50 protein-coding genes and 2 pseudogenes (2 of these 52 running past the window's edge) are annotated in these 56,720 nt (G+C 61.2%); 31 read left to right on the plus strand and 21 right to left on the minus strand.

Going from position 1 to position 56,720, the window contains the following annotated elements; translation table 11 throughout:
- The 14 genes from HXW87_RS09255 to HXW87_RS09320 form a co-directional block, all read left to right on the plus strand.
- On the plus strand, positions 1-738 hold the end of the coding sequence (locus HXW87_RS09255) for a methyl-accepting chemotaxis protein (RefSeq protein WP_041063242.1). It extends 885 nt beyond the left edge of the window; the window shows 738 of its 1,623 coding nt (coding positions 886-1,623); the start codon falls outside the window, past its left edge; the stop codon is at positions 736-738.
- A complete protein-coding gene (locus HXW87_RS09260; RefSeq protein WP_182403940.1) occupies positions 738-1,256 on the plus strand; it encodes a chemotaxis protein CheW in 519 nt (172 codons plus the stop codon). Before HXW87_RS09255 ends, HXW87_RS09260 begins: the two co-directional genes overlap by 1 nt.
- Positions 1,253-2,530, plus strand: coding sequence for a CheR family methyltransferase (locus tag HXW87_RS09265; RefSeq protein ID WP_239778803.1), 1,278 nt, complete (start codon positions 1,253-1,255; stop codon positions 2,528-2,530). The genes HXW87_RS09260 and HXW87_RS09265 overlap by 4 nt, the downstream gene beginning before the upstream one ends.
- Positions 2,527-3,222, plus strand: coding sequence for a chemotaxis protein CheW (locus HXW87_RS09270; RefSeq protein ID WP_047292794.1), 696 nt, complete (start codon positions 2,527-2,529; stop codon positions 3,220-3,222). Before HXW87_RS09265 ends, HXW87_RS09270 begins: the two co-directional genes overlap by 4 nt.
- Positions 3,219-5,528 carry a hybrid sensor histidine kinase/response regulator gene (locus HXW87_RS09275; protein WP_239778804.1) on the plus strand — a complete coding sequence of 770 codons (2,310 nt, stop codon included), beginning with the start codon at positions 3,219-3,221 and terminating at the stop codon, positions 5,526-5,528. The genes HXW87_RS09270 and HXW87_RS09275 overlap by 4 nt, the downstream gene beginning before the upstream one ends.
- Positions 5,525-6,535 (plus strand): chemotaxis response regulator protein-glutamate methylesterase, encoded by a 1,011-nt coding sequence (locus HXW87_RS09280; RefSeq protein ID WP_121183879.1) that lies wholly within the window; start codon positions 5,525-5,527, stop codon positions 6,533-6,535. Before HXW87_RS09275 ends, HXW87_RS09280 begins: the two co-directional genes overlap by 4 nt.
- 48 nt (positions 6,536-6,583) lie before the next feature.
- Entirely contained in the window at positions 6,584-7,585 is a 1,002-nt protein-coding gene (locus HXW87_RS09285) for a PleD family two-component system response regulator (protein ID WP_041063261.1), read from the plus strand.
- 202 nt (positions 7,586-7,787) lie between these two features.
- Positions 7,788-8,883, plus strand: a protein-coding gene (gene prfB, locus HXW87_RS09290; RefSeq protein ID WP_096795805.1) for a peptide chain release factor 2 whose coding sequence is annotated in 2 segments (ribosomal slippage) — positions 7,788-7,859 and positions 7,861-8,883 — 1,095 coding nt in all. Because the reading frame shifts where the segments join, the coding sequence is not laid out codon by codon here.
- 112 nt (positions 8,884-8,995) lie between these two features.
- Complete coding sequence (gene lysS / locus HXW87_RS09295) at positions 8,996-10,498, plus strand: lysine--tRNA ligase (RefSeq protein WP_041063265.1); 1,503 nt, start codon at positions 8,996-8,998, stop codon at positions 10,496-10,498.
- 105 nt (positions 10,499-10,603) lie between these two features.
- A complete protein-coding gene (locus HXW87_RS09300; protein ID WP_007964212.1) occupies positions 10,604-11,317 on the plus strand; it encodes a TetR family transcriptional regulator in 714 nt (237 codons plus the stop codon).
- Positions 11,318-11,464: 147 nt separating this feature from the next.
- On the plus strand, positions 11,465-12,022 hold the full coding sequence (locus HXW87_RS09305; protein ID WP_239778805.1) for a hypothetical protein: 558 nt from the start codon (positions 11,465-11,467) through the stop codon (positions 12,020-12,022).
- 24 nt (positions 12,023-12,046) lie between these two features.
- Entirely contained in the window at positions 12,047-13,324 is a 1,278-nt protein-coding gene (locus HXW87_RS09310) for a flavohemoglobin expression-modulating QEGLA motif protein (protein ID WP_047292802.1), read from the plus strand.
- A 162-nt stretch (positions 13,325-13,486) separates the two neighbouring features.
- Complete coding sequence (locus tag HXW87_RS09315; protein WP_131671899.1) at positions 13,487-14,392, plus strand: alpha/beta hydrolase; 906 nt, start codon at positions 13,487-13,489, stop codon at positions 14,390-14,392.
- On the plus strand, positions 14,389-14,718 hold the full coding sequence (locus tag HXW87_RS09320; protein ID WP_007964217.1) for a hypothetical protein: 330 nt from the start codon (positions 14,389-14,391) through the stop codon (positions 14,716-14,718). The genes HXW87_RS09315 and HXW87_RS09320 overlap by 4 nt, the downstream gene beginning before the upstream one ends.
- A gap of 138 nt (positions 14,719-14,856) precedes the next feature.
- Here HXW87_RS09320 and HXW87_RS09325 read toward each other — a convergent pair whose 3' ends face one another.
- The 3 genes from HXW87_RS09325 to HXW87_RS09335 form a co-directional block, all read right to left on the minus strand.
- Positions 14,857-15,645: an OmpA family protein gene (locus tag HXW87_RS09325; protein ID WP_047292806.1), complete on the minus strand. Its 789-nt coding sequence runs from the start codon at positions 15,643-15,645 to the stop codon at positions 14,857-14,859.
- 56 nt (positions 15,646-15,701) lie between these two features.
- Positions 15,702-16,106 (minus strand): DUF4398 domain-containing protein, encoded by a 405-nt coding sequence (locus HXW87_RS09330; protein WP_007964219.1) that lies wholly within the window; start codon positions 16,104-16,106, stop codon positions 15,702-15,704.
- Between the two features lie 374 nt (positions 16,107-16,480).
- Positions 16,481-16,825 (minus strand): hypothetical protein, encoded by a 345-nt coding sequence (locus tag HXW87_RS09335; protein WP_007964220.1) that lies wholly within the window; start codon positions 16,823-16,825, stop codon positions 16,481-16,483.
- A 210-nt stretch (positions 16,826-17,035) separates the two neighbouring features.
- On the opposite strand from HXW87_RS09335, the gene ppc reads away from it, so the two are divergent.
- The 7 genes from ppc to HXW87_RS09370 all read left to right on the plus strand — a co-directional run bounded on the left by ppc (position 17,036) and on the right by HXW87_RS09370 (position 24,392).
- Positions 17,036-19,666 carry a phosphoenolpyruvate carboxylase gene (ppc, locus tag HXW87_RS09340; protein ID WP_239778806.1) on the plus strand — a complete coding sequence of 877 codons (2,631 nt, stop codon included), beginning with the start codon at positions 17,036-17,038 and terminating at the stop codon, positions 19,664-19,666.
- 290 nt (positions 19,667-19,956) lie between these two features.
- A complete protein-coding gene (adk, locus tag HXW87_RS09345; RefSeq protein WP_025112233.1) occupies positions 19,957-20,604 on the plus strand; it encodes an adenylate kinase in 648 nt (215 codons plus the stop codon).
- 93 nt (positions 20,605-20,697) lie between these two features.
- Positions 20,698-21,372: a tRNA (adenosine(37)-N6)-threonylcarbamoyltransferase complex dimerization subunit type 1 TsaB gene (tsaB, locus tag HXW87_RS09350; RefSeq protein WP_239778807.1), complete on the plus strand. Its 675-nt coding sequence runs from the start codon at positions 20,698-20,700 to the stop codon at positions 21,370-21,372.
- Between the two features lie 286 nt (positions 21,373-21,658).
- Entirely contained in the window at positions 21,659-21,967 is a 309-nt protein-coding gene (locus HXW87_RS09355) for a hypothetical protein (RefSeq protein WP_003222071.1), read from the plus strand.
- The gene (locus HXW87_RS09360) at positions 21,967-22,827 is read left to right on the plus strand and encodes a DUF72 domain-containing protein (RefSeq protein WP_239778808.1); all 861 of its coding nucleotides are present in this window, start codon (positions 21,967-21,969) and stop codon (positions 22,825-22,827) included. The genes HXW87_RS09355 and HXW87_RS09360 overlap by 1 nt, the downstream gene beginning before the upstream one ends.
- Positions 22,828-22,860: 33 nt before the next feature.
- On the plus strand, positions 22,861-23,697 hold the full coding sequence (locus HXW87_RS09365; RefSeq protein WP_239778809.1) for an isocitrate lyase/phosphoenolpyruvate mutase family protein: 837 nt from the start codon (positions 22,861-22,863) through the stop codon (positions 23,695-23,697).
- Between the two features lie 2 nt (positions 23,698-23,699).
- Complete coding sequence (locus HXW87_RS09370; RefSeq protein ID WP_182403951.1) at positions 23,700-24,392, plus strand: extensin family protein; 693 nt, start codon at positions 23,700-23,702, stop codon at positions 24,390-24,392.
- A 4-nt stretch (positions 24,393-24,396) separates the two neighbouring features.
- Here the strand turns inward: HXW87_RS09370 and HXW87_RS09375 are convergent, their stop codons facing one another.
- Positions 24,397-25,017, minus strand: coding sequence for an energy transducer TonB (locus HXW87_RS09375; RefSeq protein WP_239779144.1), 621 nt, complete (start codon positions 25,015-25,017; stop codon positions 24,397-24,399).
- Positions 25,018-25,113: 96 nt separating this feature from the next.
- On the opposite strand from HXW87_RS09375, the gene HXW87_RS09380 reads away from it, so the two are divergent.
- Positions 25,114-25,893, plus strand: coding sequence for a class I SAM-dependent methyltransferase (locus HXW87_RS09380; RefSeq protein ID WP_239779145.1), 780 nt, complete (start codon positions 25,114-25,116; stop codon positions 25,891-25,893).
- Between the two features lie 106 nt (positions 25,894-25,999).
- Here the strand turns inward: HXW87_RS09380 and HXW87_RS09385 are convergent, their stop codons facing one another.
- Entirely contained in the window at positions 26,000-26,635 is a 636-nt protein-coding gene (locus tag HXW87_RS09385; RefSeq protein WP_041063295.1) for a TetR/AcrR family transcriptional regulator, read from the minus strand.
- A gap of 94 nt (positions 26,636-26,729) precedes the next feature.
- Between HXW87_RS09385 and HXW87_RS09390 the strand changes: the two genes are divergently transcribed.
- The 3 genes and pseudogenes from HXW87_RS09390 to HXW87_RS09400 all read left to right on the plus strand — a co-directional run.
- Positions 26,730-27,830: an efflux RND transporter periplasmic adaptor subunit gene (locus tag HXW87_RS09390; protein ID WP_047292822.1), complete on the plus strand. Its 1,101-nt coding sequence runs from the start codon at positions 26,730-26,732 to the stop codon at positions 27,828-27,830.
- A gap of 6 nt (positions 27,831-27,836) precedes the next feature.
- Positions 27,837-30,905, plus strand: a complete 3,069-nt coding sequence (locus HXW87_RS09395; protein ID WP_239778810.1) for an efflux RND transporter permease subunit — start codon at positions 27,837-27,839, stop codon at positions 30,903-30,905.
- Positions 30,906-31,782: 877 nt separating this feature from the next.
- Positions 31,783-31,953: pseudogene (locus HXW87_RS09400) on the plus strand (hypothetical protein); the annotation flags it as partial.
- A gap of 63 nt (positions 31,954-32,016) precedes the next feature.
- On the opposite strand, the gene HXW87_RS09405 reads toward HXW87_RS09400, so the two are convergent.
- The 3 genes from HXW87_RS09405 to plsB all read right to left on the minus strand — a co-directional run bounded on the left by HXW87_RS09405 (position 32,017) and on the right by plsB (position 35,746).
- On the minus strand, positions 32,017-32,706 hold the full coding sequence (locus HXW87_RS09405; protein ID WP_239778811.1) for a DUF4197 domain-containing protein: 690 nt from the start codon (positions 32,704-32,706) through the stop codon (positions 32,017-32,019).
- A gap of 21 nt (positions 32,707-32,727) precedes the next feature.
- A complete protein-coding gene (locus HXW87_RS09410; protein WP_047291842.1) occupies positions 32,728-33,126 on the minus strand; it encodes a YbaY family lipoprotein in 399 nt (132 codons plus the stop codon).
- Positions 33,127-33,244: 118 nt separating this feature from the next.
- Entirely contained in the window at positions 33,245-35,746 is a 2,502-nt protein-coding gene (gene plsB, locus HXW87_RS09415) for a glycerol-3-phosphate 1-O-acyltransferase PlsB (RefSeq protein WP_047291844.1), read from the minus strand.
- A gap of 237 nt (positions 35,747-35,983) precedes the next feature.
- On the opposite strand from plsB, the gene HXW87_RS09420 reads away from it, so the two are divergent.
- Positions 35,984-36,193 carry a cold-shock protein gene (locus HXW87_RS09420; protein WP_047291846.1) on the plus strand — a complete coding sequence of 70 codons (210 nt, stop codon included), beginning with the start codon at positions 35,984-35,986 and terminating at the stop codon, positions 36,191-36,193.
- Positions 36,194-36,286: 93 nt separating this feature from the next.
- Here the strand turns inward: HXW87_RS09420 and HXW87_RS09425 are convergent, their stop codons facing one another.
- The 4 genes from HXW87_RS09425 to HXW87_RS09440 all read right to left on the minus strand — a co-directional run bounded on the left by HXW87_RS09425 (position 36,287) and on the right by HXW87_RS09440 (position 41,494).
- Positions 36,287-36,664, minus strand: coding sequence for a hypothetical protein (locus HXW87_RS09425; protein WP_007964251.1), 378 nt, complete (start codon positions 36,662-36,664; stop codon positions 36,287-36,289).
- A gap of 75 nt (positions 36,665-36,739) precedes the next feature.
- Positions 36,740-37,549 carry a putative RNA methyltransferase gene (locus HXW87_RS09430; protein WP_239778812.1) on the minus strand — a complete coding sequence of 270 codons (810 nt, stop codon included), beginning with the start codon at positions 37,547-37,549 and terminating at the stop codon, positions 36,740-36,742.
- Entirely contained in the window at positions 37,549-38,700 is a 1,152-nt protein-coding gene (dapE, locus tag HXW87_RS09435; protein WP_041072365.1) for a succinyl-diaminopimelate desuccinylase, read from the minus strand. Before dapE ends, HXW87_RS09430 begins: the two co-directional genes overlap by 1 nt.
- Before the next feature lie 205 nt (positions 38,701-38,905).
- Positions 38,906-41,494, minus strand: a complete 2,589-nt coding sequence (locus HXW87_RS09440; RefSeq protein WP_095667400.1) for a glycosyltransferase — start codon at positions 41,492-41,494, stop codon at positions 38,906-38,908.
- Between the two features lie 382 nt (positions 41,495-41,876).
- Here HXW87_RS09440 and tcdA point away from each other — a divergent pair, with 382 nt between their 5' ends.
- On the plus strand, positions 41,877-42,695 hold the full coding sequence (gene tcdA / locus HXW87_RS09445) for a tRNA cyclic N6-threonylcarbamoyladenosine(37) synthase TcdA (RefSeq protein WP_003222099.1): 819 nt from the start codon (positions 41,877-41,879) through the stop codon (positions 42,693-42,695).
- A gap of 116 nt (positions 42,696-42,811) precedes the next feature.
- Here the strand turns inward: tcdA and HXW87_RS09450 are convergent, their stop codons facing one another.
- The 5 genes and pseudogenes from HXW87_RS09450 to HXW87_RS09470 all read right to left on the minus strand — a co-directional run bounded on the left by HXW87_RS09450 (position 42,812) and on the right by HXW87_RS09470 (position 45,943).
- Complete coding sequence (locus HXW87_RS09450; protein ID WP_131671906.1) at positions 42,812-43,216, minus strand: SufE family protein; 405 nt, start codon at positions 43,214-43,216, stop codon at positions 42,812-42,814.
- Positions 43,213-44,418: a cysteine desulfurase gene (locus HXW87_RS09455; protein WP_182403957.1), complete on the minus strand. Its 1,206-nt coding sequence runs from the start codon at positions 44,416-44,418 to the stop codon at positions 43,213-43,215. The genes HXW87_RS09450 and HXW87_RS09455 overlap by 4 nt, the downstream gene beginning before the upstream one ends.
- Before the next feature lie 37 nt (positions 44,419-44,455).
- Positions 44,456-44,548 (minus strand): annotated as a pseudogene (locus HXW87_RS09460) (metal ABC transporter ATP-binding protein); the annotation flags it as partial.
- A 19-nt stretch (positions 44,549-44,567) separates the two neighbouring features.
- On the minus strand, positions 44,568-45,602 hold the full coding sequence (gene dapD / locus HXW87_RS09465) for a 2,3,4,5-tetrahydropyridine-2,6-dicarboxylate N-succinyltransferase (protein WP_007954762.1): 1,035 nt from the start codon (positions 45,600-45,602) through the stop codon (positions 44,568-44,570).
- A gap of 32 nt (positions 45,603-45,634) precedes the next feature.
- Entirely contained in the window at positions 45,635-45,943 is a 309-nt protein-coding gene (locus tag HXW87_RS09470) for an arsenate reductase (RefSeq protein ID WP_239779146.1), read from the minus strand.
- A 347-nt stretch (positions 45,944-46,290) separates the two neighbouring features.
- Between HXW87_RS09470 and HXW87_RS09475 the strand changes: the two genes are divergently transcribed.
- On the plus strand, positions 46,291-47,922 hold the full coding sequence (locus HXW87_RS09475) for a Na+/H+ antiporter (protein ID WP_041072355.1): 1,632 nt from the start codon (positions 46,291-46,293) through the stop codon (positions 47,920-47,922).
- Between the two features lie 21 nt (positions 47,923-47,943).
- On the opposite strand, the gene HXW87_RS09480 is transcribed toward HXW87_RS09475, so the two are convergent.
- The 4 genes from HXW87_RS09480 to map form a co-directional block, all read right to left on the minus strand.
- On the minus strand, positions 47,944-48,591 hold the full coding sequence (locus HXW87_RS09480) for a hypothetical protein (RefSeq protein WP_121184018.1): 648 nt from the start codon (positions 48,589-48,591) through the stop codon (positions 47,944-47,946).
- Positions 48,592-48,852: 261 nt separating this feature from the next.
- Positions 48,853-50,052, minus strand: a complete 1,200-nt coding sequence (gene dapC, locus HXW87_RS09485; RefSeq protein ID WP_047291860.1) for a succinyldiaminopimelate transaminase — start codon at positions 50,050-50,052, stop codon at positions 48,853-48,855.
- Between the two features lie 208 nt (positions 50,053-50,260).
- Positions 50,261-52,963, minus strand: a complete 2,703-nt coding sequence (locus HXW87_RS09490) for a [protein-PII] uridylyltransferase (RefSeq protein ID WP_047291863.1) — start codon at positions 52,961-52,963, stop codon at positions 50,261-50,263.
- A gap of 41 nt (positions 52,964-53,004) precedes the next feature.
- On the minus strand, positions 53,005-53,787 hold the full coding sequence (map, locus tag HXW87_RS09495; protein ID WP_047291865.1) for a type I methionyl aminopeptidase: 783 nt from the start codon (positions 53,785-53,787) through the stop codon (positions 53,005-53,007).
- A 373-nt stretch (positions 53,788-54,160) separates the two neighbouring features.
- Here map and rpsB point away from each other — a divergent pair, with 373 nt between their 5' ends.
- From rpsB to pyrH, 3 genes are all read left to right on the plus strand, one after another.
- On the plus strand, positions 54,161-54,898 hold the full coding sequence (gene rpsB, locus HXW87_RS09500; protein ID WP_003222119.1) for a 30S ribosomal protein S2: 738 nt from the start codon (positions 54,161-54,163) through the stop codon (positions 54,896-54,898).
- 203 nt (positions 54,899-55,101) lie between these two features.
- Complete coding sequence (gene tsf / locus HXW87_RS09505; RefSeq protein WP_025110889.1) at positions 55,102-55,965, plus strand: translation elongation factor Ts; 864 nt, start codon at positions 55,102-55,104, stop codon at positions 55,963-55,965.
- Positions 55,966-56,177: 212 nt separating this feature from the next.
- Positions 56,178-56,720: the 5' portion of a UMP kinase gene (gene pyrH, locus HXW87_RS09510; protein ID WP_003222124.1), read on the plus strand. Its footprint extends 201 nt past the window's final position; 543 of the gene's 744 nt are visible here — the first part of the coding sequence; it begins with the start codon at positions 56,178-56,180; its stop codon lies beyond the right edge, outside the window.

Here is a 56,720-nt window from a genome sequence, read left to right on the forward strand (position 1 = left end):
ACCACCACCGAAATCGGCGCGACCTCGCGGGAAATCGCCGCCACCTCGCGGGATCTGGTGCGCACCATGACCGAAGTGTCCACCGCCGCCGATCAGGCCTCGGTGCTCGCCGGGTCCGGCCAGCAAGGCCTGGCGCGCATGGAAGACACCATGCACTCGGTGATGGGCGCGGCTGACCTGGTCAACGCGAAACTGGCGATCCTCAACGAGAAGGCCGGCAACATCAATCAGGTGGTGGTGACCATCGTCAAGGTTGCCGACCAGACCAACCTGCTGTCGCTTAACGCCGCCATCGAGGCCGAGAAGGCCGGTGAGTACGGCCGTGGTTTTGCCGTGGTCGCCACCGAAGTGCGGCGTCTGGCGGATCAGACCGCCGTCGCCACGTATGACATTGAACAGATGGTCCGCGAGATCCAGTCGGCGGTGTCTGCCGGTGTGATGGGCATGGACAAGTTCTCCGAAGAAGTGCGCCGGGGCATGGCCGAAGTGCAGCAGGTCGGCGAGCAACTGTCGCAGATCATCCATCAGGTGCAGGCGCTGGCGCCGCGGGTGTTGATGGTCAACGAAGGCATGCAGGCCCAGGCCACCGGCGCCGAACAGATCAACCATGCGCTGGTGCAGTTGGGCGACGCCAGCAGCCAGACCGTCGAGTCGTTGCGTCAGGCCAGTTTCGCCATCGACGAACTGAGCCAGGTGGCCGTCGGGCTGCGCAGTGGCGTTTCGCGATTCAAAGTCTGATGAGCGAAATCACTGCCAAACGCAGCGCTGCGCCAGTGGCCAGACAGGCGCTGTTTCTGCTGTTTCGCATCGGCAACGAACGCTATGCATTGCGCGCCACTGAAGTGGCGGAGGTTCTGCCGCGCGTACCGTTGAAGCCAATTGCCCAGGCGCCGAAGTGGGTCGCCGGGGTGTTCGCCTATCGTGGTGCGGTGGTGCCGGCTATCGACCTCAGTGCGCTGACCTTCGGTCAACCGGCCGAGGCGCGCACCAGCACCCGGTTGGTGCTGGTGCATTACCGCCCGGATCAACGGCAGTCGCCACGCTGGCTCGGACTGATACTCGAACAGGCGACCGACACCCTGCGCTGCAATCCCGAGGATTTTCAGCCGTATGGTCTGGACAATCGTCAGGCGCCGTACCTCGGCCCGGTACGCGAAGATGCCCAGGGCCTGGTGCAGTGGGTGCGGGTCAACGACTTGCTGGATGACGCCGTGCGCAGCCTGCTCTTTCCCGCGCCGCATGAGACGCCGTCATGAGCAGCGATCAGCGTTTTTTCGATTTCCTCAAGGAACGCATCGGTCTGGATGTCACGTCGGTGGGACCGGCGATCATCGAGCGCGCGGTGCGCCAACGCACCACGCTCTCGCAGGCGGCGCACAGCGATGAATACTGGCAACTGCTGCAAGGTTCGCGGGATGAACAGCAAGCGTTGATCGAAGCGGTGATCGTCCCTGAAACCTGGTTTTTCCGTTACCCGGAATCCTTCGCCACGCTCGGCAAGCTGGCGCGCAAGCGTCTGGACCAATTGAACAACATGCGTGCGCTGCGCATCCTCAGCCTGCCGTGTTCGACCGGTGAAGAACCCTACTCGATTGCCATGGCCTTGCTCGATGCCGGGCTCAAGCCCCATCAGTTCAAGGTCGATGGCATGGATGTCAGCCCGCTGTCGGTGGACAAGGCGCGGCGCGGGCTGTACGGCAAGAACTCGTTTCGGGGGCAGGATCTGGACTTTCGCGAGCGCCATTTCACCGCTGAACAGGACGGCCATCGAGTCAGCGAAGCGGTGCGTGAGCAGGTGCGCCTGCAGGCCGGCAATGTGCTGGATCCGACGCTGCTGGCGGGTGAGCCGCCGTTCGATTTCGTGTTCTGCCGCAACCTGTTGATCTATTTCGACCAGCCGACCCAGAAGCAGGTGTTCGAAGTGCTCAAGCGTCTGACTCACGTGGATGGCGTGCTGTTCATCGGCCCGGCCGAGGGCAGTCTGCTCGGGCGTCTGGGCATGCGCTCGATTGGCATCCCGCAGTCGTTTGCCTTCAGTCGACACGCTGAACCCATGCCCGAACCCGTGGCATTGCCGACCCCGACCCCTTTGCCGGTGCGCCAACCGCTGCGCATTCCGCCGCCAGTATCGCCGCCGGTGCGTCCGCGGCCGTTTGCCAGCGTTGCATCGTTGCCCGTCAGCAGCAAAAGCGCCAGCCCGGACGCGGCGACCTTGCTCGCCAACATCGCTGCGCTGGCCAATGAAGGCAAAAGCGCCGAGGCCCGTGCGGCGTGCGAGCAGTACCTGCGCAGTCACGAACCGGTGGCGCAGGTGTTCTACTGGCTCGGCCTGCTCAGCGACGTGGCCGGCGCCGCGCTCGAAGCCCAGAGTCATTACCGCAAGGCCTTGTACCTTGAACCGCAACACCCCGAAGCGTTGATGCATCTGGCCGCGTTGCTGCAGGCCCAGGGTGACAGCGCCGGTGCCAGACGATTGCAGGAACGCGCCGCGCGCAGCGGCCGCACCGCCGACAGTGAGCGTAAACGATGATCCCGTCCGACACCTTGAACGTCACCCACGAAGACGCGCGGGCCATCGATGACTGCTGGAACCGCATCGGCATTCACGGCGACAAATCCTGCCCGTTGCTGGCCGAGCATATCCATTGCCGTAACTGCGCGGTGTATTCCGCTGCCGCCACGCGTCTGCTCGACCGCTATGCGTTGCAGCAGGATGAGCGCGACCCGGTCGCCGTGGCGGTCGAAAGCGATGTGAAAACCCGTTCGCTGCTGATGTTCCGCCTCGGCGAAGAGTGGCTGGGGCTGGCCACTCGCAGTCTGGTGGAGGTGGCGCCGCTGCAGGCGATCCACTCGTTGCCACACCAGCGCTCGCGAGCCCTGCTCGGCGTGGCGAACGTGCGCGGGGCGCTGGTGGCGTGCCTGTCGCTGGTCGAGTTGCTCGATCTGGATGGCAACGCCGCACCGGCCACGGGCGCACGGATCATGCCGCGCATGTTGATCATCGCCGCCCACGGCGGGCCGGTGGTGGTGCCAGTGGATGAGGTCGACGGCATCCACGCCATCGACGAACGCATTCTCGACGCCGCGTCGCGTGCCGGCGGTGAGCACAACAGCACGGCCAGCGCCAAATACACCCGTGGTGTCCTGCAATTCCGCGGGCGCAGTTTGCGTTGGCTGGATGAAGAACAGCTGCTGTCCGCCGTGACCCGGAGCCTCACATGACCCCCGAGCAAATGCGCGACGCCTCGCTGCTGGAGCTGTTCAGCCTGGAAGCCGAAGCCCAGACCCAGGTGCTCAGCAGCGGGCTGCTGGCGCTGGAGCGCAATCCAACCCAGGCCGACTATCTGGAATCGTGCATGCGTGCGGCGCACTCGCTCAAGGGCGCGGCGCGGATCGTCGGCATCGACAACGGCGTCAGCGTTGCCCACGTGATGGAAGATTGTCTGGTCAGCGCTCAGGAAAAACGGCTGTTGCTGCGCCCCGAACACATCGATGCGTTGTTGCAGGGCACCGATCTGTTGATGCGCATCGCTACGCCGGCGAATGCCCCGCAAGCGCCGGACATTGAGGCGTATGTGGCGTTGATGGGCCGCCTGCTCGACCCTTCGACACCGCCCGCCGTGGCGTCGCCGCCCATGGCCGAATTGCAGATGCAGGCACCGTCTGCGCCGATTGAAACGCCACCGCCACCGCCCCCGCCAGCGCCCAGGCCGGCGGTTGATGCACCGCTGGAAACCTCCGACCCGGCGCCGCGCAAGAGCAAACGCACCACCGAAGGTGGGGAGCGCGTGCTGCGGGTCACTGCCGAACGTCTGAACAGCCTGCTCGACCTGTCGAGTAAATCACTGGTCGAAACCCAGCGCCTCAAGCCGCATCTGGCGACCATGCAGCGCCTCAGGCGCATGCAGAACAACGGTCTGCGGGCGCTGGAAAGCCTCAACGTACACCTCAAGGAACAGGCGCTGAGCCTCGAAGCTCAGGAAGCCCTTGAAGAGGCGCGGCGCCTGTTGGCTGAGTCCCAGCAATTGCTCGCGGAAAAGAACGCCGAGCTCGACGAATTCGCCTGGCAGGCCAGCCAGCGCGCACAAGTGCTCTACGACACCGCGCTGGCCTGCCGCATGCGCCCGTTTGCCGACGTGCTCACCGGTCAGGTGCGCATGGTTCGGGATCTGGGGCGCAGTCTCGGCAAACAGGTGCGGCTGGAAATCGAAGGCGAGAAGACGCAGGTCGACCGCGACGTACTGGAAAAACTCGAAGCGCCGCTGACTCATCTGCTGCGCAACGCGGTCGACCACGGCATCGAAACCCCGGAACAACGCCTGCTCAAGGGCAAGTCCGAAGAGGGCCTGATCCGCCTGCGTGCTTCGCATCAGGCCGGTTTGCTGGTGCTCGAACTGAGTGACGACGGCAATGGCGTCGACCTGGAAAAGGTCCGCCGCAGCATCGTCGAACGCCAATTGTCACCGGCCGAAACCGCCGCACAATTGAGCGAGGAAGAGTTGCTGACGTTCCTGTTTCTGCCGGGCTTCAGCCTGCGCGACACGGTCACCGAAGTGTCGGGGCGTGGCGTCGGCCTCGACGCGGTGCAGCACATGGTCCGGCAGCTGCGCGGCGCAGTGGTGCTGGAGCAGACGGCGGGCGAGGGCAGCCGCTTTCATCTGGAAGTGCCGCTGACCCTGTCCGTGGTGCGCAGTCTGGTGGTGGAGGTCGGCGAGGAAGCCTATGCCTTTCCGCTGGCGCACATCGAGCGCATGTGCGATCTGGAGCCACAGGACATCGTGCAGATCGAAGGTCGCCAGCATTTCTGGCACGAAGGCCGACATGTCGGGTTGGTCGCCGCCAGCCAGTTGCTGAATCGTCCGGCCAGTCAGAGCAGCGGCGAAACCCTCAAGGTCGTGGTGATCCGCGAGCGCGATGCGGTCTATGGCGTGGCGGTCGAACGTTTTGTCGGCGAGCGCACTCTGGTGGTGCTGCCGCTGGATGAACGTCTGGGCAAAGTGCAGGACATCTCCGCCGGGGCGCTGCTTGACGATGGCTCGGTGGTGCTGATCGTCGATGTCGAGGACATGCTGCGCTCGGTGGACAAACTGCTCAATACCGGGCGCCTGGAGCGTATTGCGCGGCATGGCAACCAGGCCGCCGAGGTGGCGCGCAAACGGATACTGGTGGTCGACGATTCGCTCACGGTGCGCGAGTTGCAGCGCAAGCTGCTACTCAATCGCGGCTACGACGTGGCGGTCGCGGTGGATGGCATGGACGGCTGGAACGCGCTGCGTTCGGAGGACTTCGATTTGCTGATCACCGACATCGACATGCCGCGCATGGACGGCATCGAGCTGGTTACGTTGCTGCGCCGCGATACCCGTCTGCAATCGCTACCAGTGATGGTGGTCTCGTACAAGGACCGTGAAGAGGACCGCCGTCGTGGACTGGATGCGGGCGCCGACTATTATTTAGCCAAGGCCAGTTTTCATGACGACGCCCTGCTCGATGCAGTGGTTGAGCTCATTGGAGGAGCGCGGGCATGAAAATCGCAATCGTCAACGACATGCCACTGGCGGTGGAGGCTTTGCGCCGTGCGCTGGCCTTCGAACCGGCGCATCAAGTGGTCTGGGTGGCCGGCAACGGCGCCGAGGCCGTGCGTCTGTGCGCCGAAAACACCCCGGATCTGATCCTGATGGATCTGATCATGCCAGTCATGGACGGCGTCGAGGCCACGCGACGGATCATGGCTGAAACCCCGTGCGCGATCGTCATCGTTACGGTTGACCGCCAGCAGAACGTGCACCGGGTCTTCGAAGCCATGGGCCACGGTGCGCTGGATGTGGTCGATACCCCGGCTCTGGGGGCCGGTAACGCGCAGGAAGCGGCGGCGCCGTTGCTGCGCAAGATCCTCAATATCGGCTGGCTGATCGGCGAGAAAACCCCGCGCTCGCGTCCGGTGGCGACACCGCACCGCAGTTCGGCGTCGTGCAAGCGGCTGGTGGCGATCGGCTCGTCTGCCGGCGGGCCGGCAGCGCTGGAAGTATTGCTCAAGGGCCTGCCACGCGATTTTTCGGCGGCCATTGTGCTGGTGCAGCACGTCGATCAGGTGTTTGCGGCGGGCATGGCCGAATGGCTGGCCAGCGCCAGTGGCCTGGACGTCCGCCTGGCCCGCGAAGGCGAGCCGCCACAGGCCGGCGCGGTGCTGCTGGCTGGCACCAATCACCATATTCGCTTATTGAAAAACGGCACGCTGGCCTACACCGCCGAGCCGGTCAACGAGATCTACCGACCCTCGATCGACGTCTTCTTCGAAAGTGTCGCCAACTATTGGAACGGTGATGCCATCGGGGTTTTATTGACCGGAATGGGACGCGACGGGGCGCAAGGGCTTAAGCTCATGCGCCAGCAGGGATACCTGACCATCGCGCAGGATCAGCAAAGCAGTGCGGTGTACGGCATGCCCAAGGCCGCAGCGGCCATCGATGCAGCCGTCGAAATCCGTCCACTGGAAAAGATAGCGCCACGATTGCTGGAGGTTTTCCCCAAATGAACAGCGTTTTCCGCAATCCTGGCCCCCGCAGTACTCAGGTGACCGCCCATGAATGATTTACAGATCGACGACATTAAAACCGACGAAAACGCCGCCATGGTGTTGTTGGTGGACGATCAGGCGATGATCGGCGAAGCCGTGCGCCGTGGGCTGTCGAATGAAGAGAACATCGACTTCCACTTCTGTTCCGATCCGCACCAGGCCATCGCCCAGGCGGTCCGGATCAAGCCGACGGTGATTTTGCAGGACCTGGTGATGCCCGGCCTCGACGGCCTGAGCCTGGTGCGCGAATACCGCAATCACCCGGCGACCAAGGACATCCCGATCATTGTGCTGTCGACCAAGGAAGATCCGCTGATCAAGAGCGCGGCGTTCTCCGCCGGGGCCAACGATTATCTGGTGAAGCTGCCGGACACCATCGAGCTGGTGGCGCGCATTCGCTATCACTCGCGCTCCTACATGACCCTGCTGCAGCGGGATGCGGCGTACCGTGCGTTGCGCGTCAGCCAGCAGCAGTTGCTCGACACCAACCTGGTGCTGCAACGGCTGATGAACTCCGACGGCCTGACCGGGCTGTCCAACCGCCGGCACTTCGACGAGTACCTGGAGCTGGAATGGCGCCGCTCGTTGCGCGATCAGAGCCAGTTGTCGTTGTTGATGATCGACGTCGATTACTTCAAGTCCTACAACGACAGCTTTGGCCATGTCGAAGGCGATGAGGCGCTGCGCAAGGTCGCCACGGCGATCCGCGACGCCAGCGCGCGACCGTCGGATCTGCCGGCACGCTACGGCGGTGAAGAGTTCGCGCTGGTACTGCCGAACACCTCGCCGGGCGGTGCCCGGCTGGTGGCAGAGAAGCTGCGCCAGACCGTGGCGGCGCTGAAGATTCCGCACAACACCCCGAGCGAAGGGTCGAGCCTTACCATCAGCATCGGCCTGGCGACCATGGTGCCGCAGGCGGGCAGCGACTGCCGGTTGCTGATTTCGGCGGCGGATCGTGGGTTGTATCAGGCGAAAAACAATGGCCGTAACCAGGTAGGTATCGAGTAACCCATCAATTGCTGTAGGAGCTGCCGCAGGCTGCGATCTTTTGATCTTAAAATGCAAAATCAAAAGATCGCAGCCTGCGGCAGCTCCTACAGGGCAATGTGTCAAGTGATTCACCCCGACAGCCGCCAGACGGGCTGCCGTGACCGCGTGATTACGTTATACTCGCCGGCTTTCAAAAGTTCGCCAACGAGTGCTGCCCGTCATGGAAATCAACCCGATCCTGAACACCATCAAGGACCTGTCCGAGCGCTCCGAAACTATTCGGGGGTATCTTTGACTACGATCAAAAGCATGAGCGTCTGATCGAAGTCAATCGCGAGCTTGAAGATCCTGCAGTCTGGAACAAACCTGAATACGCCCAGGAACTGGGCCGCGAGCGAGCATCGCTGGCGCAGATCGTCGACACCCTGGATGAGCTGTCCAGCGGTCTGGCCGATTCCCGCGAGCTGCTCGACATGGCCGTTGAAGAAAACGACGAAGGCGCGGTAAACGACGTCGTTGAACTGCTTCAAGGGCTTGAAGAGTCACTGGCCAAGCTTGAATTCCGCCGCATGTTCAGCCACGAGATGGACCCGAACAACGCCTACCTGGACATCCAGGCCGGTTCCGGCGGCACCGAGGCCCAGGACTGGGCCAACATCCTGCTGCGCATGTACCTGCGCTGGGCGGACAAACGCGGTTTCGACGCGACCATCATGGAGCTGTCGGCCGGTGAAGTCGCCGGTATCAAAGGTGCGACCGTGCACATCAAGGGCGAATACGCCTTTGGCTGGCTGCGCACCGAGATCGGCGTGCACCGTCTGGTGCGCAAGAGCCCGTTCGACTCCGGCAACCGTCGCCACACTTCGTTTTCTGCGGTTTTCGTCTCGCCAGAGATCGACGACAAGGTCGAAATCGAAATCAACCCGGCAGACCTGCGGATTGACACCTATCGTTCATCCGGTGCCGGTGGTCAGCACGTAAACACCACCGACTCGGCCGTACGTATCACCCACGTACCGACCAACACCGTGGTCAGCTGCCAGAACGAACGTTCCCAGCACGCGAACAAGGACACCGCGATGAAAATGCTGCGGGCCAAGTTGTACGAGCAGGAAATGCAGAAGCGCAACGCCGCTTCCCAGGCGCTGGAAGACACCAAGTCGGACATCGGCTGGGGTCACCAGATCCGTTCGTACGTGCTCGACGCGTCGCGGATCAAGGACTTGCGCACCAACATCGAACGCAGCGACTGCGACAAGGTACTCGACGGCGATATCGACGAATACCTGGAAGCCAGCCTGAAATCGGGGCTGTAACAGACGCACACAGGATCGCTGATGCAACGCGATCCCTGTAGGAGCCAGCCCTGCTGGCGATTCCCGGGCCGCCAGGCCCGGGGGCAACGAACCTGATGGAATATCTGAAGACATGAGCGACCAACAACTCGACCCGCAAGCCCTGCAACAGGAAGAAAACTCCCTGATCGCCCTGCGCAAGGAAAAGCTGGCTGCCGAGCGCGCCAAGGGCAACGCCTTCCCGAACGACTTCCGCCGCGAAAACTACTGCGAAGATCTGCAGAAGAAATACGCGGACAAGACCAAGGAAGAGCTGGCCGAGGCTGCAATTCCGGTCAAGGTTGCCGGTCGCATCATGCTTAACCGTGGCTCGTTCATGGTGATCCAGGACATGACCGGGCGCATCCAGGTCTACGTCAACCGTAAAACCCTGTCCGAAGACACCCTGGCCGCCGTCAAGACCTGGGACATGGGCGACATCATTGCCGCCGAAGGCACCCTGGCGCGTTCCGGCAAGGGCGACCTGTACGTCGAAATGACCAACGTGCGCCTGCTGACCAAGTCGCTGCGCCCGCTGCCGGACAAGCACCACGGCCTGACCGACACCGAGCAGCGCTACCGTCAGCGTTACGTTGACCTGATCGTCAACGAAGAAGTACGCCAGACCTTCCGCGTGCGTTCGCAAGTGATCGCGCACATCCGCAGCTTCCTGATGAAGCGCGACTTCCTCGAAGTCGAAACGCCGATGCTGCAGACCATTCCTGGCGGCGCAGCGGCCAAGCCGTTCGAAACCCACCACAACGCGCTGGACATGGAAATGTTCCTGCGTATCGCGCCTGAGCTGTACCTCAAGCGTCTGGTGGTTGGCGGTTTCGAGAAGGTGTTCGAGATCAACCGCAACTTCCGTAACGAAGGTGTTTCGACGCGTCACAACCCTGAATTCACCATGTTGGAGTTCTACCAGGCTTACGCCGACTACGAAGACAACATGGACCTGACCGAAGAGCTGTTCCGTGAACTGGCGCAACTGGTGCTGGGCAGCACCGACGTGCCGTACGGCGACAAGGTGTTCCACTTCGGTGAGCCGTTTGCCCGTCTGTCGGTGTTCGACTCGATCCTCAAGTACAACCCTGAGCTGACTGCCGATGACCTGAACGACATCGACAAGGCGCGCGCCATCGCCAAGAAGGCCGGCGCCAAGGTGCTGGGCTTCGAAGGTCTGGGCAAATTGCAGGTGATGATTTTCGAAGAACTGGTCGAGCACAAGCTGGAGCAGCCGCACTTCATCACTCAGTACCCGTTCGAAGTGTCGCCGCTGGCTCGTCGTAACGACGAGAACCCGAACGTTACCGACCGTTTCGAGCTGTTCATCGGCGGCCGTGAAATCGCCAACGCCTACTCCGAGTTGAACGACGCGGAAGACCAGGCCGAGCGCTTCATGGCGCAGGTGGCCGACAAGGACGCCGGCGACGACGAAGCCATGCATTACGACGCCGACTTCGTGCGCGCGCTGGAGTACGGCATGCCGCCAACGGCCGGTGAAGGTATCGGCATCGACCGTCTGGTGATGTTGCTGACCAACTCGCCATCGATCCGCGATGTGATCCTGTTCCCGCACATGCGACCGCAAGCGTAAACGTTTCAGTTAAAAAGCCGCCTAAAACAGGCGGCTTTTTATTGCCTGTCTGGTACAAATGTATCAATTGGTTAATTTTGCAATAGCAGAGGAAGTCCAGTCGTGATGGTTGCAATCGCTCAAGAAGGTGCAGCGGGTATCGCCACTGCGGTCGCTGAAAGTGTTCAGTACCAGGGCCGCAAGGCCAGCCGACAGGGCAGTGAGCAGCGTCGACAGGACATTCTCGACGCGGCGATGCGCATTGTCGTGCGCGACGGCGTGCGCGCCGTGCGCCACCGGGCCGTGGCGGCCGAGGCCGGTGTGCCGCTGTCGGCCACCACCTATTACTTCAAGGACATCGATGACCTGCTCACCGATACCTTCGCCCAATACGTCGAACGCAGCGCGGCCTACATGGCCAAGCTGTGGATCAACAACGAAGGCTTGCTGCGCGAGATGGTCGTCAGTGGCGACGGCAGCCCCGAGTCGCGCTCGCAACTGGCCGACGACATCGCGCGGCTGATGGCCGACTATGTGCACCGGCAACTGGTCAACCGTCGCGAGCACCTGATGGCCGAGCAGGCGTTCCGCCAGGAAGCACTGCTCAACCCGCGCCTGGCGGATCTGGTGCGCTCGCATCAGCAGATCCTGCTGCAGGGCACCTGCCAGTTGTTCCAGGTCCTGGGCTCGCGTGAACCGCAACAGGATGCCAAAGTGTTGACGGCGATTATCGGACGGATGGAATATCAGGGCCTGCTCAACGACGCCGAGCCTTTGGCCGAACAGGACATGCTCGGGATTCTGACGCGGTACATGCATCTGGTCCTGGCCTCGGTGTAAGCCCTGTTGTCCGTCTGACACCGATCCCAATGTAGGAGCTGCCGCAGGCTGCGATCTTTTGATCTTGCTTTAAGAGATCAGGATCAAAAGATCGCAGCCTGCGGCAGCTCCTACAGGGGAGGTATTGCGAGTTCATGGGAGTATTGAATGAAAGCCTGGCGTGGCGTGCTGATCGCCTTGTCGTTCCTGCTGCTCAGCGGTTGTCTGGTGACTTTCAAGGATCCGCTGCCCGCCAGTGAGTCGGCGCCCAAGGGCCTGCTGGGCACGTGGTCGAGCACCAATGCCTGGGGCGAGCCGATGAACCTTGAGCTGACCCGCGTCGGCCATGATCGCTATCAGGCGATCACCTGGTTCAAGGCCCGGCCTCACGAGCGTGAGGCGTACGCGTTCACCGTGTCGCGCCATGGCAGTCGCTGGTACCTGTCGGCGAAAGTGCCGGCGCGTTACGGTGGCCAATACACCATCGCCGGGTTCGAACTCACCGACAAACACGAGCTGGTGGTGTACAACCTCGACCTCGAACAGATCAATCAGGCGATCAAGCAGCAAGCCCTCGACGGCAAGGCATTCCAGACTGAGGACGACGGCGACGGCGTGCAGGTCGACAGTAGCCTCGACAAGGTCTTTGCTTACCTCGACGATCCGGCCAATTCCGATGTCTTCGTCGAGGCCGCACGCTATCAGCGCCAGGCCCGCGCCAAATAATTCAGTTTTCTACAGGAGTTTCGGGTGGACGATTACCAGCAGACGATACGCACGTTGTCCGATCGCATTGTGCTGGCGCAGACGCCGATCCGCGTGCTCGATGCGGTGAAGTGGGACGAGAACATCCGCAAGGGCTTTCTCAAGGCCAAGGGCAAGGAAATGCCGGCGGTGGATCGCGACTACTACCTCAATCGGCCGCTGAGTTTCGATTCGAGCAAGGTCAAACTCGAGTTCCAGAACATCGAACGCGACATCACCCGCCAGCTCGGCCAGTTCAACCCGGTCGGGCAGATCATGCGGCGCATGTGCAAGGAATACCGCATGGTGGTGCGCATGCTCGAAGCGCGCGGCACCGAAGATTTCGGCCTGATCTCGCAAGAGCTGTACGGCGCCGCGTCCGATGCGTTCCACGCCGGCGACCCGACCCTGGCCGACCTTGGCTTGATGATGTCTGACTACCTGAACAACATCGACGGCCGCGGCGACCTGAAAGACGAACCGAAGGTCCTCACCGCCAAGGATGCCGTACACCTGTTGCAAACCCGGTTGAACAAGGTGTTCGGCGAGGCCGAGGAAACCATCCGCGTGTTCGAGTCCGACGGCATCGTCGCCGACGCGGCGGCAGGTGCCGACTACATCAAGATCCGCACCGACGCGCTGTTCAACGACCGCGACGTGCGTGCACTGGAAGTCCACGAAGGCCTGGTGCATGTCGGCACCACGCTTAACGGCCTGAACCAGCCGATCTGCACCTTCCTGTCCAAGGGCCCACCGTCGTCGACAGTGACCCAGGAAGGCCTGGCGATCCTGATGGAAATCATCACCTTTGCCTCCTACCCGAGTCGCTTGCGCAAACTGACCAACCGTACCCGTGCCATTCACATGGTCGAGGAAGGCGCGGACTTTTTGCAGGTGTTCGAGTTCTTCCGCGAACAGGGTTTCGAAATGGCCGAAAGCTACGGCAACGCCAGTCGAGTGTTCCGAGGCTCGACGCCGAACGGTCTGCCATTCACCAAAGACTTGTCCTACCTCAAGGGCTTTATCATGGTTTACAACTACATTCAGTTGGCCGTGCGTAAGGGCAAGCTTGAGCAGGTACCGCTGCTGTTCTGCGGCAAGACCACGCTGGAGGACATGCGTACCCTGCGTCAACTGGTCGATGAAGGTCTGGTGGTGCCGCCGAAATACCTGCCGGAACAGTTCCGCGACATGAACGCGCTGTCGGCTTGGATGTGCTTCTCCAACTTCCTCAATCACTTGAGCCTGGACCGGATCGAGGCGGATTACTCCAATATCCTCTGAACCACATACAAACCCTGTGGGAGCTGGCTTGCCAGCGATTGCAGTCTGACAGTCAATATTGATGTTGGCTGACCCACCGCTATCGCTGGCAAGCCAGCTCCCACAGGGTTATTTGTTGACACAATTATTGTTTTCAACCCGAATTCTGCGAGGTTTCACCGGATGAGAATCCTCGGCATCCTTTGCCTGCTCCTGACCCTCGGCGGTTGCAGTTCGCTGTTGTTTTACCCCGAACCGGGCCAGATCTTCACCCCGGAAAAAGCCAGGCTCGAATACCGCACCGTCACCCTGACCACGGCCGACGGCCTCAAGCTCAATGCCTGGTGGCTGCCGGCCAAGCCCGGTGTCGAGGTCAAAGGCACAGTCCTGCACCTGCACGGCAACGGCGGCAATCTGCCGATGCACTTGGGTGGCAGTTGGTGGTTGCCGAAAAACGGCTATCAGGTGCTGCTGGTGGATTATCGCGGGTATGGCTTGTCCGAGGGCGAGCCGAGTCTGCCGGCGATCTATCAGGACATCGACGCCGCGTTCGCCTGGCTGGATCAGGCGCCAGAGGTCAAAGGCAAGCCGCTGATCCTCCTCGGCCAGAGCCTCGGCGGCTCAATGGCCGTGCATTGGCTGGTGCAGCACCCCGAGCGGCAGAAACAGCTGAAAGCCTTCGTGCTCGACGGTGTACCCGCCAGTTACCGCAGCGTCGGTCAGTACGCCCTCAGCACGTCGTGGCTGACCTGGCCGTTTCAAGTGCCGTTGTCGTGGCTGGTGCCGGACGGCGACAGTGCGATCAACTCGATGCCGCAGCTTAACGGTGTGCCGAAACTGATCTTTCACAGCATCGACGACCCACTGGTGCCAATGTCCAACGCCATCCGCCTGTATCAGGCAGCGCCGCCACCACGGGTGTTGCAGTTGACCCGCGGCGGCCACGTACAGACCTTCGGCGACCCGGTCTGGCGCCAAGTGATGCTGCGTTATCTGGAAGATCCCGAGCACTTCAACGGCCTGCGCCGCCTCGGCGAGATCCCCAATTATCCGCAACCCCCGAATTCTGAAGATGAGAGTCCGCAATGACTGAAGAACGTAACGCCATCCCGCTGATCATCACCGGTATCTGCAGCATCCTCGGCACCGTTGGTGCCCTGTGGTATTACGGCTACCTGCACTTCGCCAAACCCGAGGATGCGCTGCTGCTCAACGAATTCACCATGCTCAAGACCGTGCCGGGCGAAGACTACAAAGTCTCGCTGGACCCGGCGCCGCAGGTGGCGCAGTGCATCGACGGCGTGCTGGTGCTGTTCGACACCGAGCAGAAAGGCCTGACCGGGGTGCTGATCAATGCGCAGAAAAAAGCCGTGCGCTGCATGGGCCAGGAAACCCCGCAGAAACTCGAGCCATAAAAGCCAAAGATCGCAGCCTTCGGCAGCTCCTGCATTGGAACACGATCCCTGTAGGAGCTGCCGAAGGCTGCGATCTTTTGATCTTGAAAAAGCCCCGCCTGATCACTCAGGCGGGGCTTTTGCGTTAGCGCGTGTTGCTTAGTTCGAGCTGACCGCCGAACGTGGCATCACTGGCTGGTTGTCGTTGGAAATGGTCACTTCCACACGACGGTTCATCGCACGACCGGAAACGCTGCCGTTGTCGGCAACCGGGTATTCCTTGCCGTAACCCTGAACCACGATGCGCGAAGGATCTACGCCCATCTTGATCAGCGCGACTTGAACCGAAGTCGCGCGACGCTCGGACAGCGACTGGTTGTACGAAGCCGAGCCGGTGCTGTCGGTGTAACCCTCGACGATCACTTTACGATCCGGATTTTCCTGGAGGAACTGCGCCAGTTTGTTGATGTTCACCAGACCGCTGGACTTCAGATCAGCCTTGTTGGTGGCGAACAGCACGTCACCGAAAGTCACCAGGGTACCGCGATCGGTCTGCTTGGCGTTCAGGCTCTGCTGCAGTTGTTTGATCTGCTGATCGCGAGCGTCCAGGCGGGCCTGGGCACGTTGCGCGGCAGCGTTCTTCAGGTTGTTTTCAGCGGTGCGCAGGGCAATGGTCTGCTTGGCCACTTCCACGCGCTGGTTGGTCAGGTAGGCCAGTTGGTCAACCTTGGCCGCGTCTTCCTTGTCCAGGTAAGCCTTGTCGGCCTTGTCCAGGTAATCGCTGGCGTCTTTGGTTTCCAGGGCCGCGACTTTGCTTGCCTGTGGGTTGGCCTGCAGGCCGGCGTAGTTGGTACGTGCCTGCTCCAGGTTCGGGTTAGGCGGGGTGGAGCAGGCAGCCAGGGCAACGCTTGCGGCCAGAAGAGCGGGGATCATCAGTTGCTTACGCATAATTTGTCGTCCTTTCTATCGATAAAAGTTTCAGCTTTGCGATTCGGGATGCGCGCTTACTGCACGGTGCGCTGACTTTCCTGACGCAGTTCCTGAACACCTTTCTGGGAATCCTTCACAGCCTGTTCGGCCTTGGCAGCCTGAGCCTTGCGTTCTGCTACGCGAGCGTCCCATTCGGCTTGCTCGGCGAGGGTGCGAGCTTGTTCATACTTCTTGTCGTGCATGGCGATTTCGGCTTGCTTGAGCTTGTCCTGCGCCTGCTTCATTTCCACAGCAGCGAACTCGGTACCACCGGCGCTGACCGCACTGTTGACCGCCGATTGGGTCACGGCGTACTGCTCGGTTGGCGGGTTACCGGCGCAACCGGCCAGTACGAAGCTGGTACCGATGGCCAGAGCAGCCAGTTTCAGACCGCGCAGGTGGGAGAACGAGGTTTGGGTCTTCATGGTCTTCAACTCCATTGTTTAACTCCTGATAAAACCGAAAATCCATCCTGGTCGAGGAGCCGCAAGCGTCGTGTAAAAGCGCGTTTTTGAAACGCTCGTTCCAGGCGTGGTTACAGCTTCCGACCGAAGGCGTTTTTCAAAAGTTCAGAAAAGATGGCCTATCGCCAAAAGTTTTTTTGACCAAGTCGACAAGGCTCTAAACCGGGAACTTTGGAGGCGTGGAGAGGTACGCGCGGGGTAAAAAGCGTGCAGAAGCGGAGAAGGATACGATCCCTGTGGGAGCTGGCTTGCCAGCCCATCAAATTCAACACTGATGTGACTGAACTGACGCCATCGCGGGCAAGTCGAAACGTCGCACCGCCGCTCCCACAGGTTTTTGTGTTGTCTGATCAGTGTTTTTGCTTGCCGGCAGCAGTCGACAAATCCTGCAAATGCCGGCGTGAAAGCGCCAGAAAACGCGGCGTCGGCCCGACGTCCTCATACAGCGGATCACCTTCTTCATCCGTCGCCACCACCGTCGAACCTTTCACATACGGCAGGCTCGCCTCGAACTCTTCGAGCGCGGCGCCGATCAGTTCGCCGAGCAGTTCTTCCGGATGACGTTTGGGGTACATCTCGGCAATCGCCGCCAGTCGCGCAGCGGCCTCGACGTCCAGATGAATCGTGTAGCCAGTGTCGGTCAGGCGACCCTTGGCGTTTTCTTCCCAATGCTGGGCGAGTTCACGGATTTTCATGATGACCTCATGTCGTACCTGCTCATGGCAGGATCGGGTGAGTGTCCGGCGCGGCCGGCAAGCCGTTGTGCGGCTTACTGTTGAGACTAGCTTCAAGCCGCAAGGTTTAAAGTCCCTTCGTCGTCTGCTTGTAAGAAGCGCCGTAGAGCGGCACTCTCTGGGCAAAGCATTCGTTTCTGCGCCGTCCCGATTACCGCTGGAGAACTGCTGATGACCGATATTGATGCACGCTTGCGCGAGGACGTTCACCTGTTGGGTGAACTGTTGGGCAATACCATCCGCGACCAGTACGGCGAGGAATTTCTCGACAAGATCGAGCAGATCCGTAAGGGCGCCAAGGCTGATCGCCGTGGCTCGATGGACGCCGAGCTCAGCGCCAGCCTCAATCAGCTGAGCGAAGACGAACTGCTGCCGGTGGCGCGGGCGTTCAACCAGTTTCTCAACCTGGCGAACATCGCCGAGCAGTATCAATTGATTCATCGCCGCGAAGAGTCGCAGCCTGCGCCGTTCGAATCCCGCGTACTGCCGGAACTGCTCGCTCGCCTGCGCAACGAAGGCCACAGCGCCGAATCCCTGGCCCGGCAACTGGCGCGCCTGGAAATCGAACTGGTGCTGACTGCGCACCCGACCGAAGTGGCGCGGCGCACGCTGATCCAGAAGTACGACGCGATCGCCGCGCAACTGGCCGCCCAGGATCACCGCGACCTGACCAGCGCCGAGCGCGAACAGATCCAGAACACCCTGCAACGGCTGATTGCTGAAGCCTGGCACACCGAGGAAATCCGCCGCACCCGGCCGACCCCGGTCGATGAAGCCAAGTGGGGTTTTGCGGTCATCGAACACTCGCTGTGGCAGGCGATCCCCAACCACATGCGCAAGGCCGACAAGGCGCTGTATGAAGCGACGGGCCTGCACTTGCCGCTGGAAGCGGCGCCGATCCGCTTTGCCTCGTGGATGGGCGGCGACCGTGACGGCAACCCGAATGTCACGGCAGCGGTGACCCGCGAAGTGCTGTTACTGGCGCGCTGGATGGCGGCCGACCTGTACCTGCGCGACGTCGATCATCTGGCCGCCGAGCTGTCGATGCAGCAGGCCAGCGATGCACTCAAGGCCAAGGCCGGTGACAGTGCCGAACCTTACCGGGCGGTGCTCAAGCAATTGCGCGAACGCCTGCGTGCCACGCGCAATTGGGCGCATGCCTCGCTCAGCGCCAGTACACCGGCGCCGGCCGACGTGTTGCACAACAACCGCGATCTGCTCGATCCGCTGGAACTGTGTTTCAACTCCCTGCACGAATGCGGCATGGGCGTGATTGCCGACGGGCCGTTGCTCGATTGCCTGCGCCGGGCGGTGACCTTCGGCCTGTTTCTGGTGCGCCTCGATGTACGTCAGGATTCGACGCGGCACAGTTCGGCAATGACCGAAATCACCGATTACCTGGGCCTCGGTCGCTACGAAGACTGGGACGAAGAACAGCGCATCAGCTTCCTTACCCGCGAATTGAGCAATCGCCGGCCACTGCTGCCGGCGCATTTCAAACCGTCCGCCGACACGGCGGAAGTGCTCGCCACTTGCAAGGAAATCGCCGCCGCACCGGCCGCGTCCTTGGGTTCCTACGTGATCTCGATGGCGGGCGCCGCCTCCGACGTGCTGGCAGTGCAGTTGCTGCTCAAAGAGTCCGGCGTGTTGCGGCCGATGCGCGTGGTGCCGCTGTTCGAAACCCTCGCCGACCTCGACAACGCCGGGCCGGTGATGGAGCGTCTGTTGCTGTTGCCGGGCTACCGCGCAAGGCTGCAAGGCCCGCAGGAAGTGATGATCGGTTACTCCGATTCGGCCAAGGATGCGGGCACCACCGCCGCCGCCTGGGCGCAATACCGCGCGCAGGAGCGGCTGGTGGAGATCTGCCGCGAGCAGCAAGTCGAACTGCTGTTGTTCCACGGTCGCGGTGGCACCGTGGGCCGCGGCGGCGGACCGGCGCACGCGGCGATTCTGTCGCAGCCGCCGGGGTCGGTGGCGGGGCGCTTCCGCACCACCGAGCAGGGCGAAATGATTCGATTCAAATTCGGCTTGCCGGACATCGCCGAGCAGAACCTCAATCTGTATCTGGCCGCGGTGCTCGAAGCGACGCTGTTGCCACCACCACCGCCGACGCCGGAATGGCGGCACCTGATGGATGAACTGGCCGCCGACGGCGTCGCCGCGTACCGCGCCGTGGTGCGGGAGAATCCGCAGTTCGTCGAGTATTTCCGCCAGTCGACACCGGAGCAGGAGCTGGGACGCTTGCCCCTCGGCAGCCGTCCGGCCAAGCGCCGTGCGGGTGGGATCGAGAGTCTGCGGGCGATCCCGTGGATCTTCGGCTGGACCCAGACCCGCCTGATGCTGCCGGCCTGGCTCGGTTGGGAAAGCGCGTTGAGCAAGGCGCTGGAGCGCGGCGAGGGCGAACTGCTCGGGCAGATGCGTGAACAGTGGCCGTTCTTCCGCACCCGTATCGACATGCTGGAAATGGTCCTGGCCAAGGCCGACGCCGACATCGCGCTGTCGTACGACCAGCGTCTGGTCGAGCCGGACTTGCTGCCGTTGGGCGCGCAGTTACGCGACCTATTGTCGCAGGCGTGCACGGTGGTGCTCGGCCTGACCGGTCAGTCGCAACTGCTGGCACATAGCCCAGACACCTTGGAATTCATCCGTCTGCGTAACACTTACCTCGACCCGCTTCATCTATTGCAGGCCGAGCTGTTGGCCCGTTCGCGGCAGCAGAATGTCGAGCAGGGCAGCCCGGTGGAGCAGGCGCTGCTGGTGTCTGTGGCGGGAATTGCCGCCGGTTTGCGCAATACCGGCTAAGGTTTTTGCGGTGGTATCAGGCGCCCGGTGCACAGGCCGGGTGCCGCTTTGTACACAGGCAGAAAGTGCGGGCAGGCGACAGTTAATGATGGGGTTGCGACTTGGGTTACCGCGTCGCAAGGTCGCGGCGGGCGCCGGTTTCTCCGACTTTTGGCGTCTTGTGTGGGCGCAGCCTGCTGTGTATCTTGATCAGCCTTTGGCCGTTTGTGCGGCCACGACCCGTTTTTTTGAGATTGGCCCAAAGAGGCGAATCCCGTTGTTTTCTATATAAAAAATTGAGGAGCACATCGATGCGCGTCATTCTGCTGGGAGCTCCCGGGGCCGGTAAAGGTACTCAGGCTAAGTTCATCACCGAGAAATTCGGCATTCCGCAAATCTCCACCGGCGACATGCTGCGTGCTGCGGTCAAGGCCGGCACTCCGCTGGGCGTTCAAGCCAAGAGCATCATGGATGCCGGCGGCCTGGTGTCGGATGACCTGATCATCGCGCTGGTGCAGGATCGCATCGCTCAACCCGACTGCGTCAATGGCTTCCTGTTCGACGGCTTCCCGCGCACCATTCCGCAAGCCGAAGCCCTGGTGACTGCCGGTGTCGAACTGGACGCCGTGGTTGAAATCGCTGTTGAAGACGAAGAAATCGTTCAGCGTATCGCCGGTCGTCGCGTTCACGAGGCCAGCGGCCGCGTTTACCACATCGTCTACAACCCACCGAAAGTGGCTGGCAAAGACGACGTTACCGGCGACGATCTGGTGCAGCGCAAGGACGACACCGAAGAAACCGTGCGTCATCGCCTGTCGGTCTACCATTCGCAGACCAAGCCGCTGGTGGATTTCTACCAGAAGCTCTCCGCTGCCAACGGCAAGCCGAAGTACAGCCACATCCCGGGCGTTGGCTCGGTTGAAGCGATCACCGCCAAGGTGCTCGAAGCGCTGAGCTGAAAAAGCCGATCCGCTGCATCATCCACGGCCCGCTTGCGGGCCGTAGTTGTTTATACTGACGCCCTTTTTCTCCCACCTGTTTTGGAAACATCGATGAGCACCTTGCTGGCCCTGGACACCGCGACCGAAGCTTGCTCCGTTGCCTTGCTGCATGACGGCAAGGTCACGAGCCATTACGAGGTGATCCCGCGTCTGCACGCGCAGAAGCTGCTGCCGATGATCCAGCAACTGCTGGCCGACGCGGGCACCACGTTGCAAGCGGTGGACGCCATTGCCTTCGGTCGTGGGCCGGGTGCGTTTACCGGTGTGCGGATCGCCATTGGTGTGGTGCAAGGTCTGGCCTTTGCGCTGGATCGCCCGGTGCTGCCGGTGTCGAACCTGGCGGTACTGGCACAGCGCGCGTATCGCGAACACGGTGTGAGCCAGGTCGCGGCGGCCATCGATGCGCGGATGGATGAAGTGTATTGGGGCTGCTACCGCGAGACCGCCGGCGAGATGCGTCTGGTCGGTGCCGAAGCGGTGCTGCCACCGGAAGCCGCGGCGCTGCCGGCCGATGCCAGCGGCGATTGGTTCGGTGCGGGCACCGGTTGGGGCTATGGCGAGCGGATCGCGGTCAGTCTGTCCGGTCAGGACGCCGGCATGCTGCCTCACGCCGAAGACCTGCTGACCCTGGCGCGATTTGCCTGGGAACGCGGTGAGTCGATTCCTGCCGACGAGGCGCAACCGGTTTACCTGCGCGATAAAGTCGCTACTCCAAAGGCTTGCTGAGTCCTGACTTCTAGCGGGGTAGCTTCTGTGGTGAGGGGATTTATCCCCGATGGGTCGCGAAGCGGCCCCAAAAATCAACGACTGCTTCGCAGCCGATCGGGGATAAATCCCCTCACCACAAAAGCCCTCCACAAACTCCGTGTCTTATTCCAAATTCTGCCAATCGTCAGTTTCCAACCCCGCGCTTTAAACCTTTTACGCTTTATGTGTTCTAGTTATCACTCGGCGGTTTGCTAAGTCGGTCAAGTGCCGCTAAATTGCCATCATCGATACCGAGCATGAAATTATGCGTATAGACGGCCTTTCCTCTCAGTCCTACCCCATCAAGCGCAAGCCTCGCAAAGGCAATGTGGCGCTGGATGAGTCCGTCGACGATATCGACGGCGAGCTGGAATTCCCGACTGAAGAGCAACTGGCCGCCCGCGCTGCCAAAGCCTCCGCACAACGCCTGGCCAATCTGCCTGCCCGTCAGCAAGACATGATTTATCACCGCGCCATGAGCAAAAGCGTAGCGATGGCCCTGGCCAGCTACCTGAGCACCGCCGGTTTTGTCGATTGGGATGCGGATGTGTTGGGCCTCGATCTGTACATCTGATGGCGCTGCCTTACTACCTCGGTTGTCCGTCCTGGAGCGAAAACGCCTGGCGCGAGTATCTGTACCCCGAAGACGCCAAGACTTCCGACTTCCTCAGTCTTTATTCTCAAGTGTTCAACGCCGTCGAAGGCAACACGACCTTCTACGCCAGCCCGTCGCCGGTCACCGTGCAGCGTTGGGCCGAGACCATGCCCGAACACTTTCGCTTCACCGCCAAGTTTCCCGGTGACATCAGCCACAGCGGTGACCTGCGCGATCAACTGACCGCCGCCGAAACCTTCGTGAATCTTCTCAGCCCGCTCGGCGAACGGGTTTCGCCGCTGTGGCTGCAACTGTCGAAAAGCTTTACCCCGCATCGATTGCCCGAGCTGACGGCGTTCATCGATGCGCTGGACCGGCCACTGGCTGTGGAAGTCCGCCACGAACAGTTCTTCGCCAAGGGCGAGAGCGAGCGTCTGCTCAATCGCCTGCTGCTTGAGCGTGGCGTGGAGCGCATCTGCCTCGATCCTCGTGCGCTGTTCAGTTGCCTGTCGACCGAGTCTTCGGTGATCCACGCGCAATCGAAAAAACCTCGGGTGCCGACCCGCCCGGCGGCCTTCACCCAGTGCCCGCAGGTACGTTTCATTGGCCATCCGGAGCTGGAAGCCAACGATCCGTTCCTGGTGCCGTGGGTGGCGAAAATCGCCGAGTGGATCGAAGAGGGCCGCACGCCGTACATCTTCCTGCACACCGCCGACAACGTGATGGCGGCGAAGCTGGCGCAACGTTTTCACGCACAATTGATGCAACGTTTGCCTGGCCTGCCGTCCCTGCCTGAGCTATACAGAGAACCCGCCGCCGAGCAACTCGGCTTGCTCTGAAGGCGGATTTTTCCCCTGCCCAGGAGCCTGCCGATGAACGCCCACGCCCTTCAAGAACAAGCCCGCAAAGCCCAGGCCTTCAAGGCCCTGCATGAAGGTGCGGGGATTTTCGTCATCCCCAACCCGTGGGATGCCGGCTCGGCGAAAATGCTCGCCAGTCTGGGCTATCAGGCGTTGGCGACCACCAGTGCCGGTTATGCGTTTTCCCAAGGCAAGGCCGATGGCGCCCTGAGTCTCGATGAGACCCTGGCCAATGTCCGGGCAATTGTCGCGGTCACCGATCTGCCGGTGGCGGTGGACCTGGAAAACGGTTTCGCCGATGACCCGGCCGAGTGTGCGAAAAGCTTGCTGCGTGCCGCCGAGGCGGGCGCGGTGGGCGGTTCGATCGAGGACGCCACGGGCCGTGCCGACGCGCCGATCTACTGCTTCGAACACGCTGTGGCGCGCATCGAAGCCGCCGTCGCCGCAGTGCGCACGCTGCCATTTCCCTTCACCCTGACCGCCCGTGCGGAAAACTACTTGCACGGCAATCCCGATCTCGACGATACCATCCGCCGCCTGCAGGCCTTTGCCGCAGCGGGCGCCGACGTGCTGTACGCGCCGGGTTTGCGCAGCGCCGAAGAAGTGCTGGCGGTGGTGCGCGCGGTGGCACCAAAACCGGTCAACGTGCTGATGTCCGGCGGTTTGAAACTGACCGTGCAGGCGCTGGAAGAAATGGGTGTGCGCAGGATCAGCACCGGTTCGGCGCTGGCTTTGGCAGCGTTCGGCGAGTTTTTCCGCGCGGCTGAAGAGATCCAGCAGCACGGCACCTTCGGCTTCACTGCGCAATCGATGCCGTACGCTCAGGCCAATCAGTTCTTCAAAGGCTGAGCATGGGCCGCTGGATCGCGCTGTCGGTACTGTTGATGATTGCTGGCGCCGTGGTCAGCGTCTGGCGCGGCTGGGTCGACGTGCCGGCCGAGTGGAACCCGTGGGCGCCGCTGGACGTGAAGGCCGCGCCGAACTGGCTGACCGGTTTCAAGCTGATGCGCCTGCGCAATAACCCCGAGTTATGCGCACACGTTCTGAGCCACTCGGGTCTGCGCGTCACCGCGCAAGCCGACAGTCCCGACGCCAAGTGCCCGCTGATTGGCGCCGTGCGCGTGCAGGGCGGCGAGGTGGCGCTGAGCAGCAGCTTCCTCGCCAGTTGTCCGTTGGCGGTGGCTTACGCGATGTTTGAACGACATACCCTGCAACCTGCCGCGCAAGCGCTTTACGGCCAGTCTGTGGCGCGTATCGATCACCTCGGCAGCTTTGCCTGCCGCAATGTCTACAACCGCGAGAGCGGGGCGCTCAGTCGCCACGCCAGTGCCGATGCGCTGGACATCAGCGGTTTTCGGCTGGCGGATGGGCGCAGCGTCAGTGTGCTCAAAGACTGGCCGAAGCAAAATCAGGACGCGCAGTTTCTGCGTCAGGTGCGCGATGGCGCCTGTGAGGCGTTCAGTGTGGTGTTGAGTCCGGATTACAACGCCGCCCATCGCAATCACTTTCATGTCGATGTCGGGCGTTGGAGCGTGTGTCGCTGAGGGATCAGGCGGCGAGGCGCAGGTTCTGCAGGATGATCGGGCGCGCCCAGCCGTTATCGAAGTCGAGCGCTTTCTGCTGCTCGACGATTTCTTCCGGCGGGAACGGCGGATAAGGTTTTTGCAGCAGGTCGAGATCGAACTCGGCAATCGGCAGGTACAGCGGCTTCTTCTGCGGCGCCGGACCCGGCTCTGGCACAGGCTGACCGTTGTTGATCACGATCGGGCGAACCCAGCTGCTGTCGAAGTCTTGCTGCTCCTGCTGAGCCTTGAGTTCTTCTGGCGGGAACGGTGGGAACGGCTTGTCCAGCAGATCGGTTTCGAACTCGGCGATCGGCAGGAACAGCGGCTCCGGCGGACGCACTTCGGTCTCGACCACATCGCACTGACGCTGCTCGACGATGTGCGCGTGCAGCTCACTGCCCAGGGTCGGTTCTTCCGGGCTGTTCAGGTCAACCGGTGGGAACGTGCCGCAGGCTGGCACCACATCACTCGTCTGTTCGGCCAGGGCCTGGGCAAAGAAATCCTGCCACAGGTGACTGACGCCGCCCAATGCTTGAGTGTTATGACGGCTGAAGTCGCCCTTGGGCGAAATGTAGCCAATCGATGTGGGAAGAATGCCTGACATTTTTTTCGGTTGACGCTCAGCTCTGGCAAAATGCGCGTTGATTGGTTTATCGGCCACTTTTTGCCGATCCTTAACTTTTTTGAGCGTGTTTTCATGATTGAGCAACCCGCGGCCTGCCGCATCCATGTCCAGGCCCTCGGCCCGACGTTTGAAGCGCAAGCCGAGCAATGGGCCGAGCGCCTGGGCCTGCCGCTGCAGGTGGCCGACGGCGAGTTCGCCTTGCAGGTGGGCGAGCAGGGTTTGCAGCTGCAGCAGCTCGGCCCGGATGCGCCGGGACCGGTGCGGGTGGACTTTGTCGAGGGGGGCGCGGCGCACCGGCGTCTGTACGGCGGCGGCAGCGGGCAGATGATCGCCAAGGCGGTTGGCATCGCCCAAGGCGTGCGCCCTCGGGTGCTGGACGCCACGGCGGGGTTGGGCAAGGACGCTTTCGTGCTGGCCAGTCTGGGTTGCGAGATGAGCCTGATCGAGCGCCAGCCGCTGATCGGGGCGTTGCTGGAGGATGGTCTGGCACGGGCGGCGGAAGATTTCGACGTGGCGCCGATTGTCGCGCGGATGAAGCTGCTCAAGGGCAACTCGATCGAGGTCATGCGCAACTGGGAGGGCGAGCCACCGCAGGTGATCTACCTCGACCCGATGTTCCCGCACCGCGAGAAGACGGCGTTGGTGAAGAAAGAGATGCGTCTGTTCCGGCCGCTGGTCGGGGATGATCCGGATGCGCCGGCGTTGCTCGAAGCGGCGCTGGCCCTGGCGACACACCGGGTGGTGGTCAAGCGCCCGCGCAAGGCGCCGTGTATTGAGGGGCCGAAGCCGAGCCATGCGCTGGATGGCAAATCCAGTCGGTATGACATCTACCCGAAGAAAGCGTTAAAACCCTGAGACCGAGTTGCGCCCATTCGCGAGCAAGCTCGCTCCCACATTTGGAATGCATTTCAAATGTGGGAGCGAGCTTGCTCGCGAAGGCGTCCGCAAAAACTCCGCAAAATCAGGGCCGATACGCCCGCATGAACAACCCCACCACTTCTTGCACATGACTCTCTGCCGCTTCTTCGCTCAGCGGTTCACCGCAGCAATACAGTAAACGAAAATTCCCCGCACCCTTGAGCAGGCAGAAGAAATGCTCGGCGGCATTGCGCGGCAGGTCGATGCTCAGCACGCCGGTCTCGTCGATGCGTTTGAGCAGCCGCTCCATGCCTTGCACCATGCGTTCGGGGCCAGCGTCGAAGAAGATCTGCGACAGCTTCGGATCCTGGGTGCCCAGCGCCATCATCAAGCGATGCAAATTCACCGACTCGTCGCTGTTGATCAGCTGATGAAAGCCCCGGGCAATGTTCAGCAACACATTTTCCACGGGGATGCCGGCGGGCAATTCGAAGAACAGCGGCGGTAACTGCTCCTCGCATTTGGCCATTACCGCGGAGGAGAACAGCGTCTCCTTGTCGTTGAAGTGGCTGTAAACCGTCAGTTTCGACACGCCCGCCTCGGCGGCGACCGCGTCCATGCTGGTGTTGGCATAGCCGTGACTCAGGAACAGGGTTTTCGCCGCATCGAGGATTGCCCGGCGCTTGGCTGGATCCTTCGGACGGCCCGGGCCGTTTGGAGCTGAAAGATTGTTCGACATTCTTCGCTTTTAATACTGGACTGGTGAGTTTGCTATTAATACCATACCGGTCAGTATAAATATTCCAAGCACCATAAGCGAAAGGTCCGTCACCATGTTCCGCTATGCGTTGTCCTTTGCCGTGCCAGTCAGTCTGGCTGTTTTATTGTCCGCATGCGGTCAGGAAGAGGCGACATCAGTCAGCGTTCGACCGGCCATGGTGGTGCAGCCAGAGCCTTCGGCGCAGGCGATGGAAAGTTATCCGGGTGAGGTTCGCGCCCGCTACGAACCCGATCTGGCGTTCCGCATTGGCGGCAAAGTCAGCCGACGACTGGTCGAGGAAGGCCAGCGCGTGAAGGCTGATCAACCATTGGCCGAGCTCGATCCGCAGGACGTACGCCTGCAACTGGAAGCCACTCGCGCCCAGGTCGCCGCCGCTGAAGCCAATCTGAACCTGGTGCGCGCCGAGCGTGACCGCTACAAAACCTTGATGGAGCGGCAGATGGTCAGCCGTTCGGCCTACGACAACGCGGAAAACCTCTACCGCTCCGGCGAAGCCCGCCTCAAGCAAATCAAAGCCGAATTCAACGTCTCGACCAACCAGGCCAGTTACGCCGTGCTGCGCGCGCCGCAGGACGGCGTGGTAGCCAAGCGTTCGGTGGAAGTCGGGCAGGTGGTCGCCGCCGGGCAAACCGTGTTTACCCTCGCCACCGACGGCGAGCGGGAAGTGTCGATCAGCCTCCCGGAACAGAGCTTCGGGCGGTTCAAGGTCGGCCAGCCAGTGACCGTTGAACTGTGGACCCAGCAGAACCAGCGCTTCGCCGGGCAGATTCGTGAGCTGTCGCCGGCGGCCGATCCTAAATCCCGTACCTTCGCCGCGCGCATCTCGTTCACCAGCGGCAAAGTCCCGGCTGAACTCGGGCAGAGCGCCCGGGTGTTCGTGCAATCGGCAGACAGTGTGCCGCTGTCAGTACCGCTTTCGGCCCTGACTGCCGAGAACGGTGCGACCTATGTCTGGGTCGTCAGCGCCAACAACACCCTGAAGAAGACGCCAGTGCGCATCGGCCCGTTCGGCGAGAAAAGTGTGCCGGTGCTCGAAGGCTTGAATGCCAGCGACTGGGTAGTCGCCGCCGGGGTTCACGTATTGCTCGACGGTCAGCAGGTGCGGCCTGTGGATCGCTCCAACCGTGTGGTCAATCTGGCGGACAAGGAGTAAGTCCCGATGCGCTTCAACCTTTCCGAATGGGCGTTGCGTAATCGCCAGATCGTCCTGTTCCTGATGCTTTTGCTGGCCATCGTCGGGGCCTTGTCCTACACCAAACTCGGCCAGAGCGAAGACCCACCGTTCACCTTCAAGGCCATGGTCATCCAGACCCGCTGGCCGGGGGCGACCGCGCAGGAAGTCTCGCGGCAGGTCACCGAACGCATCGAAAAGAAACTGATGGAAACCGGCGAGTACGAACGCATCGTGTCGTTCTCCCGCCCGGGCGAGTCGCAGGTCACCTTCATTGCCCGCGACTCGATGCACTCCAAGGAAATCCCTGACCTCTGGTACCAGGTGCGCAAGAAGGTCAGCGACATTCGCCAGACCTTGCCGCCGGAGATTCAGGGGCCGTTTTTCAACGATGAATTTGGCACCACGTTCGGCAATATTTACGCGCTGACCGGCGACGGTTTCGACTACGCGGTGCTCAAGGATTACGCCGACCGCATCCAGATCCAGCTGCAGCGGGTCAAAGATGTCGGCAAAGTCGATCTGCTCGGTTTGCAGGACGAGAAAATCTGGGTCGAGCTGTCCAACGTCAAACTCGCCACCCTCGGTTTGCCACTGGCGGCGGTACAGCAAGCGCTGCAAGAGCAGAACGCGGTGTCCACTGCGGGGTTCTTTGAAACCGGCAGCGAACGTGTGCAGCTGCGGGTTTCGGGGAATTTTCAAACGGTCGAGGAGATCAAGAACTTCCCGATCCGCGTCGGTGACCGGACGTTCCGTATCTCTGATGTCGCCGATGTGCATCGCGGTTTCAACGACCCTCCGGCGCCACGCATGCGCTTCATGGGCGAGGACGCCATTGGCCTCGCTGTCGCGATGAAGGACGGCGGCGACATTCTGGTGCTGGGCAAAGCGCTGGAAGGCGAGTTCTCGCGCCTGCAGAAAAACCTCCCGGCCGGCATGCAACTGCGCAAAGTCTCTGACCAACCGGCGGCGGTGAAGACCGGTGTCGGCGAGTTCGTCCAGGTGCTGGTCGAAGCGCTGGCAATTGTGTTGCTGGTGAGCTTCTTCTCCCTCGGCGTGCGCACCGGCATGGTGGTCGCGCTGACCATTCCGCTGGTGCTGGCGATGACCTTCGCCTGCATGTGTTACCTCGGCATCGGCCTGCACAAAATCTCGCTTGGCGCGCTGGTGCTGGCGCTGGGCTTGCTGGTGGACGACGCGATCATCGCCGTGGAAATGATGGCGATCAAAATGGAGCAGGGCTTCGACCGGATCAAGGCCGCGAGCTACGCCTGGACCAGCACCGCGTTCCCGATGCTCACCGGTACGCTGATCACCGCCGCCGGGTTTCTGCCGATTGCCACCGCGCAGTCCGGCACCGGTGAATACACCCGTTCGATCTTCCAGGTGGTGACCATCGCGTTGCTCGCGTCATGGGTGGCGGCGGTGATGTTTGTGCCGTATCTGGGGGAAAAACTCCTGCCGGATCTGGCGAAGATTCATGCGGCCAAACATGGCACAACTGACGGGCAAGCCGATCCGTATGGCACGCCGTTCTATCAACGGGTGCGGCGTCTGGTGGAGTGGTGCGTGGCGCATCGCAAAACCGTGATCGTGCTGACGGTGGGGCTGTTCATCGCGTCGGTGATGCTGTTCCGTTTCGTCCCGCAGCAGTTCTTCCCGGCCTCCAATCGACTGGAGTTGATGGTCGATCTGAAGCTGGCCGAAGGGGCGTCGCTGGCCAACACCACGGCCGAGGTCAAACGCCTGGAAGCGCTGCTCAAGGATCACGCCGGCATCGATAACTATGTGGCGTATGTCGGCACCGGTTCGCCGCGTTTCTACCTGCCGCTGGATCAGCAACTGCCGGCGGCGAGCTTCGCCCAGTTCGTGGTATTGGCGAAAAACATCGAGGAGCGCGAGACCCTGCGCACCTGGTTGATCGAAACCCTCAACGAGCAATTCCCGGCCCTGCGCTCGCGGGTCACGCGTCTGGAAAACGGTCCGCCGGTGGGCTATCCGGTGCAGTTCCGCGTCACCGGTGAGCACATCGAGGAAGTCCGTGCGCTGGCGCGCAAAGTGGCGGCCAAGGTGCGCGAGAACCCGCATGTGGTCAACGTGCACCTGGACTGGGAAGAACCGAGCAAAGTGGTGTACCTGAACATCGATCAGGACCGTGCCCGGGCGCTGGGTGTGAGCACGGCCAACCTGGCGAAATTCCTCCAGAGTTCGCTGACCGGTTCGAGTGTCAGTCAGTACCGCGAGGACAACGAACTGATCGAGATCCTGTTGCGCGGCACGGTGCATGAGCGCACCGAGTTGTCGTTGCTGCCGAGTCTGGCGGTACCGACCGATAACGGTCGCAGTGTGGCGTTGTCGCAGATTGCCACGCTGGAATACGGGTTTGAGGAAGGGATCATCTGGCACCGTAATCGTCTGCCCACCGTGACGGTGCGGGCGGACATTTACGGTAAGGAGCAGCCGGCGACGCTGGTGAAGCAGATCGCTCCGACGCTGGATCCGATCCGTGCCGAATTGCCTGACGGGTATCTGTTGGATGTCGGCGGGACGGTGGAGGATTCGGAGCGTGGGCAGAAGTCGGTGAATGCCGGGGTGCCGATGTTTATCGTGGTGGTGCTGACGTTGCTGATGGTGCAATTGCGTAGCTTCTCGCGCACGGCGATGGTGTTTCTGACGGCGCCGTTGGGGTTGATCGGGGTGGTGTTGTTTCTGATGGTGTTCCGTCAGCCGTTCGGGTTTGTGGCGATGCTGGGGACGATCGCGCTGTCGGGGATGATCATGCGCAACTCGGTGATTCTGGTGGATCAGATCGAGCAGGATATTGCCTCTGGTCTCAAGCCTTGGCAGGCGATTATCGAGGCGACGGTGCGGCGGTTTCGGCCGATTGTCTTGACGGCTTTGGCGGCGGTGCTGGCGATGATTCCGTTGTCGCGCAGTGTGTTTTTCGGGCCGATGGCGGTGGCGATCATGGGGGGGTTGATTGTGGCTACGGCTTTGACGCTTTTGTTTTTGCCTGCTTTGTATGCGGCCTGGTTCCGAGTGCGTCGGGAGGGGTGAGGCTTTTGGACTTGGCGGCCTCTGGGCCGACCATGCTCCTGGGGTTTTGGGTGTTTATCCGTTGCTTCGGGTGTTGCGGCTGGCGGTTTCGCCCTTACGGCGAGTCACTTTTGCAGACGCCCAAAAGTAACCAAAACGCTGGGCCCCGGCGTACGGCCCTCGCTTAGGCTCGGGTTCCTTCGTTGCGGGTTTCATCCGGGGGCATCGCCTCCGGTTTGCTTCGCTGCACCTCCTCTCGATGTGTTTGGCTGCGCCAAACGGTCGCTGCGCTCCCACCCCCGGATAAACCCCTCCACTCAGCCTGCCGATGGGGCCGGCACGGCAAGATCAAGAGCTGCAGCCGAGCTAACGCTCATCCTGTTGAGTGGTGAGAAGCGGATGCGGTCTGCTGTTGATTTTTGTGGGAGCTGGCTTGCCAGCGATGGCGGCCTGACAGCCGACCAATCTTCAACAGACCACACCCAATCTCCTGTAGGAGCTGCCGGAGGCTACGATCTTTTGATCTTGATCTTGTGGGAGCTGGCTTGCCAGCGAAGGCGGCCTGACAGCCGACCACTCTCCAACTGCCCGCAACCAATCTCCTGTAGGAGCTGCCAAAGGCTGCGATCTTTTGATCTTGATCTTGTGGAAGCTGGCCTGCCAGCGATGGCGGCCTACGGGCCGACCGGTTTCCAACTGACCACCTCCAACCCCACTGTGGGAGCTGGCTTGCCAGCGAAGGCGGCCTGACAGCCGACCACTCTCCAACTGCCCGCACCCAATCTCCTGTAGGAGCTGCCGAAGGCTGCGATCTTTTGATCCTGGCTTTTCAAAATCAAAAGCAAGATCAAAAAATCGCAGCCTTCGGCAGCTCCTACATTGAGTCAGGTTGTATTTAATGCTGGCCCATGCCTGTGAAACGCTGGCCTCGGCCAATGTCATGGCCAGTGAGTTGGCGTTTACCCTGAGCGGCTCGACGTGCAGTCAGCTTCTGGGCATTCAGCAGATGATTTCGCTCGCTGAGCTGTCGGTGAACCGCGTTCTCGATCAAGTCGATCCGCAAGGCTGACAAGCAATTAAAAGCCCGCTGACCTTCACAGGTTCAGCGGGCTTTTGCGTGCAGCGGCAAAAATTACAATGTGCCGAACACTTTCTTGGCAAGGCCAGTCGCCGCAGCGGCCGGGTTCTTGCGAAGGGTTTCTTCCTGTTTGCCGATCATTTCGAACAGGCCGTTCAGTGCCTGCTCGGTGACGTAGCTTTCGACGTTGGCGCTTTTCGCATCCACCACGCCCAAGGTCGCGGCCTGGCCGGCGAAGGCGTTGTATTTTTGCGCTACGCCGACTTTGTCGGTGGCTTGTTTGACGATGGGCAGGAACCTGGCGCGGATCTGTTCGCGGCTGGTTTTGTCCAGGTATTGGGTGGCCGAGTCGGTGCCGCCGCTGAGGATGCCTTTGGCGTCGGCCACGGTCATTTTCTTCACGGCGTCGACGAGGATCGGCTGGGCCTGGGTCACGGCGCTTTCGGCGGCCTTGTTCATGGCGGTTTCGAGTTCGTCGACCTGGGCGCCCATGCCGAAGGCTTTCATCTTGCCGGCGACTTTGCCGAGTTTGCCCGGCAGTTCGATTTTCACCTCCGGGTTGTTGCTGAAGCCGCCCGGGGTGCCGAGTTGTTTGACGGCGATTTGCGCGCCTTGGGTCAGGGCGTCCTTGAGGCCGCCGGTGGCGTCTTGTTGCGAGAGGTCGCTGAGCGACAGCGCCAGGGCGCTGGCAGAGATCATCAGGCCCGCGCACAGGCTGGCGAAGCGAAGGGTAGGGCGGAGCATGGCAGCTTCCTTGAAAGACAGTTAGCGAATGGCGTCGACGCGGATTTTCAGCGGCTGCGGATCATTACCGTCCAGTTGCACGGCGTGGTTCTCGGTGGTGATGAACATCAGCTCACCGTTGACCTCGATGCGCGCGCTGACCGAGTAGCGGTGGCCGGGTTTGACCTGGGCCGGATCGTAACTCAAGTGGAACGGCAGCGGCACCTGGCCTTTGACCGGGCCTTTCTGCTCGTCGAGGACCACCGCCGGAGCGTCGGCCAGCGATACGTCCTGCAAGCTCACGCTCAGTGTCGCGCTCGGTGGCAGGGCGATGCGTTGCAGGTAGAACACTTCACCGTCGAGACCGACCTTGCCGGCGGGTGTGGTTGATTGGCAGGCGCTGAGAAGGGTGGCGGCGGCGAGGGTCAACAGTTTTTTCATGGGTAGAGCTCCTTTCAATGTGGGAGCGAGCCTGCTCGCGAATGCGGTGATTCAGTCAATATTTCCAGTGACTGTCAGCCGTCTTCGCGAGCAGGCTCGCTCCCACCGGGGTAATGCATCAAGCCTCAGGCAGTGGCGTGATCTGATCCGCCGCATCTTCACTGCGATGCAGCGCCACCTGACGAATCGACAGGCGAATCTCCGCCGGCAATACGCGTTTGGCCGCGCCCTCCGCCAGTTCGCCGAGCAGTTCGTGGTAGCTCAACTTGCCGGCTTCGTCGCGGCGCAGGACGTCGAGGTCGAGCATCGTCTGGATGAAATGACGGAACAGACTCTTGTCGAAGAACTCCGGGGCATTCAGGCCGTGCAGGATTGACAGGCGCTGGGCCATGACCGTGCACAGGTCTTCGAGCTCTTCGGCGCTGATGCTGTTCTGCCCGGCGTTGAGCAGCAACGAGACGGTCATGTAGAAGCGCTGCAGGGTCTGCGCGATGCTTTTCGACAGCAGGGTCAGCAGCACAAAGTGCCGCGAACTTGGAGCGGGGCGCAGGTACACGTCCTTTTCGAAACGCAGCAGGCCTTGCTCGACGAACGCTTCCAGCCATTGATCGATTACTGCGTCCAGCTCCTCCAGGCTCCAGCGGATGAACAGCTCCGACTGCAAGTACGGATACAGCGCGCGGGTGTAGCGCAGGATCTGCTCGCGGCTCATGCGCGAGGTGCTCTGGAAGAAGCTCGCCAGCAGCGCCGGCAAGGCGAAGATGTGCAGCACGTTGTTGCGGTAGTAGGTCATCAGGACGGCGTTCTGCTCGTCCAGATAGAGAATCTTGCCCAGCGCATCGTTTTGCTCGGACAGCAAATCCATGTCCTTCACATGCTCGATCAGCGCGCGGCCGTCGCCTTCCGGCAGGGTCGTGTGCGGTGAGTACGGGACTTTGCGCAGCAGCGCCAGATACAGATCCAGCACCCGCGCCATGGCCCGATCGTCCAGTGCCAGGCGGGTGGTGGACAGCAGCGCCAGTGCGACCAGATTGACCGGGTTGATTGCCGCCGCTTCGTTCAGGTGCTGCGCGACTTTCTCGCCGAGGCGGTTGGTGGTTTCGTTAAGCCAGGCCGGTTTGTACTGCGGGCCGAGTGCCTGCTGGCGCCAGTCCGGTTGCTCAGCGTCGAGGAATTCCGCGAGTTTGATCGGTTCGCCGAAGTTCACCGCGACCTGACCGAAGCGCTGCTTGAGCGCGCCGATGACTTTGAAGATGTCGAAGATCGACTCTTTCTTCTTGCTCGCGCCACGCAATTCGCCAAGGTAGGTGCGACCTTCCAGCACGCGCTCGTAACCGATGTACACCGGTACGAAGACGATCGGCATCCGCGACGAACGCAGGAAGCTGCGCATCGTGATCGCGAGCATGCCGGTTTTCGGTTGCAGCATGCGCCCGGTGCGCGAGCGGCCGCCCTCGACGAAGTACTCGACCGGGAAACCTTTGGTGAACAGGGTGTGCAGGTATTCGTTGAACACCGAGGTGTACAGCGGATTGCCCTTGAACGTGCGGCGCATGAAGAACGCGCCGCCACGGCGCAGCAGGCTGCCGATCACCGGCATGTTCAGGTTGATCCCGGCGGCAATGTGCGGCGGGGTCAGGCCGTTGCGAAACAGCAGGTACGACAGCAGCAAGTAGTCGATGTGGCTGCGGTGGCACGGCACGTAGATCACTTCGTGACCCTGAGCGACCTTCTGCACGCCTTCGATGTGGTTGACCTTGATCCCGTCGTAGATCTTGTTCCAGAACCAGCTCAGTACCACTTCGAGGAAACGGATCGCGGTGTAGGTGTAGTCCGAAGCGATCTCGTTGCCGTAGCGCAGGGCCTGGGCCTTGGCTTTTTCCAGGGAAATGTTCTCGCGTTCGGCTTCTTCGACGATTGCTTGCTTGACCAGTGGTTGATTGAGCAGACCCTTGACCAGATTGCGCCGGTGCGAGATGTCCGGGCCGATCACTGCCGCCTTCAGGTTGCGGAAGTGCACGCGCAGGATGCGCTGGGCCATGCGCACGGTGCGTTCGTGGCCCTTGTTGTGCTCGATCAATTCGCGCAGGTGGATTGGCGCCGAGAATTGCACACGGGTCTTGCGCCCCAGAACGATGATGCTCAGCAGTCGGCGCAGGCGCCCGGTGACGGCCCAGCTGTCGGCGAACAGCAACTTCCACGGACTGTTTTCGCTGTCCGGCGACTGGCCCCAGAACACGCTGACCGGAATGATCTGCGCGTCTTCGGCGGCGTTCTGGGTCAGGGCGCTGACCAGACGGGTCAGGGTCGGCGGTGCACCGCGCTTGTCCTGACGGCCAAGCCAGTCCGGGTCCGGCGTCAGGTAGAAAAACGCCGCCGGTTCGATCAACGGCCCCACCGACACTGGCAACACCGGACGCGGCAGACCGGCCTTGGTGCATTCGGTGTCGACCACCGCCAGATCAGTGAGCGAGGGGTTTTGCAGGACGTAGAACACCGGGCGACTGCGGTCGAGGTTGAGGGTGAGCGACGACTGGTTGATCGTCTCCGAGCGAACCCAGAGGTACAACAGTCGGCGCAAGGTGCCAAACACTAGACGGCGGAACGGGGAACGGGTCATACGGCTTCTGCGTGAGTTGATAAAACCGAGCAGATGCTCGGGCGGTCGACAGTTTGCCGTATTCACCGAAAATCGGCAAAAAAGCGGCGAAGTAATCTCCTGTTGAGACTTTTTACGCCTGTCATATACTCGGCAATCTGTCGCCGGGGCCCTTTATGGACGTCGGGCGCAGGCTGACGTTCCGCAAAGGCTTTCCTGCGAAAAGCCTGTTCAATAATAAAAAAGGAGTATGAACAGATGGCAACACGTGAAACCGGCAATGTGAAGTGGTTCAACGACGCCAAGGGCTACGGCTTCATTCAGCGCAACGACGGGGTGGACGTGTTCGTGCACTACCGCGCGATCCGCGGCGAAGGACACCGTTCGCTGACCGAGGGTCAGCAGGTTGAATACGCGGTGGTGGAAGGGCAGAAGGGTTTGCAGGCTGAGGATGTTGTAGGCCTGTAACTTTCAAGATCAAAAGATCGCAGCCTGCGGCAGCTCCTACAGTTTGGAATGCATTCCCCTGTAGGAGCTGCCGCAGGCTGCGATCTTTTGCTTTCAGGCAGTCTTCCAGGTGATTTCTTCTTCCCCGTCGGCGCTGATGCGAATCCAGCGATCCGCCGTTTCCTCACCTTCTTCCTCGACCCAGGTGCCCGGTGCGCAACGCACTTCCACGTTCAGCGCGGCGAAAGCTGCACGGGCGCAGGCGATGTCGTCGTCCCAAGGCGTCGCGTCGCTTTCCAGGTACAGGCTGTTCCATTTGCCCACGGCCTTCGGCAGCCACGTCACCGGGATGTTGCCGGCCTTGCACTTGTAGGTCTGGCCTTTCTGTACCCAATCGCTGCACGGGCCCAGAGCCTCACCGAGCCAGGCGGAAATCGCCTTGTGGTCGACGTCGGCGTCTTTCAGGTAAATCTCGATATCCGGTTGGCGCATGGATGTCCTCACTGCGGGTCTGAAAAATCCATTCGCGGATTTAGCCGGCCCCGGGCACTCGCCCGAGACCAAAAGTTATTGAAGAACGAAATAATCGTAGCGCATCGACACAGTGGTCACGAACGGCTCGGCCTGCTCGATCACTGCGGCGCGGCGTTCGGCACTGGCGCGCCAGCCGTGGGGTGTCATCGCCAACAGGTTGGCGCGATCCTCGGGCTTGTCCAGCGTCAGTTTGAATTCCAGGGTTTCGCTGTGCGCCAGCGCCATGCCTTCGGGCACTAATGCCAGATGCTTGTCGTCGGTGTATTCGCGCACTTCGTCGTACAGGCGTTCGCGCAGTTCCATCAGATGGCCGCTGGTCGGGCCGACCTTCATCAGGCCGCCGCCGACGCTGAGCAGACGCTTGGCTTCTGCCCAGTCCAGCGGACTGAAAACGCTGGCGAGAAACTGGCAACTGCCCGACGCCAACGGCACGCGGGCCATGCTGGCGATCAACCAGGTGATTGCCGGATTACGCTTGCAGGCGCGTTTCACCGCCTCGCGGGAGATGTCCAGCGCGTAGCCATCCGCGCCTGGCAAGGCCTCGGCGATCTGTGCGGTGTAGTAACCCTCGCCGCAACCGATATCGACCCAGCGTGCCGGCGCATAACCCGCCGCCAGCTCGGCCAGACGTTTGGCCACTGGCGCGTAATGCCCGGCATTCAGGAAGTCGCGACGCGCCTCGACCATCGCCTGGTTGTCGCCAGGATCACGGCTGTTCTTGTGCTGCACCGGCAACAGGTTCAGGTAGCCCTGACGCGCGCGGTCGAAGCGGTGGCCGGCGGGGCAGACCACACCGTTATCGACGCTGTTCAGCGGTTCACTGCAGATCGGGCACGCGAGCATCAGGCGAGCAACTTGATCAGGGTCTGGTAGTAGATCTCGGTCAGCACGTCGAGATCGGCCGCCAGCACACGCTCGTTGACCTGGTGAATGGTCGCGTTGACCGGCCCCAGCTCAACCACTTGCGTACCCATGGTCGCGATGAAACGACCGTCGGAAGTCCCGCCGCTGGTCGACGCGTGGGTTTCGCGGCCGGTGATGTCCTTGATGCTCGACGATACCGCGTCGAGCAGCGCGCCCGGCTCGGTGAGGAACGGCAGACCGGACAGCGCCCAGTCGATGTGCCAGTCCAGGTTGTGTTTGTCGAGGATGTCGGCCACGCGTTTTTGCAGGCCTTCGACGGTGGATTCGGTGGAGAAGCGGAAGTTGAACACCGCCACCAGATCACCCGGAATCACGTTGGTCGCGCCGGTGCCGGAGTTGAGGTTGGAAATCTGGAAACTGGTCGGCGGGAAGAAATCGTTGCCGTGATCCCAATGCTCGGCGGCCAGCTCGGCCAGCGCCGGGGCCGCGAGGTGGATCGGATTCTTCGCCAGATGCGGGTAGGCCACGTGACCCTGCACACCGCGCACGGTCAGCTTGGCGCCCAGCGAGCCGCGACGCCCGTTTTTCACCACGTCACCGACCAGCGTGGTGCTCGACGGTTCGCCGACGATGCACCAGTCCAGACGTTCCTTGCGCGCCACCAGACGTTCAACCACCGCTTTGGTGCCGTGGTGCGCCGGGCCTTCTTCGTCGCTGGTGATGAGGAACGCGACCTTGCCCTTGTGATTCGGGTAGTCGGCAACGAAACGCTCGGCGGCGACGGTCATCGACGCCAGGCTGCCTTTCATGTCCGCTGCGCCACGGCCACAGAGCATGCCGTGTTCATCGATCACCGCGTTGAACGGGTCGATCTGCCAAGCGGTCACCGGACCGGTCGGCACCACGTCGGTGTGGCCGGCGAAGCACAGCACCGGGCCGTCGTCGTTGCCGTGGGTGGCCCAGAAGTTATCCACATCTTCGATGCGCATCGGTTCGAGGGTGAAACCGGCATCGCCCAGGCGCTGCATCATCTGCTTCTGGCAATCGGCGTCGACCGGCGTCACGGACGGACGGCGGATCAGGTCGATGGCGAGTTGGAGGGTCGGCGAAAGGTCGGCGTGGGCCGTCATGTAATAACTCCGGGGTGCGCACGGTAAACCTGTAGGAGCTGCCGCAGGCTGCGATCTTTTGATTTTGTTTTTTCAAATCTACAGCAAGATCAAAGGATCGCAGCCTGCGGCAGCTCCTACAGGATGTGTTGGCATTGAAAAAGGCGACCATTCTAATGCAAAACGGCGGCCCGAAGGCCGCCGTTTGACGTTCAACAATAACTGATCAAGCGGCGGCCGGTTCAGGCTCCGCCGCCGGTTTTGGCAGCGACGAGAGGAACGCCATGATCAGCGCCGCGACGTACGGCAGCGACTGCACCAGCAGCATCGCCACCCAGAAGCGCATGTCGTTGCTCGGAATGCCTTGCACCAGGTAAATCCCCAGCGCCGCGCCCCACAACAGCAGCATGATGAACAGCTCTTCCCGCGCTTCGGAAATCGCCACCCAGAAGCCGTGGTTGTCGGCATTTTTCGGCGTGCGGAAGAACGGAATGCTGCTGGTGAAGAAACCGTACAGCACCGCTTTGGCGATGGTGTGCGACAACGCCAGCCCGGCCAATGCCGCGCAGAACGCGTCCTTGAGGTTCACGCCGACGGCGCGACGGTAGAGGAAGATGATCTTGCCGACCTTGAACACGAACAGCGCCAATGGCGGGATGGCGAAAATCAGCAGCGGCGGATCGACCCGTTGCGGCACGATGATCATCGCCGCTGACCACAACAACGCGCCGACGGTGAAGAAGATGTTCATGCCGTCCGCCACCCACGGCAACCAGCCCGCGAGGAAGTGGTAACGCTGGCCACGGGTCAGCTCGGTGTCCTTGCCGCGCAGCAGGCTGCGGGTGTGGCGCTTGATGATCTGGATCGCGCCGTAGGCCCAGCGGAAACGCTGCTTCTTGAAGTCGATGAAGGTGTCTGGCATCAGACCCTTGCCGTAGCTGTCGTGGTAATACGCCGCCGACAGGCCTTTCTCGAACACGCGCAGGCCGAGTTCGGCGTCTTCACAGATGCACCAGTCGGCCCAGCCCAGCTCTTCCAGAACCGAACGGCGGGTCATGGTCATGGTGCCGTGCTGGATGATCGCGTCGCGGTCGTTACGGGTGACCATGCCGATGTGGAAGAAGCCTTTGTATTCGGCGTAGCAGAGCTTCTTGAAGGTGCTTTCGTTCTGGTCGCGGTAATCCTGCGGCGACTGCACCACGGCGATTTTCGGGTCGGCGAAGTGCGGCACCATGTGCTTGAGCCAGTTCGGGTGTACGCAGTAATCGGAGTCGATCACCGCGATCACTTCGGCGTCCTTGGCGGTGTGCGGAATCAGGTAGTTCAGCGCGCCGCCCTTGAACCCGGCCAGGGGCGAGACGTGGAAGAACTTGAAGCGCGGGCCGAGGGTCGCGCAGTAGTCGCGCACCGGTTCCCAGACTGCCGGGTCCTTGGTGTTGTTGTCGATGATCAGGACTTCATAGTCCGGGTAATCGAGGGCCGCGAGGGCGTCGAGGGTCTGTTTGACCATGTCCGGCGGCTCGTTGTAGCAAGGCACGTGGATCGAGACTTTCGGCCGGTAGTCCGAATCACCGATCACCGGCAGGAATTCCCGCCGACGCTTGTGAATCCACACGGCTTCGGCCAGTTCATGCGCCTCGGTCAGCAACACGATGAACACCCCGAGCGCACCCAACGCCAGGAGGAAACCCACCGTCAGGCTGAACCACGTGCTGTATTGCTGGCTGTAGTCGTAGCCGATCCACACCAGCACCGAACCGCAAAGGAACGCGATAAAGGTCAGGAAGGTCCGGCCACGCTGACGCAGGGCCGAGCCGTCGATCATCAGCAGGGTCAGCGACAATAGCGCCAGCACCACTGAACCGATGGCCAGCACGCGCCATTGCGGGATCGCCACCACCGGGCCTTCGAAGTTGAATTTCTGCTGGCGCGCGGCGTTGAACACGCCCCAGTAGGCGCCGACCGAACCTTCGTCACTGGCCTTCCACGGCTGGTCGAAGGCTTCAATCACGAAGTAGTTGAAGCCCTGACGGTTGAGTTTGTTGACCAGCGTGCGCAGGTAGATCGCCTGATCCGCCGGCGACGCATCGGCGCCACCGCGCATGCGCCCGTTGCTCGGCCAGCCGACTTCGGACAGCAGCAACGGTTTTTTCGGGAACAGCTTTTTCAGGTCGCGGGCGCGGTCGAAGACGAACTGCCCGGCCTTGTCCACCGGAATGAATTCCCAGTAAGGCAGCACGTGCGCAGCGATCAGGTCGACGTGTTTGGCCAGTTCCGGGTGTTCTTCCCAGACGTGCCATTGCTCGGAGGTGGTCACCGGCACTTTCACCGCTGCGCGCACGCGATCCAGCAGCACGCTGAGTTGTTCGGCGGTGATTTCCTTGCGGAAAATCGCCTCGTTACCGACCACCACCCGCACCACGCTGCGCGAGGTATTGGCCAGTTCGATGGCGCGCTGGATCTCGCGCTCGTTGCGTTCCTGATCGGGGCTGATCCAGATCCCGAGGGTCACGCGCAGACCAAACTCTTCCGCCAGTTTCGGGATGTCCTGCAGCGAACCGTCAACCGAATAGATGCGGATGTTGTCCGTCAGCTTGCTCATGATCTCCAGGTCGCGGCGCATTTCATCGTCAGTCGGATATTGATCCTTCTGCGGGAATTGGCCCTGCTGGAATGGCGAATAAGAGAAACCGGAGATCTGCTCCGGCCAGTTGGGCGCGGAGACCGGGCGGTTGATCAGCGCCCAGAAACCGGTGAACAGGGCGGCGATTGCCAGAACCACCACCAGGTTGAGACCAAATTTACGCGATGACATAGCTATTTCGGGTTCCAAAGGCTGTGGAACGGAGGAACGGTTGGCAAGCGCCAAAAGGGCGCGAATCCTACACCGGCAGTTCACTGCTCGTACACCGGACAGGGAAATGCCCGACATTGGGCAGTCCAACCTGATTTAAGTTCTTTAGTAACAGCTTGTAAGAGAAAACTTTGTTATTCAGTTATAGCAATTCCCGGTGGCGAGGGAGCTTGCTCCCGCTGGACTGCGAAGCAGGCCGCTTTTGGAGGGCCGCTTCGCGACCCGGCGGGAGCAAGCTCCCTCACCACAAAGGTTGTGTGAAAACGCCTGCGTTCACCGTTCATAGCGTCAAAGATGCTCTTGGCCGTCGACGGCCCTATAATGCGCGCCGGTTTTTGGGGTAATGGTCATGAGTACAGAAGATCCGCGGTTTGCAGGCATCGCCCGTTTGTATGGCATCGAGGGCCTCGAGCGCCTGCGTGCGGCCCATGTGGCGATTGTCGGCGTCGGTGGCGTTGGTTCCTGGGCGGCGGAAGCCATGGCCCGCTGTGGCGTGGGTGAGATTTCGCTGTTCGACCTCGACGACGTCTGCGTCAGCAACGCCAACCGCCAGTTGCACGCACTGGACAGCACCGTCGGCAAACCCAAGGTCGAGGTGATGGCCGAGCGTCTGCGCGGGATCAACCCGGACTGCACCGTGCACGCGGTGGCGGATTTCGTCACCCGCGACACCATGGCCGAGTACATCACACCGAACATCGACTGCGTGATCGACTGCATCGACGCCGTCAACGCCAAGGCTGCGCTGATCGCCTGGTGCAAGCGGCGCAAGATCCAGATCATCACCACCGGCGGTGCCGGCGGACAGATCGATCCGACGCTGATTCAGGTCTGCGACCTCAACCGCACATTCAACGATCCACTGGCCTCGAAAGTGCGCTCGACGTTGCGACGCGACTACGGCTTCTCGCGCACGGTGACCCGTCATTACAGCGTGCCGTGCGTGTTTTCCACCGAGCAACTGCGCTATCCGAAACCGGATGGCAGCATCTGCTTGCAGAAGAGTTTTGTCGGCGACGGGGTGAAGCTCGACTGCGCCGGCGGGTTTGGCGCGGTGATGATGGTCACGGCGACGTTCGGCATGGTCGCGGCGACCAAGGCGGTGGACAAGATTGTGGCGGGTGTGCGACGGCCGGCTGACCGAGTAAAACCTCAGGTTTGATCTGTGAGGCTGATGACCTCATCGCTGGCAAGCCAGCTCCCACAGTTATTGGGTAATTTCACCGCATCTATGAACACCATCGAACCCTGTGGGAGCTGGCTTGCCAGCGATGGCGATTAACCGGCCAACTCATTCATCCGCTGGAGCACGGCATTCAAGCCATTACTGCGCGACGGCGACAACTGCCGCGACAGTCCCAGCTGATTGAACCAGTCCGACAGGTCCACTTGCTGCAACTCGACAGCGCTCAAACCGTTGACCCGCAACAGCAACAACGCCACCAGCCCGCGAATCATCCGCGCATCGCTGGCAGCGCTGAACTGCCAGTGGCCGTCCTGCAGCTCACCCACCAGCCACACTTGACTCTCACAGCCATGCACCCGGTTGGCTTCGCATTTGTCCGCGTCATTCAGCGGCGGCAGACGATCGCCAAACTGCATCAGCAACCGTGCGCGTTGTTCCCAACCAGCGGCATTCTGAAAGGTCTGCAGCGCTTCGGCGGCGGCGAGCGGCAGGTTCATCGCAGCAACTCCAAGGCCTGATCCAGCGCGTCGAAGAAACGCTCCAGATCCTCGGAGTCGTTGTACAGTGCCAGCGACACGCGGATCGCCCCGGCCAGTTCGAAGCTTTTCAGCAACGGCATGGCGCAGTGATGCCCGGCGCGCACGGCAATGCCTTGCTCGGTGAGCAGGTGTGCCAGATCGGCGTTGTGCACACCCTCGACGATAAAACTGGCCAGCGCCAGTTGCGGCTTGCCCAGCAGACGAATGCCGTTACGCGCGGCCAGACCTTGCAGCAGGTAGGCGTGCAGCGCCGCTTCATGGGCCGATACCGCGTCCTGATCCAGCCCGGCCAGATAATCGAGCGTGGCACCGAGGCCAATCACACTGGCGATCGGCGGCGTGCCGGCTTCGAAACCCAGCGGGGCAGGGCGGAAGCGTGCATCGTGATAATTGGCTTCCAGCACCATTTCGCCGCCGAACTGCCACGGCTGCAGTTGCTCAAGCGCCTTGTTGCGCCCGAACAGCACGCCGAGGCCATCAGGGCCGTACAGCTTGTGGCTGGAAAACACATAGAAGTCGCAACCGAGCGCCTGCACGTCGTGCCGACCGTGCACCACACCCTGGGCGCCATCGACCACGGTCAGCGCGTTGTGCGCCTTGGCCATCGCCAGCAACGCCGGCAAGGGTTGCCAGGCACCAAGCACGTTGGACAGCTGACTGACCGCCAGCAAGCGGGTACGCGGATTGATCAGGCGCACAGCGGCGCCGAGGTCGATCACGCCGTCAGCGTCCAGCGGCAGGATCACCAGTTTCAGTTCGCGACGCTGCGCCAGTTGCTGCCACGGCAGCAGGTTGGCGTGATGCTCCAGGGCGCTGATGACAATTTCATCGCCCGGTTGGAAAAGAGGTTCCAGGCCATAGGCCAGGAGATTCAGCGCGCTGGTGGCACCGTGGGTGAAGATGATCTGCCCGCTGTCACCGGCATTCAGCCACTGGGCCACCTTGAGCCGACTGTCTTCGAACGCCTGCGTGGCGTGAGCGCCGGGCAGGTGTTGCGCGCGATGCACATTGGCCGCGCCATTGGCGTAGTAATGCGTCAGTGCGTCAAGCAAGGCCTGGGGTTTTTGCGTGGTGGCGGCGTTGTCCAGATAGGTCTGGTCTTGCCGTTGCAGGGCGGCGATGGCCGGAAAGTCGGCGCGCCAGGGGGAGGGAATCATCATAGGTTCAGCCCTGTGAACTTGGGCGGGGGTACATCGAACCTTGTGGGAGCGAGCTTGCTCGCGAAAGCGTCGTGTCATTCAGCTCTGTTGTTGACTGACCGGACGCCTTCGCGAGCAAGCTCGCTCCCACAGGGGGATCGTACGGCTGCTTAGTTGTGCGCGTGCAGCGCTTCGTTCAGCTCGATCGCCGATTTGTGGGTTTTGCACTCCACGGCACCGGTTTCCGAATTGCGACGGAACAGCAGGTCGGTCTGGCCGGCCAGCTCACGGGCTTTTACAACCTTGACCAGGTTGTTGTGCTCGTCCAGCAGCGCGACTTTGGTGCCGGCGGTCACGTACAGGCCCGACTCGACAGTGTTGCGGTCGCCCAACGGAATACCGATACCGGCGTTGGCGCCGATCAGGCAGCCTTCGCCAACCTTGATTACGATGTTGCCGCCGCCTGACAGAGTGCCCATGGTCGAGCAACCGCCGCCCAGGTCCGAGCCCTTGCCAACGAATACGCCAGCGGAAACGCGGCCTTCGATCATGCCCGGGCCTTCGGTGCCGGCGTTGAAGTTGATGAAGCCTTCGTGCATCACGGTGGTGCCTTCGCCCACGTACGCACCCAGACGCAGACGAGCGGCGTCAGCGATACGCACGCCGGCCGGCACCACGTAGTCGGTCATTTTCGGGAACTTGTCCACCGAGAACACTTCCAGCAGCTCGCCGCGCAGGCGGGCTTCGAGTTGCAGCTCGGCCAGTTCGCTCAGGTCGATTGCACCCTGGCTGGTCCAGGCCACGTTCGGCAGCAGCGGGAAGATCCCGGCCAGGCTCACGCCGTGCGGCTTGACCAGACGATGGGACAGCAGGTGCAGCTTCAGGTACGCCTCTGGCGTCGAGGTCAGCTGTGCGTCTTCGGCCAGAAGAGTGGCGACCAGCGGCTTGTGGCTTTCGGCCAGACGGGTCAGCAGCTTGCCTTGAACGGCGTCGATGCCTTTGACCGCTTCAGCCAGTTGCGCCGCCTGCGCGGTGGTGAAGGTGATGGCCTGGTTGCCTTCGGTGTAGCCGAGGATCGGCGCAACGGCAGCGACCAGTTCTGCCGACGGGTTGAGCAGTGGCTGGGCGTAGAACACTTCCAGCCAGGCACCTTGACGGTTTTGCGTGCCGACACCAAAGGCGATGCTGAACAGAGAGTTGGACATGTGAATACCTCTAGCAATAAGTGACGGGCTGCTTACTTGAGTGCGGCCGCGTAGATGTCTGGCTTGAAGCCAATCAGGGTTCGGTCACCGAGATCGAGCACCGGGCGCTTGATCATCGAGGGTTGAGCGAGCATCAGTTCGATGGCTTTCGACTGGTCGAGATCGGCTTTACGTTCGTCGTCGAGTTTGCGAAAGGTCGTGCCGGCACGGTTCAACACCGTTTGCCAGCCGTGCTCGTTGCACCATTGGGTCAGGTGCTCACGGTTGATACCGGCGGTTTTGTAATCGTGAAAGTCGTAGCTGACAGCGTGTTCATCGAGCCAGGTGCGCGCCTTCTTCATGGTGTCGCAGGCTTTGATGCCGAAAAGGTGCAACGTTTTACTTGAAACGGTCAAGGAATCGCCCCCTTTACAGGTGCTGGAAAAAAATGGTGTCGGATTATGCCATGACCAACGCGTTTCGGGCGGCCACGGTTGTCGTAACGCTGCAAAACCTGTGGGAGCGAGCCTGCTCGCGAAGGGGCCGTGTCAGGCAATATCTCTGTTGAATGAGACTCCACGTTCGCGAGCAGGCTCGCTCCCACAAAGGGACTGCGTTCCAGCAGTGCGACATAGGTGCAACGGTCACACGTATCCTGAGCGGCTAATATGACCGTTCAACGCTGTCGATTGTCTGAGATTTCCGCTTTATGCAAACCGCTTACACCGTCCTTATCCTGCTGATGCTGGTCAGCGTCTCGCGGCTGGTCGGACGGGTCATCCCGCTGCCGCTGCCCCTGGTGCAAATCGCCGCCGGTGCCTTGCTGGCCTGGCCGACATTGGGCCTGCACGTGGCGCTGGATCCGGAGCTGTTCCTGTTTCTGTTCCTGCCGCCGCTGCTGTTCTCCGATGGCTGGCGGATGCCCAAACGCGAGTTCTGGCATTTGCGTGGGCCGATCCTGACGCTGGCGGTCGGCCTCGTGCTGTTCACCGTGGTCGGTGCCGGGTACTTCATTCACTGGCTGTTGCCGACAATTCCACTGCCGGTAGCCTTCGCGCTGGCCGCGGTGCTGTCGCCGACCGACGCCGTGGCGGTGTCGGCGATCTCGCAGAACCGTTTGCCGACACCGCTGATGCACATACTGCAGGGCGAAGCCTTGATGAACGATGCTTCGGGTCTGGTGACGTTCAAGTTTGCCCTGGTTGCGGCGGTCACCGGAGTGTTCTCACTGGCCAATGCCAGCCTGACCTTCGTGCTGGTGGCGGTGGGAGGCTTGGCCGTCGGCGTGGTGCTGAGCTGGCTGGTCGGGCGTTTGCGCGCGTGGATGATCGCCCGGGGCTGGGACGATCCGGCCACCCACGTGGTGTTCATGTTGCTGCTGCCGTTCGCGGCTTATGTGTTGGCCGAGCGGTTGGGCGCTTCGGGCATCCTGTCGGCGGTGGCGGCGGGGATGATGCAGAGCTGGCTCGATCTGTTGCCACGACAGACCAGCACTCGCTTGCTCAACCGTAGCGTCTGGTCGCTGCTCGAATTTGCCTTCAACGGTCTGATCTTCCTGCTGCTGGGTCTGCAATTGCCGGACATCATCAAAGCGGTGGTCAGCCACGAGCCGACGTTGTGGCCGACGCTGCTGTACCGAGGTCTCGACGTGGTGGCGATTTTCCTCGCGCTGGTGCTGTTGCGCTTTATCTGGGTGCAGAGCATCTGGCGCCTGTCGGTGCTGCTGCGCCGTTTGCGCGGCAAGGGCGACCTGACGCAAGTGCCGACCGCGCGATCCTGCTGGCTGCTGACCGTCGGCGGTGTGCGCGGTGCGGTGACGCTGGCCGGTGTGATGTCGGTGCCGATGCTGATGGGGGCCGAGGCGTTCCCCGAGCGCGATCTGCTGATCTTCATCGCCGCCGGGGTGATTCTGTTGTCGCTGATTTGCGCCTGTATCGCTTTGCCATTGCTACTGCGCGGCATCGAGAAAAGTCCGGACGACAAGCGCCGTCAGGAAGTGCGCGACGCCTGGCGCAAGACCGCCGAGGCGGCGATCCATGCGCTGGAAACCGAAGAGGTCGCGCCGCAGGACGCTGCGCAGGCAGCACTCTCGGCCGAACTCAAGGCGCGGATCATGTCCGAGTACCGGCATCAGCTTGAGGTGTTCAACGATTCGGCGGAAGCCCAGGCGCTGGCGTTCCAGATGGATCTGCTGGAGCGCCGTTTGCGACTCAAGGCGTTGCGGGCGCAACGCCTTGAGTTGTATAGCCTGAGCCGTCATCACCAGATTGGTGATGACGTGCTCAGAGAAGTATTGAGCGAGCTTGATTTGAGCGAGGCAAATCTGGGGCAGGTCAAATAGTCCGATACGGACCTGGCGCGCTCACTGACTCGCGGGGTAGGGGTAAGCGTTCGACATGAAGGTTTTATCCTGTTCGCTGAGGTCCAGATTAATGAAGATCTGGAAGTCACCGAGTGTCCACGACTGGCTGACGGGATAGTGCATGATCGACTTCTGGTCGTACTCTGAATAAATGCTTTCGTCGGGATTGCCGAGGTCAAAATACCAGTCGTGCAGTCGTTTGCGCGTCACGCTGGCCTGGTAGTTGTCCTCTTCCGGGTCGGCGGTTATTCCGTGTTGTTTATAAATGGCTGGTTTATCCCAGGGAATGTTTGCCGTGGGGTTGGTCTGTTCATGTTCTGCGCCGAGCATGTGACCGAACTCATGCATGACATTGGCTGCGAAATAACGTGCCTGGCTCGGTGGGTGTGGCCAGAGTCGCATGGTCGGCTCACCGGGATGTAACAGAGCATCGGTACCGATCAGAGAGGAAAACGTTCCCGGTTGACTGAGTATGCGGATATCGCCTTCTTCACCTTCGACGAAATCGAACTTCAAGTTGATGTGCGGCAACCAGTTGCTGGCGGCGGCGATCGTTTCGTCCTTGAATGCCTGCGTACCGTTGAGGAACGCGATGCGAAGTGTGCTGCCGGGAGTCCAGAATTTCGCCGGATTATTTTTAGCCCACATGTTTTTGAATCTCCCAAGTACATTTAATGTTGCGGGAGATGCGTGTGTGTTCGAATTGTTTGTTTGGCTGAAGCCAGGTTGATTGCATTACGGAACATCCATGTTTTCATTCTTCAGGTTTAACTTCTCGGGTTGCTTGTTGTTCCCGACAAGTTGCTTTGAATGACGGATGCTAGGGGCTGAGGTTGAATCGGTAAATTGAATATATGTACGGTTTTATGACCGGTTACCGTGCCAGCAAAACTGGCACGGTAAAGACACTTACGACTGGCGAGAGACAAACGCGCGAATCCGCTCTGCGGCCTCGACGCATTCAGCCAGTGGCGCAACCAGGGCCATGCGCACTCGACCGGCGCCCGGATTCACACCGTCTACCTCGCGGGACAGATACGAGCCTGGCACCACGGTCACGTGTTCCTGCTCGAACAGGTCGCGACAGAACGCCGCGTCGTCACCTTGTACGTTCGGCCACAGATAGAAACTGCCGTCCGGACGCTGCACGTCCATCACCGGGCTGAGGATCGCCAAGACAGCGTCGAATTTCTCCCGGTACAGCGCACGGTTGGCGCGCACGTGCACTTCGTCATTCCACGCTGCAACGCTGGCCAGTTGGGTTTGCACCGGCATCGCGCAGCCGTGGTAGGTGCGGTAGAGCAGGAAGCCTTTGAGGACATCGGCGTCGCCCGCGACGAAACCGGAACGCAGCCCCGGCAGGTTGGAGCGCTTCGACAGGCTGTGGAACACCACGCAACGCTTGAAGTCCTTGCGACCCAGTTCGACACACGCGCTGAGCAGGCCCGGCGGTGGGGTCTGTTCGTCGAAATACAGTTCGCTGTAGCACTCGTCGGCGGCGATCACGAAATCGTATTCGTCCGCCAGGGCGATGAGTTTTTTCAGCACTTCGACCGGGATCAGCGCGCCGGTCGGATTGCCCGGCGAACACAGGAACAGGATCTGGCAGCGTTTCCAGATGTCGGGCGAGACCGCGTCGAAATCCGGGTTGAAGCCGTTTTCGTCCAGGCACGGCAGGTAGTGCGGCTTGGCGCCGGCGAGGAACGCTGCCCCTTCGTAGATCTGATAGAACGGGTTCGGGCTGACCACCAGTGCATCGTCACCGCGATTGACCACGGTCTGGGTGAAGGCGAACAGCGCTTCACGGGTGCCGTTGACCGGCAATACGTTGCGCGCCGGATCAATCCAGCCGCTTGGTACGCCGAAGCGACGTTCGCACCAGCCGGCGATGGCTTCGCGCAGGGCCGGGATGCCGAGGGTGGTCGGGTACACCGCCATCTGATCCAGATTGTTCGCCAGCGCTTCGGCGACAAAGCTTGGCGAACGGTGTTTCGGCTCGCCGATCGACAGGGCGATCGGGCGTTTGTCCGGGTTCGGCGTCACGCTGCCGAGCAAGGCGCGGAGCTTTTCGAACGGGTAGGGCTGGAGCTGGTTCAGAGCGTTGTTCATGGGGGCCTCGTTCAATGTGGAGAGAACTCTGTGGCGAGGGGATTTATCCCCGATCGGCTGCGCAGCTGCCGCAAAACCATCGCTTGCGGTGTAACGGATACTCCGCGATTGCCGGTTCGGGGCTGCTTCGCAACCCATCGGGGATGAATCCCCTCACCACAAAAGCCCCGGCAGCTATTATCTGCCTCCACAGGGGTAGTTTGCTGATTCAAATACTGATGCGCGAAAGCTTGATATCCGGTTCCTGATTGACGCTCAGTTGCTCGACGATTGCGTCCTGCAAGCGGCTGCACAGCAGCGGGTCGGAAAGCGGCTGGTTGTGGGCGTCGGTGATGAAGAACACGTCTTCCACGCGTTCGCCCAGGGTCGCAATCTTGGCGTTCTGCAGCGACAGGTCGAACTCGAGGAAGATCCCGCCGACACGCGCCAGCAGGCCCGGGCGATCAGGGGCGGTGAGTTCCAGCACCGTCACCGGACGCTGAGCGTCGTTGTGGATCGTTACCTGCGGCGCGAAGGCGAAGTGCTTGAGCTGGCGCGGCACCCGGCGCTGGATGATCGTCGGGTAGTCGTCCGGGTTGCGCAGCGCTTCGGTCAAACCGTCGCGAATCTGTTTGATCCGTGTCGGGTTGTCGCCGATGGATTCACCGTCGTTGTCGAGCACGATATAGGTGTCGAGGGTGAACTGGCTGCTTGAGGTGATGACCCTGGCGTCATGAATGTTCAGGTTGAGCTGATCCATCGCGGCCACGGTCACGGCGAAGAAATCGTGTTGATCCGGCGCATAGATGAAGATCTGCGTGCCGCCCTCGAACTCGCGCTGTGTGGTTTCCTTGATCAGCACCAGCGGGCCGCCATCGGCCGGTTGCTGCAGGATCGCGTCACTGTGCCAGGCCACGTCGCCAGCGGTGTGACGCAGGAAATAGTCATCGCCCAGTTGCGCCCACAACTGTTCGACGTCGTCCGGATCGGTGCCGCCACGCACGAGGATGTCCAGTGCGGCGCTCTGGGTCTGGCGGATCTGCTCTTCGCGATCCACCGGGTTTTCCAGGCCACGACGCAGAGCGCGTTTGGTCTCGGTATAGAGCTGGCGCAACAGGCTGGCGCGCCAGGAGTTCCATAGCGTCGGGTTGGTCGCGTTGATATCGGCAACCGTCAGCACGTACAGGTAATCCAGACGGGTTTCGTCGCCGACGATCTGCGCGAAATCATGGATCACCTGCGGATCGGACAGATCCTTGCGCTGCGCGGTGGTCGACATCACCAGGTGATTCTGCACCAGCCAGACGATCAGGCGGCTGTCCCACAGCGGCAACTGATGGCGCTGGCAGAACGCTTCGGCATCGACCGCGCCGATGTCCGAGTGATCGCCATGCCGGCCCTTGCCGATGTCGTGGTACAGGCCGGCCATGTAAATGAGCTCAGGCTTGGGCAGTTTGGCCATGAGCTTGGCGGCCAGCGGGAATTTTTCCGACACCTGGGTGTACTGCAATTTACGCAGGTGTTTGATCAGATTCAGCGTGTGCGCATCGACCGTATAGATGTGGAACAGGTCGTGCTGCATTTGCCCGACGATAAAGCCGAACTCCGGCAGATAACGCCCGAGGATGCCGTAGCGGTTCATCCGGCGCAGGTTGCGGTGCACGCCGATCTTGCACTTGAACAGCTCGATGAACAGGCTGGTATTGCGGATATCGTTGCGGAAATTGTCGTCGATCAGGTGCCGGTTCTCGCGCAGCAGACGAATGGTGTCGGCGCGCACACCTTTGATTTCCGGCTGCTGGGCCATCAACACGAAAATCTCGAGCATGGCGAACGGCGTGCGACGGAACACGTTGTCGTTGCGCGCTTCGATGTAGCCGTCGTGCAACTGGAAGCGCGAGTTGATCGGCTGCGGCGGTGCTTCGTCTTCCGGGGCGAGGATGACTTCCTCGAAATGCTGGATGATCAGGTCGCTGAGCTGGGCGATGCTCATCACCACGCGGAAATACTGCTGCATGAAGTTTTCGACCGCCTGTTTGGCGTCGTCGCCTTCAAAGCCGAGCAGGCCGGCAATGGTCCGTTGATGATCGAACAGCAGACGATCTTCGGAGCGACCGGCGAGCATGTGCAGGGCATAGCGCACTTTCCACAGAAATTCCTGGGACGACGCCAGCAGAGCGTTTTCGCTCTCGACCAGAAAACCTTCGCCGGCGAGGGCGCGCAGGTTCAGGGTGCCGTACTGACGCCGGGCCACCCACAGAATCGTCTGGATATCCCGCAGGCCGCCGGGCGAGCCTTTGACGTTGGGTTCCAGGTTGTATTCGGTGTCGTTGTACTTGTGGTGACGGGCCTTCTGTTCGGCGCGCTTGGCCAGGAAAAACTCCTTGGCCGGCCACATGTGGGCTGTGCTGGTGACATCAAGCATGCGCTGACGCAGGCGCTCGGGGCCGCAGATGGTGCGGCTTTCCATCAGGTTGGTGACCACGGTCAGGTCGGCACGGGCTTCCTCGGCGCATTCATCGACCGAGCGTACGCTCTGGCCGACTTCCAGGCCGATGTCCCACAGCAGCGTCAGAAAACGCTCGATGGAGTCGCGGAAAACTTCGTGATCGGCGCTGTCCAGCAGGATCAGCAAGTCGATGTCGGAATAGGGATGCAGCTCGCCCCGGCCGTAGCCACCGACCGCGACCAGCGCGATGTCGGCGTCTTCGCTCCAGTTGAACTGCTCCCAGGCCTTTTGCAGGATGTTGTCGACGAACCATGCGCGGTCTTCGATCAGGCGGCGGATGTCGCGGCCATTGCGAAAACGCGTGTCGAGGACCTCGCGCGCCTGGCGGATCGCCTTTTTGAACGCCGCGATAGGACTCGCTTTCAGGGCCAGTTCAGCCTGGAACTGGCCGCGGTCGAAGAGTTCGGGATCCACCTGCGGCATCGATTGGCTTTCCTTCTATAAAGGTGGGAGCGTTCCAGGGGTCAGGCCGAGACGCGCGGGATGGTGTCGTCGGCGCGCAGGGTGAAGATCTCGTAGCCGGTGTCGGTCACCAGCAGGGTGTGTTCCCACTGCGCCGAGAGTTTGCGGTCTTTGGTGATCGCGGTCCAGCCGTCGCCCAGCACCTTGGTGTCGGCCTTGCCCTGGTTGATCATCGGCTCGATGGTGAAGGTCATGCCGGCCTTCAGTTCCATGCCGGTGCCGGCGCGGCCGTAGTGCAGGATCTGCGGTTCTTCGTGGAACACCTTGCCGATGCCGTGGCCGCAGAACTCGCGAACCACCGAGAAGCCGTTCTTTTCCGCGTGCTTCTGGATGACTTCACCGATGTCGCCGAGGCGGCAGCCAGGTTTGACGATCTCGATTGCCTTGTACATGCATTCCTGAGTGACCTGCGACAGGCGCTCGGCCCAGACGGGCACTTCGCCAACGTGGAACATGCGGCTGGTGTCGCCGTGGTAGCCGTCCTTGATCACGGTGACGTCGATATTCAGGGTGTCACCGTTTTTCAGCGGCTTGTCGTTCGGGATGCCGTGGCAGACCACATGGTTGATCGAGGTGCAGATCGACTTCGGAAAACCCTTGTAGTTGAGCGGGGCCGGAATGGCCTGCTGCACATTGACGATGTAGTCGTGGCAGATCTGGTTCAGTTGATCGGTGGTCACGCCCGGTTTGACGTGTTCGGCAATCATTTCCAGCACATCGGCGGCCAGTTTGCCGGCGACACGCATGCCAGCGATGTCCTCGGGGGTTTTGAGGTTGACGGTCATACAGGCTCTCTCTGCGCTCGGCGGCGCTTGCTGATACGGATAGGGTGGCAGGTGTACGTTTTGCGACCCTGAAAAACCCGATTCTAACAGACGAAAGGCGCAAATCCGCGCCTGCGTACATCGTCTCTCTCTATACAATGGTGTGCCTGACGGCGATTCCAAGGGGGCTGCGCCCATGTCCCTGGTGCGAATACAGATTCCGGGTTCCGTTTCTGCGCGCCCTGTGGTATAAAATGCGCCGCTTTCCGGGGATGCCCCGAGAAGCTTAAATCCACACACGTGTCGACACGATGACCTGGGTGCCTTTGGCTTTATGCCACTGGTTGGTCATTGGGATACGTGGAGGCCAAACCCGACTTATTAAGGAACTATCATGTCCCAAGTCAACATGCGCGATATGCTGAAGGCCGGTGTGCACTTCGGTCACCAAACCCGTTACTGGAATCCGAAAATGGGTAAGTACATTTTCGGCGCGCGTAACAAGATTCACATCATCAACCTTGAAAAAACCCTGCCAATGTTCAACGAAGCTCTGACTTTCGTAGAGCGTCTGGCCCAGGGCAAAAACAAGATTCTGTTCGTCGGCACCAAGCGTTCCGCTGGCAAGATCGTTGCTGAAGAAGCAGCACGTTGCGGTTCGCCGTACGTCGACCACCGCTGGTTGGGCGGCATGCTGACCAACTTCAAAACCATTCGTGCTTCCATCAAGCGTCTGCGTGACCTTGAAGTTCAAGCCGAAGACGGTACTTTCGCCAAGCTGACCAAGAAAGAAGCGCTGATGCGCTCCCGTGACCTGGAAAAGCTGGATCGCTCCCTGGGCGGCATCAAGGACATGGGCGGTCTGCCAGACGCACTGTTCGTGATCGACGTTGACCACGAGCGCATCGCGATCACCGAAGCCAACAAGCTGGGCATCCCGGTCATCGGCGTTGTCGATACCAACAGCAGCCCGGAAGGCGTTGACTACATCATCCCAGGCAACGATGACGCAATCCGCGCTATCCAGCTGTACATGGGTTCGATGGCTGACGCAGTGATCCGTGGTCGCAACAATGTTGCTGGCGGCACTGTTGAATTCGCAGCTGAAGAAACTCAGGCTGCAGCTGAGTAATCGACGCCCTGGCGTTGACTCAGTAAGCAAAAAGGGGGCTTGGCCCCCTTTTTGCCACCTCGAAAACCGTTTGTTGGCGCCCACGTGTGGCAGCGCACCTCCTGCATTTGTAACGTGCAGCAGCTACAAGGTGTTTCGGGAAGAATTGAACGCCCGTTCGATCGGGTGGAATGGTTGAAAACCTATCCAAGAGGAATTTGAAAATGGCAGCAATTACTGCAGCGTTGGTTAAAGAACTGCGCGAGCGTACCGGCGAAGGCATGATGGACTGCAAGAAAGCCCTGGAAAAGGCTGACGGCGACATCGAAAAAGCCATTGATGACATGCGTGCTTCGGGCGCGATCAAGGCTGCGAAAAAGGCTGGCAACGTTGCCGCTGAAGGCGCAATCGCAATCAAGGACGACGGTAAAGCTGCCGTTATCCTGGAAGTGAACTCGCAGACCGACTTCCTGGCTCTGCAAGACGACTTCAAAAACTTTGTTGCTGCCAGCGTAGAAAAAGCCTTCGCTGACAAGCTGACCGACGCTGCTCCGCTGATCGCTGCTCAAGAAGCCGCTCGCGAAGCACTGGTTGCCAAAGTAGGCGAAAACGTCAACATCCGTCGTCTGACCCGTATCGAGGGTGACGTTGTAGGTTCCTACCTGCACGGCAACAAGATCGGTGTTGTTGTGGCTCTGAAAGGCGGCGACGTCGAGCTGGCCAAAGACATCGCGATGCACGTAGCTGCAAGCAACCCTGAGTTCCTGCTGCCTTCGCAGGTTTCGGCTGAAGCGATCGAGCGTGAAAAGGCTGTGTTCCTGCAGCTGAACGAAGAGAAGATCAAAGGCAAGCCAGAAAACATTGTTGAGAACATGGTCAAAGGCCGTATCAGCAAGTTCCTGGCAGAAGCGAGCCTGGTTGAGCAGGCGTTCGTCAAGAACCCTGAAATCAAGGTTGGCGAGCTGGCCAAGAAAGGCGGCGCAGAAATCGTTTCCTTCACCTACTTCAAAGTAGGCGAAGGTATCGAGAAGCCGGTCGACAACTTCGCTGAAGAAGTTGCTGCCCAGCTGGCTGCCGCCAAGCAATAAGACGGTTTTTCAACTGTCGCCCGAAAGAGGCTGCCCGCTCACGCGCGCAGCCTCTTTTCAGATGGGGTTACCAGTTTTTAATTGGTTTCCACTGGGAACTGACTTACAAAGCCAGGTTCCGATGGCGCTGAAGCAGCGCCAAGCTAGAGTGAACGGCAGCTGTAAAACAGCTTGCACAGAATTTTTTAAATACGCCGCAGGAGAGATTCGCAATGGCTCAGCAGGGCAGTGGTTATCAGGCTCGCTATAAACGCATTCTACTCAAGCTTAGCGGCGAGGCCCTGATGGGCTCGGAAGAGTTCGGGATCGATCCAAAAGTGCTGGATCGGATGGCGCTGGAAGTCGGCCAGTTGGTCGGCATCGGCGTACAGGTCGGTCTGGTGATCGGCGGCGGCAACCTGTTCCGTGGCGAGGCCTTGAGCAAGGCCGGCATGGATCGGGTGACAGGCGACCACATGGGCATGCTGGCCACTGTGATGAACGCCCTGGCCATGCGCGACGCGCTGGAACGTGCCAATATCTCGGCCATCGTGATGTCGGCCATTTCCATGGTTGGCGTGACCGATCACTATGATCGCCGCAAAGCCATGCGCCACCTGAACTCCAAGGACGTGGTGATTTTCGCCGCCGGTACCGGCAATCCGTTCTTTACCACGGATTCGGCAGCCTGTCTGCGTGCCATCGAAATCGATGCCGACGTCGTGCTGAAAGCGACCAAGGTTGATGGCGTCTACACCGCAGACCCGTTCAAAGAC

The sequence above is a fragment of the Pseudomonas sp. Y5-11 genome (assembly GCF_022368695.1).
Lineage (GTDB): Bacteria > Pseudomonadota > Gammaproteobacteria > Pseudomonadales > Pseudomonadaceae > Aquipseudomonas > Aquipseudomonas parakoreensis.

Bases quoted from the DNA above. Each gene is read 5' to 3' on its own strand.
- HXW87_RS09395 (WP_239778810.1), top strand. From the start codon at position 27,837: ATGCGCTTCAACCTTTCCGAATGGGCGTTGCGTAATCGCCAGATCGTC.
- HXW87_RS09475 (WP_041072355.1), top strand. From the start codon at position 46,291: ATGCAAACCGCTTACACCGTCCTTATCCTGCTGATGCTGGTCAGCGTC.
- HXW87_RS09430 (WP_239778812.1), bottom strand. From the start codon at position 37,549: ATGCTCGCGTGCCCGATCTGCAGTGAACCGCTGAACAGCGTCGATAAC.
- HXW87_RS09325 (WP_047292806.1), bottom strand. From the start codon at position 15,645: ATGCGTAAGCAACTGATGATCCCCGCTCTTCTGGCCGCAAGCGTTGCC.
- HXW87_RS09370 (WP_182403951.1), top strand. From the start codon at position 23,700: ATGGGCCGCTGGATCGCGCTGTCGGTACTGTTGATGATTGCTGGCGCC.
- HXW87_RS09410 (WP_047291842.1), bottom strand. From the start codon at position 33,126: ATGAAAAAACTGTTGACCCTCGCCGCCGCCACCCTTCTCAGCGCCTGC.
- HXW87_RS09440 (WP_095667400.1), bottom strand. From the start codon at position 41,494: ATGTCATCGCGTAAATTTGGTCTCAACCTGGTGGTGGTTCTGGCAATC.
- HXW87_RS09265 (WP_239778803.1), top strand. From the start codon at position 1,253: ATGAGCAGCGATCAGCGTTTTTTCGATTTCCTCAAGGAACGCATCGGT.
- dapC (WP_047291860.1), bottom strand. From the start codon at position 50,052: ATGAACAACGCTCTGAACCAGCTCCAGCCCTACCCGTTCGAAAAGCTC.
- map (WP_047291865.1), bottom strand. From the start codon at position 53,787: ATGACCGTCAACCTCAAAACCCCCGAGGACATCGCTGGCATGCGTGTC.
- HXW87_RS09390 (WP_047292822.1), top strand. From the start codon at position 26,730: ATGTTCCGCTATGCGTTGTCCTTTGCCGTGCCAGTCAGTCTGGCTGTT.
- HXW87_RS09315 (WP_131671899.1), top strand. From the start codon at position 13,487: ATGAGAATCCTCGGCATCCTTTGCCTGCTCCTGACCCTCGGCGGTTGC.
- HXW87_RS09480 (WP_121184018.1), bottom strand. From the start codon at position 48,591: ATGTGGGCTAAAAATAATCCGGCGAAATTCTGGACTCCCGGCAGCACA.
- HXW87_RS09335 (WP_007964220.1), bottom strand. From the start codon at position 16,825: ATGAAAATCCGTGAACTCGCCCAGCATTGGGAAGAAAACGCCAAGGGT.
- HXW87_RS09420 (WP_047291846.1), top strand. From the start codon at position 35,984: ATGGCAACACGTGAAACCGGCAATGTGAAGTGGTTCAACGACGCCAAG.
- tsaB (WP_239778807.1), top strand. From the start codon at position 20,698: ATGAGCACCTTGCTGGCCCTGGACACCGCGACCGAAGCTTGCTCCGTT.
- HXW87_RS09275 (WP_239778804.1), top strand. From the start codon at position 3,219: ATGACCCCCGAGCAAATGCGCGACGCCTCGCTGCTGGAGCTGTTCAGC.
- HXW87_RS09470 (WP_239779146.1), bottom strand. From the start codon at position 45,943: ATGAAGAAGGCGCGCACCTGGCTCGATGAACACGCTGTCAGCTACGAC.
- HXW87_RS09360 (WP_239778808.1), top strand. From the start codon at position 21,967: ATGGCGCTGCCTTACTACCTCGGTTGTCCGTCCTGGAGCGAAAACGCC.
- tsf (WP_025110889.1), top strand. From the start codon at position 55,102: ATGGCAGCAATTACTGCAGCGTTGGTTAAAGAACTGCGCGAGCGTACC.
- ppc (WP_239778806.1), top strand. From the start codon at position 17,036: ATGACCGATATTGATGCACGCTTGCGCGAGGACGTTCACCTGTTGGGT.
- HXW87_RS09270 (WP_047292794.1), top strand. From the start codon at position 2,527: ATGATCCCGTCCGACACCTTGAACGTCACCCACGAAGACGCGCGGGCC.
- HXW87_RS09365 (WP_239778809.1), top strand. From the start codon at position 22,861: ATGAACGCCCACGCCCTTCAAGAACAAGCCCGCAAAGCCCAGGCCTTC.
- HXW87_RS09385 (WP_041063295.1), bottom strand. From the start codon at position 26,635: ATGTCGAACAATCTTTCAGCTCCAAACGGCCCGGGCCGTCCGAAGGAT.
- tcdA (WP_003222099.1), top strand. From the start codon at position 41,877: ATGGTCATGAGTACAGAAGATCCGCGGTTTGCAGGCATCGCCCGTTTG.
- HXW87_RS09305 (WP_239778805.1), top strand. From the start codon at position 11,465: ATGAAAGCCTGGCGTGGCGTGCTGATCGCCTTGTCGTTCCTGCTGCTC.
- HXW87_RS09260 (WP_182403940.1), top strand. From the start codon at position 738: ATGAGCGAAATCACTGCCAAACGCAGCGCTGCGCCAGTGGCCAGACAG.
- HXW87_RS09300 (WP_007964212.1), top strand. From the start codon at position 10,604: ATGGTTGCAATCGCTCAAGAAGGTGCAGCGGGTATCGCCACTGCGGTC.
- HXW87_RS09330 (WP_007964219.1), bottom strand. From the start codon at position 16,106: ATGGAGTTGAAGACCATGAAGACCCAAACCTCGTTCTCCCACCTGCGC.
- HXW87_RS09375 (WP_239779144.1), bottom strand. From the start codon at position 25,017: ATGTCAGGCATTCTTCCCACATCGATTGGCTACATTTCGCCCAAGGGC.
- adk (WP_025112233.1), top strand. From the start codon at position 19,957: ATGCGCGTCATTCTGCTGGGAGCTCCCGGGGCCGGTAAAGGTACTCAG.
- HXW87_RS09490 (WP_047291863.1), bottom strand. From the start codon at position 52,963: ATGCCGCAGGTGGATCCCGAACTCTTCGACCGCGGCCAGTTCCAGGCT.
- HXW87_RS09455 (WP_182403957.1), bottom strand. From the start codon at position 44,418: ATGATGATTCCCTCCCCCTGGCGCGCCGACTTTCCGGCCATCGCCGCC.
- HXW87_RS09450 (WP_131671906.1), bottom strand. From the start codon at position 43,216: ATGAACCTGCCGCTCGCCGCCGCCGAAGCGCTGCAGACCTTTCAGAAT.
- HXW87_RS09425 (WP_007964251.1), bottom strand. From the start codon at position 36,664: ATGCGCCAACCGGATATCGAGATTTACCTGAAAGACGCCGACGTCGAC.
- HXW87_RS09320 (WP_007964217.1), top strand. From the start codon at position 14,389: ATGACTGAAGAACGTAACGCCATCCCGCTGATCATCACCGGTATCTGC.
- HXW87_RS09355 (WP_003222071.1), top strand. From the start codon at position 21,659: ATGCGTATAGACGGCCTTTCCTCTCAGTCCTACCCCATCAAGCGCAAG.
- rpsB (WP_003222119.1), top strand. From the start codon at position 54,161: ATGTCCCAAGTCAACATGCGCGATATGCTGAAGGCCGGTGTGCACTTC.
- HXW87_RS09405 (WP_239778811.1), bottom strand. From the start codon at position 32,706: ATGCTCCGCCCTACCCTTCGCTTCGCCAGCCTGTGCGCGGGCCTGATG.
- HXW87_RS09285 (WP_041063261.1), top strand. From the start codon at position 6,584: ATGAATGATTTACAGATCGACGACATTAAAACCGACGAAAACGCCGCC.
- plsB (WP_047291844.1), bottom strand. From the start codon at position 35,746: ATGACCCGTTCCCCGTTCCGCCGTCTAGTGTTTGGCACCTTGCGCCGA.
- dapE (WP_041072365.1), bottom strand. From the start codon at position 38,700: ATGACGGCCCACGCCGACCTTTCGCCGACCCTCCAACTCGCCATCGAC.
- dapD (WP_007954762.1), bottom strand. From the start codon at position 45,602: ATGTCCAACTCTCTGTTCAGCATCGCCTTTGGTGTCGGCACGCAAAAC.
- lysS (WP_041063265.1), top strand. From the start codon at position 8,996: ATGAGCGACCAACAACTCGACCCGCAAGCCCTGCAACAGGAAGAAAAC.
- HXW87_RS09280 (WP_121183879.1), top strand. From the start codon at position 5,525: ATGAAAATCGCAATCGTCAACGACATGCCACTGGCGGTGGAGGCTTTG.